General features: G+C 38.5%; 47 protein-coding genes and 1 pseudogene. 16 read left to right on the top strand and 32 right to left on the bottom strand.

Annotated features, from left to right (window positions below; translation table 11 throughout):
* Window positions 1–145 precede the first annotated feature (145 nt).
* Window positions 146–1,114, bottom strand: coding sequence for a nitrilase family protein (locus INT04_RS16470; protein ID WP_193017192.1), 969 nt, complete (start codon window positions 1,112–1,114; stop codon window positions 146–148).
* Between the two features lie 200 nt (window positions 1,115–1,314).
* On the opposite strand from INT04_RS16470, the gene umoA reads away from it, so the two are divergent.
* Complete coding sequence (umoA, locus tag INT04_RS16465) at window positions 1,315–1,851, top strand: UmoA family flagellar biogenesis regulator (RefSeq protein WP_193017191.1); 537 nt, start codon at window positions 1,315–1,317, stop codon at window positions 1,849–1,851.
* A 245-nt stretch (window positions 1,852–2,096) separates the two neighbouring features.
* On the top strand, window positions 2,097–2,960 hold the full coding sequence (locus INT04_RS16460) for an ATP-grasp fold amidoligase family protein (protein WP_193017190.1): 864 nt from the start codon (window positions 2,097–2,099) through the stop codon (window positions 2,958–2,960).
* Between the two features lie 65 nt (window positions 2,961–3,025).
* Here INT04_RS16460 and fdhD read toward each other — a convergent pair whose 3' ends face one another.
* Window positions 3,026–3,865 (bottom strand): formate dehydrogenase accessory sulfurtransferase FdhD, encoded by an 840-nt coding sequence (gene fdhD / locus INT04_RS16455; RefSeq protein WP_193017189.1) that lies wholly within the window; start codon window positions 3,863–3,865, stop codon window positions 3,026–3,028.
* Between the two features lie 177 nt (window positions 3,866–4,042).
* Here fdhD and fdnG point away from each other — a divergent pair, with 177 nt between their 5' ends.
* The 7 genes from fdnG to INT04_RS16420 all read left to right on the top strand — a co-directional run bounded on the left by fdnG (window position 4,043) and on the right by INT04_RS16420 (window position 14,840).
* Window positions 4,043–7,090 (top strand): formate dehydrogenase-N subunit alpha, encoded by a 3,048-nt coding sequence (gene fdnG, locus INT04_RS16450; protein ID WP_193017188.1) that lies wholly within the window; start codon window positions 4,043–4,045, stop codon window positions 7,088–7,090.
* Between the two features lie 11 nt (window positions 7,091–7,101).
* Entirely contained in the window at window positions 7,102–8,040 is a 939-nt protein-coding gene (gene fdxH, locus INT04_RS16445) for a formate dehydrogenase subunit beta (RefSeq protein ID WP_193017187.1), read from the top strand.
* Window positions 8,037–8,693 (top strand): formate dehydrogenase cytochrome b556 subunit, encoded by a 657-nt coding sequence (gene fdoI / locus INT04_RS16440; RefSeq protein WP_193017186.1) that lies wholly within the window; start codon window positions 8,037–8,039, stop codon window positions 8,691–8,693. Before fdxH ends, fdoI begins: the two co-directional genes overlap by 4 nt.
* A gap of 208 nt (window positions 8,694–8,901) precedes the next feature.
* Window positions 8,902–9,822, top strand: a complete 921-nt coding sequence (gene fdhE / locus INT04_RS16435; RefSeq protein ID WP_193017185.1) for a formate dehydrogenase accessory protein FdhE — start codon at window positions 8,902–8,904, stop codon at window positions 9,820–9,822.
* Window positions 9,823–9,837: 15 nt separating this feature from the next.
* Complete coding sequence (gene selA, locus INT04_RS16430) at window positions 9,838–11,223, top strand: L-seryl-tRNA(Sec) selenium transferase (RefSeq protein WP_193017184.1); 1,386 nt, start codon at window positions 9,838–9,840, stop codon at window positions 11,221–11,223.
* 2 nt (window positions 11,224–11,225) lie between these two features.
* Complete coding sequence (selB, locus tag INT04_RS16425) at window positions 11,226–13,082, top strand: selenocysteine-specific translation elongation factor (protein WP_193017183.1); 1,857 nt, start codon at window positions 11,226–11,228, stop codon at window positions 13,080–13,082.
* A gap of 108 nt (window positions 13,083–13,190) precedes the next feature.
* Window positions 13,191–14,840: an LTA synthase family protein gene (locus INT04_RS16420; protein ID WP_193017182.1), complete on the top strand. Its 1,650-nt coding sequence runs from the start codon at window positions 13,191–13,193 to the stop codon at window positions 14,838–14,840.
* A gap of 115 nt (window positions 14,841–14,955) precedes the next feature.
* On the opposite strand, the pseudogene INT04_RS16415 reads toward INT04_RS16420, so the two are convergent.
* From INT04_RS16415 to INT04_RS16375, 9 genes and pseudogenes are all read right to left on the bottom strand, one after another.
* A pseudogene (locus INT04_RS16415) lies at window positions 14,956–15,391 on the bottom strand (TOBE domain-containing protein).
* A 306-nt stretch (window positions 15,392–15,697) separates the two neighbouring features.
* Window positions 15,698–16,726 carry a glycosyl hydrolase family 8 gene (locus tag INT04_RS16410; protein ID WP_193017181.1) on the bottom strand — a complete coding sequence of 343 codons (1,029 nt, stop codon included), beginning with the start codon at window positions 16,724–16,726 and terminating at the stop codon, window positions 15,698–15,700.
* 72 nt (window positions 16,727–16,798) lie between these two features.
* The gene (galU, locus tag INT04_RS16405) at window positions 16,799–17,758 is read right to left on the bottom strand and encodes a UTP--glucose-1-phosphate uridylyltransferase GalU (protein WP_226894149.1); all 960 of its coding nucleotides are present in this window, start codon (window positions 17,756–17,758) and stop codon (window positions 16,799–16,801) included.
* Between the two features lie 169 nt (window positions 17,759–17,927).
* Window positions 17,928–18,839: a sensor domain-containing diguanylate cyclase gene (locus INT04_RS16400; protein ID WP_193017180.1), complete on the bottom strand. Its 912-nt coding sequence runs from the start codon at window positions 18,837–18,839 to the stop codon at window positions 17,928–17,930.
* Window positions 18,840–18,881: 42 nt separating this feature from the next.
* Window positions 18,882–19,352 carry a cellulose biosynthesis protein BcsD gene (gene bcsD, locus INT04_RS16395; protein WP_193017179.1) on the bottom strand — a complete coding sequence of 157 codons (471 nt, stop codon included), beginning with the start codon at window positions 19,350–19,352 and terminating at the stop codon, window positions 18,882–18,884.
* 15 nt (window positions 19,353–19,367) lie between these two features.
* On the bottom strand, window positions 19,368–23,066 hold the full coding sequence (locus INT04_RS16390; protein WP_193017178.1) for a cellulose biosynthesis protein BcsC: 3,699 nt from the start codon (window positions 23,064–23,066) through the stop codon (window positions 19,368–19,370).
* A gap of 11 nt (window positions 23,067–23,077) precedes the next feature.
* Window positions 23,078–25,429 carry a cellulose biosynthesis cyclic di-GMP-binding regulatory protein BcsB gene (gene bcsB / locus INT04_RS16385; RefSeq protein ID WP_193017177.1) on the bottom strand — a complete coding sequence of 784 codons (2,352 nt, stop codon included), beginning with the start codon at window positions 25,427–25,429 and terminating at the stop codon, window positions 23,078–23,080.
* A gap of 2 nt (window positions 25,430–25,431) precedes the next feature.
* Window positions 25,432–27,552, bottom strand: a complete 2,121-nt coding sequence (gene bcsA / locus INT04_RS16380; RefSeq protein ID WP_193017176.1) for a UDP-forming cellulose synthase catalytic subunit — start codon at window positions 27,550–27,552, stop codon at window positions 25,432–25,434.
* 170 nt (window positions 27,553–27,722) lie between these two features.
* Window positions 27,723–28,121, bottom strand: coding sequence for a hypothetical protein (locus INT04_RS16375; protein WP_193017175.1), 399 nt, complete (start codon window positions 28,119–28,121; stop codon window positions 27,723–27,725).
* Between the two features lie 1,368 nt (window positions 28,122–29,489).
* On the opposite strand from INT04_RS16375, the gene INT04_RS16370 reads away from it, so the two are divergent.
* From INT04_RS16370 to INT04_RS16360, 3 genes are all read left to right on the top strand, one after another.
* Window positions 29,490–30,041, top strand: a complete 552-nt coding sequence (locus tag INT04_RS16370) for an NADAR family protein (RefSeq protein ID WP_193017174.1) — start codon at window positions 29,490–29,492, stop codon at window positions 30,039–30,041.
* Window positions 30,042–30,199: 158 nt separating this feature from the next.
* Window positions 30,200–31,111: an N-acetylglucosamine kinase gene (nagK, locus tag INT04_RS16365; protein ID WP_193017173.1), complete on the top strand. Its 912-nt coding sequence runs from the start codon at window positions 30,200–30,202 to the stop codon at window positions 31,109–31,111.
* Window positions 31,112–31,198: 87 nt separating this feature from the next.
* Complete coding sequence (locus tag INT04_RS16360; RefSeq protein WP_193017172.1) at window positions 31,199–31,783, top strand: rhomboid family intramembrane serine protease; 585 nt, start codon at window positions 31,199–31,201, stop codon at window positions 31,781–31,783.
* Between the two features lie 23 nt (window positions 31,784–31,806).
* On the opposite strand, the gene satP is transcribed toward INT04_RS16360, so the two are convergent.
* Window positions 31,807–32,379 carry an acetate uptake transporter gene (gene satP, locus INT04_RS16355; RefSeq protein WP_193017171.1) on the bottom strand — a complete coding sequence of 191 codons (573 nt, stop codon included), beginning with the start codon at window positions 32,377–32,379 and terminating at the stop codon, window positions 31,807–31,809.
* 346 nt (window positions 32,380–32,725) lie between these two features.
* Here satP and INT04_RS16350 point away from each other — a divergent pair, with 346 nt between their 5' ends.
* Window positions 32,726–33,133: a YgiW/YdeI family stress tolerance OB fold protein gene (locus tag INT04_RS16350; protein ID WP_413465751.1), complete on the top strand. Its 408-nt coding sequence runs from the start codon at window positions 32,726–32,728 to the stop codon at window positions 33,131–33,133.
* 508 nt (window positions 33,134–33,641) lie between these two features.
* Window positions 33,642–34,091 (top strand): DUF411 domain-containing protein, encoded by a 450-nt coding sequence (locus INT04_RS16345; RefSeq protein WP_193017169.1) that lies wholly within the window; start codon window positions 33,642–33,644, stop codon window positions 34,089–34,091.
* Between the two features lie 113 nt (window positions 34,092–34,204).
* On the opposite strand, the gene INT04_RS16340 is transcribed toward INT04_RS16345, so the two are convergent.
* From INT04_RS16340 to asnC, 16 genes are all read right to left on the bottom strand, one after another.
* Window positions 34,205–34,768, bottom strand: a complete 564-nt coding sequence (locus tag INT04_RS16340) for a DUF7000 family protein (protein ID WP_226894148.1) — start codon at window positions 34,766–34,768, stop codon at window positions 34,205–34,207.
* 166 nt (window positions 34,769–34,934) lie between these two features.
* Window positions 34,935–36,761 carry a glutamine--fructose-6-phosphate transaminase (isomerizing) gene (gene glmS / locus INT04_RS16335; protein ID WP_193017168.1) on the bottom strand — a complete coding sequence of 609 codons (1,827 nt, stop codon included), beginning with the start codon at window positions 36,759–36,761 and terminating at the stop codon, window positions 34,935–34,937.
* 160 nt (window positions 36,762–36,921) lie between these two features.
* Window positions 36,922–38,295 carry a bifunctional UDP-N-acetylglucosamine diphosphorylase/glucosamine-1-phosphate N-acetyltransferase GlmU gene (glmU, locus tag INT04_RS16330; RefSeq protein WP_193017167.1) on the bottom strand — a complete coding sequence of 458 codons (1,374 nt, stop codon included), beginning with the start codon at window positions 38,293–38,295 and terminating at the stop codon, window positions 36,922–36,924.
* 152 nt (window positions 38,296–38,447) lie between these two features.
* Entirely contained in the window at window positions 38,448–38,864 is a 417-nt protein-coding gene (locus INT04_RS16325; RefSeq protein ID WP_006534340.1) for a F0F1 ATP synthase subunit epsilon, read from the bottom strand.
* Between the two features lie 21 nt (window positions 38,865–38,885).
* On the bottom strand, window positions 38,886–40,268 hold the full coding sequence (gene atpD / locus INT04_RS16320; protein WP_193017166.1) for a F0F1 ATP synthase subunit beta: 1,383 nt from the start codon (window positions 40,266–40,268) through the stop codon (window positions 38,886–38,888).
* A 34-nt stretch (window positions 40,269–40,302) separates the two neighbouring features.
* Window positions 40,303–41,166 (bottom strand): F0F1 ATP synthase subunit gamma, encoded by an 864-nt coding sequence (atpG, locus tag INT04_RS16315; protein WP_193017165.1) that lies wholly within the window; start codon window positions 41,164–41,166, stop codon window positions 40,303–40,305.
* A gap of 56 nt (window positions 41,167–41,222) precedes the next feature.
* Window positions 41,223–42,764 (bottom strand): F0F1 ATP synthase subunit alpha, encoded by a 1,542-nt coding sequence (atpA, locus tag INT04_RS16310; protein ID WP_193017164.1) that lies wholly within the window; start codon window positions 42,762–42,764, stop codon window positions 41,223–41,225.
* Between the two features lie 14 nt (window positions 42,765–42,778).
* On the bottom strand, window positions 42,779–43,312 hold the full coding sequence (atpH, locus tag INT04_RS16305; protein ID WP_193017163.1) for a F0F1 ATP synthase subunit delta: 534 nt from the start codon (window positions 43,310–43,312) through the stop codon (window positions 42,779–42,781).
* Between the two features lie 12 nt (window positions 43,313–43,324).
* A complete protein-coding gene (gene atpF / locus INT04_RS16300) occupies window positions 43,325–43,795 on the bottom strand; it encodes a F0F1 ATP synthase subunit B (RefSeq protein WP_193017162.1) in 471 nt (156 codons plus the stop codon).
* A gap of 61 nt (window positions 43,796–43,856) precedes the next feature.
* A complete protein-coding gene (gene atpE, locus INT04_RS16295) occupies window positions 43,857–44,096 on the bottom strand; it encodes a F0F1 ATP synthase subunit C (RefSeq protein WP_004246596.1) in 240 nt (79 codons plus the stop codon).
* A 45-nt stretch (window positions 44,097–44,141) separates the two neighbouring features.
* Complete coding sequence (atpB, locus tag INT04_RS16290) at window positions 44,142–44,966, bottom strand: F0F1 ATP synthase subunit A (RefSeq protein ID WP_193017161.1); 825 nt, start codon at window positions 44,964–44,966, stop codon at window positions 44,142–44,144.
* Window positions 44,967–44,997: 31 nt separating this feature from the next.
* Window positions 44,998–45,375, bottom strand: coding sequence for a F0F1 ATP synthase subunit I (atpI, locus tag INT04_RS16285; protein ID WP_193017160.1), 378 nt, complete (start codon window positions 45,373–45,375; stop codon window positions 44,998–45,000).
* 613 nt (window positions 45,376–45,988) lie between these two features.
* Window positions 45,989–46,615 (bottom strand): 16S rRNA (guanine(527)-N(7))-methyltransferase RsmG, encoded by a 627-nt coding sequence (rsmG, locus tag INT04_RS16280; protein WP_193017159.1) that lies wholly within the window; start codon window positions 46,613–46,615, stop codon window positions 45,989–45,991.
* Window positions 46,612–48,510: a tRNA uridine-5-carboxymethylaminomethyl(34) synthesis enzyme MnmG gene (gene mnmG / locus INT04_RS16275; protein WP_193017158.1), complete on the bottom strand. Its 1,899-nt coding sequence runs from the start codon at window positions 48,508–48,510 to the stop codon at window positions 46,612–46,614. Before mnmG ends, rsmG begins: the two co-directional genes overlap by 4 nt.
* A gap of 377 nt (window positions 48,511–48,887) precedes the next feature.
* A complete protein-coding gene (gene mioC, locus INT04_RS16270; RefSeq protein ID WP_193017157.1) occupies window positions 48,888–49,328 on the bottom strand; it encodes an FMN-binding protein MioC in 441 nt (146 codons plus the stop codon).
* A 100-nt stretch (window positions 49,329–49,428) separates the two neighbouring features.
* A complete protein-coding gene (gene asnC / locus INT04_RS16265) occupies window positions 49,429–49,890 on the bottom strand; it encodes a transcriptional regulator AsnC (RefSeq protein ID WP_193017156.1) in 462 nt (153 codons plus the stop codon).
* Between the two features lie 159 nt (window positions 49,891–50,049).
* Between asnC and asnA the strand changes: the two genes are divergently transcribed.
* A complete protein-coding gene (gene asnA, locus INT04_RS16260; RefSeq protein WP_193017155.1) occupies window positions 50,050–51,042 on the top strand; it encodes an aspartate--ammonia ligase in 993 nt (330 codons plus the stop codon).
* On the opposite strand, the gene viaA is transcribed toward asnA, so the two are convergent.
* A complete protein-coding gene (gene viaA / locus INT04_RS16255) occupies window positions 51,043–52,500 on the bottom strand; it encodes an ATPase RavA stimulator ViaA (protein WP_193017154.1) in 1,458 nt (485 codons plus the stop codon).
* A 7-nt stretch (window positions 52,501–52,507) separates the two neighbouring features.
* Window positions 52,508–54,007 (bottom strand): ATPase RavA, encoded by a 1,500-nt coding sequence (ravA, locus tag INT04_RS16250; protein ID WP_193017153.1) that lies wholly within the window; start codon window positions 54,005–54,007, stop codon window positions 52,508–52,510.
* A 281-nt stretch (window positions 54,008–54,288) separates the two neighbouring features.
* On the opposite strand from ravA, the gene rbsK reads away from it, so the two are divergent.
* Window positions 54,289–55,218 (top strand): ribokinase, encoded by a 930-nt coding sequence (rbsK, locus tag INT04_RS16245; protein ID WP_193017152.1) that lies wholly within the window; start codon window positions 54,289–54,291, stop codon window positions 55,216–55,218.
* A gap of 87 nt (window positions 55,219–55,305) precedes the next feature.
* On the opposite strand, the gene mdtD is transcribed toward rbsK, so the two are convergent.
* Both mdtD and INT04_RS16235 read right to left on the bottom strand, forming a co-directional pair.
* The gene (gene mdtD, locus INT04_RS16240) at window positions 55,306–56,700 is read right to left on the bottom strand and encodes a multidrug transporter subunit MdtD (protein WP_193017151.1); all 1,395 of its coding nucleotides are present in this window, start codon (window positions 56,698–56,700) and stop codon (window positions 55,306–55,308) included.
* An 82-nt stretch (window positions 56,701–56,782) separates the two neighbouring features.
* A complete protein-coding gene (locus INT04_RS16235) occupies window positions 56,783–57,469 on the bottom strand; it encodes a FadR/GntR family transcriptional regulator (protein WP_193017150.1) in 687 nt (228 codons plus the stop codon).
* Between the last annotated feature and the right edge of the window lie 202 nt (window positions 57,470–57,671).

Genomic DNA, 57,671 nt, shown 5'->3' with positions numbered 1-57,671 from the left:
CTTTTATTATTCTAACATAGAATAAATAAATAAAATTAATAACCAATACCAACAGACTGATAAATAAAACGTTCACCTCTTATTTGAGACTATTCTTTGAATAAAACAAAAACAGCTAACAAAGAGAAGCTGTTTTTTTATTGCATTATTCTTTACCAAATCGAACTGAAATAGGATCTTGCTCATTACCTAATTTCGTTGTCAAAATCGAATAAAGCTCAGGCCTTCGCCCTGTTAGCCAGCGTCTTCCTGTCGAATTTTCTAATAAGGTAAGGTCTATATCAGCAATCACCATATCATCATCAATCGCTTTGCTTTCTTTTACTACTCGCCCGTAAGGGTCAATTATCATGGCATTACCTGTACGAACTTCTTCTTCATCTCGCCCGACACCATTACTAAAAAGCACAAACAGTCCATTATCATGTGCTCTTGCGGGTAACCAACGCATTAACCAGCCTCGTCCATGTTCACCTTGAAAAGCATCTTGTAATGCTTGCGGATCTTGATGCCTATTTTTCCAAAGCCCCATAGGAATAGGTTTCATACTGTATGGACTACGTGAATGAGTGCCTCCCGTTTGATGAGGTGCCAATAAAATATCAGCCCCTAATAATGCATTAGCTCGTGCATTTTCAACGAGGTTATTATCCCAACAAATTAATACCCCCATTTTAACGCCCCAAGGCGTATCAAATACGGTGTATTGTTCACCGCTTTTGATGATCGGGTGTTCAAAGGCATGTAATTTACGGTGTTTATGCAATAAGCCATCAGGCATACAAACAACCCACGTATTATAAAGCGTGTTATCTTCAGCGCGTTCAATCAGCCCAACCCCTATCACCATATGGTGTGTTATCGCTTTTTGTCTTATCAACGCTAAAGAGTCACTGTCAGAAATGGATTCACTTAATGCATACACCGCTTGCTCAGGTAATTGAGGTACATGCCAATATCCTGTAATACACATTTCAGGAAAGACCAATACGTTTACACCTTCACTAACAGCGTTATCAATAAATTGATGAATTTTTGCTAAATTATAGGTTTTGTCGCTCGCTTTATGCTGAAACTGCACAGTAGCAACGCGCAATGTCTTGTCTGTATTCATATGCTCTCTATCGGTTAAACCTTGTTTTCTCTTAAGATAAAAACGTATTTTTTAATTAAAATACAATCACTTATTTTCTATTTTCAATAACATTTTGGAATACATTGAGATAACAGCAAGAAATAACAGGGTTCTTCACCTCTGTTTCACGGAATAGAAACCTTATTTTCTGGCATCATAATGGCAATAAAGGAGTGTTTATGTCTGCTAAGTCCCTATTTATTCTTCTTCCCTTATTCGGATTATCTTTTCCCTGTTTTGCAGGAAATGGCCTAGTGGACAGAACATGGACAGCGTCAGGAGTAGATACACAAAACTATCGGCAAGCATTAAGACAACCCACCGCAAGCTCTCGATATACTCTTTTTAATATCACGCCAGATATGCCCGTTCCGGGAGGCGCAAGTCATACTGATCCTCAAGGTATTCGCTTTATCGCAATGAAATACGGCCCTTATGGTCAGTCAGAACACTATAAAACTTACCAAATCATGTTTTCTCACTATTCAAATAACAGTACCAAGAAGATTCGTTATTTAGGTGAGTTATATACTGTTGTTGGTGATATTTATTTAATTGATCCATTTGCAACGACCAATGAATGGCAACGTGGTCGTAGCCAAATTGTTGAAGAGTATTATGAAATATTAGATGCGCATGGTAATAGAACGGGTAAAGGATTACGCTACCATAACTGGGATAGGCCTATTCATATCACTAAATGGACATCTAATTAATATATTCTTAACCAATATTCAATTTCATTAAGACTCTCTTAATGTCGATATTTATTTCTTCTTTTAAAATGATTTCTATAAGTATTAATTTACGTTAATACATTTTCAGTTTTTATAAATAATACATTAATAATGTATATTAATTCTTTAACTTCTATTCAAATTAATCATTCTTAATAAAGAGCTTTAATTCAAATAAAGGTTAATTGTTATTTCACGCATCTATTTAAAACAACTATTAACTTATGAAAATCATAGAATATTACTTCAAACAATTTCGAACTATCGCATTACCTGACAGCCTTTATTTAAAAAATAAATTTATTCGTAAACTAGGTTACAAACCTAACTTTAAAATACCGTCATCACTGAATGAAAAAATTAATGCACGAATGCTATTTGATAGAAATCCTATTTATACGCGCTTAGCGGATAAGATTAAAGTCAGAGACTATGTAATAGAAAAAATTGGATCTCAATATCTTGTTCCTATCATTAAAACCTATTCTCATCCTGATGAAATAGATATCGCACAACTTCCTGCACGCTTTGTCCTTAAATGTAATCATGACAGTGGAAGCACGATAATCTGCCTTGATAAATCCACATTTGATTTAGAAAAAGCCAAGAAAAAGCTCAGTTTTCATTTAAAACGTAATCTCTATCCTGTCACACGTGAATGGCATTACAAAAATATTAAAGCGCAAATTCTTTGTGAAGAATATATTGATTTATTTGATACACAAAGCCCAATGATACCAACAACCTGTCGACTTCATTGCTTCAATGGACAACCTCGTTATGCAGAAATTGATATCTCAGATACAAAAGGCCATGAATACATTAATGTGTATGATGCAAACTGGCAGTTACAACCCTTTACATTAGAAGATCCAAATACTCCCGAACCTGTTGAGAAACCAACGCAATTTAAAAACATGTTACAACTCGCCACAAAAATGGCAGGTAACTTTAATTATTGTCGTGTTGATTTTTTACTGTCTGAAAATAAGCTTATATTTAGCGAAATGACGTTTACTCCCAATGCAGGGCGCATTCCCATCAAGCCACAAGAATGGGATTACAAATTAGGTAAATTGTGGTCATGAATCATACAAAAAAATCAAATAGGGTAATGTGATGATATCAAGCATTACGCCTATTTTACGATTTTTCATGTTAATGAGTCTGTTAGTCGTTGTGGATGAGTAAACACCGTTGCTCTTCCTCGACGACAAAAACCCACCAGCGTGACATTATATTTATTAGCCACTTCAACGGCCAAAGAGGTTGCAGCAGAAACCGCAAATAAAATTTCAGCACCACACATTGCGGCTTTTTGTACCATTTCATAACTTGCACGACTAGAAACTAATACTGCACCTTCACTCCACTTTTCTTGAGCTTTCAGCCCTAAAAGCTTATCAAGTGCCACATGACGACCCACATCTTCGCATCCTCCTTGCATTTCACCTTCTGGCGAGAGCCAAACAGCTGCATGCGTACAACCTGTTAACTCACCAATTTCCTGTACCGTTGTCATCTGCTCTAAGGCACTATCAAGGTTAGAAAGTGAAAATGTTTGTGTAAAAGGTAATGGCGTAATAGGACGAAAAATTTCCTCAAGTTGCTCTGTTCCACAAATCCCACAACCTGTACGCCCCGTCATATTACGGCGTCGCTCTTTTAATCCCATAAAACGTCGGCTTGATAATTCAACCTGAACTTCAATACCGCCGTTACAACTTTCAATAATTTCGATACTGCGAATTTCATTGGAAGATTCTATAATGCCTTCGGATAAAGAAAATCCGACAGCGAACAACTCTAAATTTTTAGGGCTTGCCATCATAACAACGTGAGAAATTCCGTTGTACACTAATGCAACAGGAACTTCGAGTGCAATATAATCGTCTTCTTGTCTGTTAAGCGATCCTTTGTGTTGCACAATTGTTTGATCCACGCCAATGATTACACGTTTAGTTAACAATTTTGTCGATTTTGTTTCATCCATAAGATGAATTCCTAAATTTATTAATACATAATAACAATACGGGTAAAACGATTTTACACTACCTATCAGGCAATGAACCTGATCCTATTAAGGATAATAGGAATAAAAAAACAATCAGCTCATTTTCGTGAAGAAAATCAGAGTCAGTAAAAGCAATGTATGATGAGGAGAGACCCCATGCAGGTCAGCAGAAGACAGTTCTTTAAGATCTGTGCTGGCGGTATGGCAGGTACTACGGCGGCGGCATTAGGTTTTGCACCAGCCGTTGCGTTAGCCGGTTCACGTCAGTATAAATTACTGAGAGCCCGCGAAACCCGCAATACCTGTACGTACTGTTCTGTCGGTTGTGGACTATTAATGTATAGTCTGGGCGATGGCGCAAAAAACGCAAAAGAAACGATATTCCATATTGAAGGTGATTCAGACCATCCAGTAAACCGCGGTGCTTTATGCCCTAAAGGTGCTGGCCTTGTGGATTTCATCCACAGTGAAGGTCGTTTAAAACACCCTGAATACCGTGCACCCGGCTCGGATAAATGGGTAAAACTTTCATGGGAAGAAACGTTTGAAAGAATTGCGCGCTTAATCAAAAAAGACCGCGATGCCAACTTCCAGAAACTTAATAAAGAAGGTGTAGAAGTCAACCGTTGGTTAACAACGGGTATGCTTTGCGCCTCAGCAGCAAGTAACGAAACTGGGTTTTTAACTCAGAAGTTCACCCGAGCTCTTGGGATGCTTGCTGTCGATAACCAAGCGCGTGTCTGACACGGACCAACGGTAGCAAGTCTTGCTCCAACATTTGGTCGCGGTGCGATGACCAACCACTGGGTTGATATGAAAAATGCCAATCTTATCGTCGTTATGGGCGGTAATGCGGCAGAAGCACATCCTGTGGGATTCCGCTGGGCGATGGAAGCTAAAATCCATAATAACGCCAAGCTCATTGTTATTGATCCTCGCTTCACCCGTACTGCGGCTGTTGCGGATTTCTATACGCCTATTCGTTCTGGTACTGATATTACATTTTTATCAGGTGTTATCTTATATCTGCTTGAAAACAAACAATATCAAAAAGAATACGTTGAGGCTTATACCAATGCTAGCTTGATTGTCCGTGAAGACTATCATTTTGATGATGGTTTATTCAGTGGATACGATGCTGAAAAACGTCAATACGATAAAACCACTTGGAACTACGAGATGGATGAAAATGGTTTCGCAAAACGCGATACCACATTACAACATCCTCGTTGTGTCTGGAATCTGTTAAAACAACACGTTAGTCGTTATACGCCTGATGTTGTCGCTCAGATTTGTGGTACACCAAAAGATGATTTCTTAAAAGTTTGTGAATATATAGCTGAAACCGCAGCGAAAGATAAAACAGCCTCTTTCCTGTATGCATTAGGCTGGACTCAGCACACCGTTGGTGCTCAAAACATTCGTACCATGGCAATGATCCAATTACTGTTAGGTAATATGGGCATGGCAGGTGGCGGTGTTAACGCACTACGTGGTCACTCTAATATTCAAGGCTTAACTGATCTCGGTCTGTTATCGCAAAGCTTACCAGGCTATATGACGCTGCCTTCTGAAAAACAGACGTCATTAGAAACCTACTTAGCGGCAAATACGCCAAAAGCGACGGTACCGGGACAAGTAAACTACTGGGGTAATTATCCTAAATTCTTTGTCAGTATGATGAAGACTTTTTATGGGGATAATGCCCAACGTGATAATGATTGGGGCTTCTCACTGTTACCTAAGTGGGACAAACCTTACGATGTTCTGCAATATTTCGAGATGATGGATAAAGGCGAAGTTAATGGCTATATCTGCCAAGGCTTTAACCCTGTTGCCTCGTTCCCGAACAAGAACAAAGTGATCCGCTCATTATCAAAACTGAAATTCCTTATCACCATGGATCCGCTAAACACAGAAACTGCATGTTTCTGGCAGAATCATGGTGAAGAGAACGACGTTAAGACAGAAGATATTCAAACTGAAGTCTTCCGTCTGCCAACAACCTGTTTCGCAGAAGAAGACGGCTCTATCGTTAACTCTGGTCGCTGGCTACAGTGGCACTGGAAAGGGGGTGATGCCCCAGGTGTTGCTATTCCTGATGCTGAAATTCTATCAGGTATTTTCCATCGTTTACGCCAACTCTATAAAGAGGAAGGCGGTGCAATGCCTGAACAACTGTTGAGTATGACTTGGGATTACTTCGATCCTGATAATCCAACCTCATCAGAAGTGGCACAAGAAAGTAATGGTAAAGCCTTAGTCGATTTAAAAGACGCTGATGGCAATATCATTCTGAAAAAAGGTCAACTGCTTAGCTCGTTTGCTCAATTACGTGACGACGGTACAACAGCAAGTGGCTGTTGGATCTTTGCAGGTAGCTGGACAGAGAAAGGCAACCAAATGGCTAACCGTGATAACTCGGATCCATCAGGATTGGGTAACACATTAGGTTGGGCATGGGCATGGCCTCTTAACCGTCGCATTATTTATAACCGCGCATCGGCAGACCCTCAGGGTAAACCGTGGGATCCTAAACGTACATTAATCGAATGGGATGGCAGCAAATGGACAGGCATTGATGTACCTGACTATAGCAATGCGGCACCCGGTTCAGATGTCGGTCCATTTATTATGCAGCCGGAAGGTATGGGACGTTTATTTGCTATCGATAAAATGGCAGAAGGTCCATTCCCTGAACACTATGAACCGATTGAAACACCATTAGGGACTAATCCATTACACCCGAATGTCGTTTCAAACCCAGCGGCACGTATCTTTAAAGATGACTGGAAAGAGATGGGTAAGGCAGAAGACTTCCCCTATGTCGGTACAACTTATCGTCTGACAGAACACTTCCACTTCTGGACGAAACATGCGCGCTTAAATGCGATTATTCAGCCACAACAATTTATTGAAATTGGTGAGCGTTTAGCCGCAGAAAAAGGCATTGTTCAAGGTGATACCGTTAAAGTCAGCTCGAAACGCGGTTATATCAAAGCCAAAGCCGTGGTGACTAAACGTATTAGAACACTACACGTTGACGGTCGTAATGTGGATACCATTGGTATTCCTATTCACTGGGGCTTTGAAGGTGTTGCTGTTAAAGGCTTTATTGCCAATACGTTAACGCCATTCGTCGGTGATGCAAATACACAAACGCCTGAGTTTAAAGCGTTCCTTGTTAATGTGGAAAAGGTGTAAGGAGATAAATTATGTCACTGCAATCTCAAGACATTATTCGTCGCTCTGCTACCAATTCCCTTACTCCCGCACCTCGTGTGCGGGATTACAAGGAAGAAGTAGCAAAACTTATCGACGTGACAACCTGTATCGGCTGTAAAGCCTGTCAGGTTGCGTGTTCTGAATGGAACGATATTCGCGATAAAATTGGGACTAACGTCGGTGTTTACGATAACCCAATGGATTTAACGGCGAAATCATGGACAGTGATGCGTTTCTCTGAAGTTGAAGAGAACGGCAAACTGGAATGGTTAATTCGTAAAGATGGTTGTATGCACTGCGCTGATCCGGGCTGTTTAAAAGCCTGCCCGGCTGAAGGTGCCATCATTCAATACGCTAATGGTATTGTTGATTTCCAATCAGAACATTGTATTGGTTGTGGTTATTGTATTGCGGGTTGTCCTTTTGACGTACCTCGCATTAATGAAGAAGATAACCGTGCTTACAAATGTACGTTATGTGTTGATCGTGTTGAAGTGGGTCAAGAGCCTGCATGTGTGAAAACCTGTCCTACAGGCGCGATTCATTTTGGTTCGAAAGAAGCCATGATCAATCTTGCGGATGAGCGTGTTTCAGAACTGCAAACTCGTGGTTATGACAACGCAGGTCTTTACGACCCACAAGGTGTGGGCGGAACACACGTAATGTATGTTCTTCATCATGCGGATAAACCTAATCTGTACCACGGTTTACCTGAAAACCCAGAAATTAGCCCAACCGTTAAATTCTGGAAAGGTATCTGGAAACCATTGGCTGCGGTTGGTTTTGCTGCCACTTTTGCTGGTGCGATGTTCCACTATTTAGGCGTCGGTCCAAACCGTACGACTGAAGAAGATGAAGAAGAAGCACTTAAAGAGATGGAAGCATCTTCTAAAACGGAAACATCCGTGAATAAGGAGGAGCAGAAATGATGAAGAAGAAAGGTAATAAAATCCTTCGTCACACCGCGTCAGAGCGTATTAACCATTGGTTAGTCGCGATAGTGTTCTTATTCACAACAATCAGTGGGTTGGGGTTCTTTTTCCCATCACTAAACTGGTTTATGAACATCCTCGGTACGCCTGAGTTATCGCGTCTGTTACACCCATTCGTGGGAAGTGCGATGGTTATTCTCTTTATCTTTATGTTCTTTAGATATTTGAAATATAACTTTATCGATAAAGACGATTTAGTTTGGGCTAAGAATATTCATAAAGTCCTGCAAAATGAAGAAGCGGGTGATATCGGCCACTATAACTTAGGTCAGAAAGGCATTTACTGGATGTTAAGTATCAGCCTTGTTTTACTGACAATAAGTGGCGTTATTATTTGGCGTCCTTATTTTGCAGAGTATTTCTCGATCCCAGTGATTCGAATTGCCTTATTAGTTCACTCATTATCAGCCATCTTACTGATAATCACCGTATTTGTTCATGCTTATGCGGCGTTCTGGGTGAAAGGGTCTATTCGTAGCATGATTGAAGGCTGGGTCACTCGAGGTTGGGCTAAAAAGCATCACCCTCGTTGGTATCGTGAAATTCTCGAAGAAGAGAAAAAAGAAGCCGAAAAGAAGTCACAGAAATAAAAGCATAACGCCTATTTCTGAACAAACGGAGGCTTGATTAGCCTCCGTTTTTTATTCAATTTACGCCCGTTTTTAAGACGTAAAAAAACAATAAAATCACGCTATTATTACCCACTGTCATGGCTTCACATTAGCTTTTGATTTATTCTGAAGCCAAACCCTGTGGGTATTCACTATAAAATTAATGATAATAGGAAGATAGAACGTTATGAGTATTCGCATCGTTCCTAAAGAGCAATTAGGTAAAGAGCAGTCAGAGAAAGGCATTAGCTTTATTCCACCCGTATTATTTCCTAATCTGAAAAATCTCTACCAACGTCGCGCTGAACGCTTTGAAACACTAGCAAAAGATAATCCTTTTGCTGATTACCTTGAATTTGCGGCCGAAATAGCCAAAGCACAAGAAAAAGCACTCCATGACAATCCATTAGTCATTGATCTTGCTCCTTTACTGACACAGCAAGCGGGTATTGCACCTTTAGATAGAAAAACATTCAAACGCAGTCAACATTGGCATGCCTTATTAGCATCGATTATTGCTGAATTACGCCCAGTCGTGCCTGAAAGTGCCACTATCACTTTAGAAAACCTCGCTAAAGCGTCTGAAACTGAATTAGAAGAGATGGCAACGGCATTACTTAATGATGAATATTCAAAAGTCTCAGCTGATAAATCGGTCTTTATTTGGGCTGCTTTATCTCTTTACTGGGCACAATTAGCTGCCAATATTCCCGGTAAAGCAAAAACAGAATATGGTGAAAATCGTCAATTTTGCCCAGTTTGTAACAGTATGCCTGTGACAAGCATGGTACAAATCGGCACAACACAAGGCTTACGCTACTTACACTGTAATTTATGTGAAACCGAGTGGCATGTTGTGCGCATTAAGTGCACCAACTGTGAACTAACAGGTAAATTAAATTACTGGTCATTAGACAGTGAGAATACCCCGGTTAAAGCAGAAAGCTGTGGTGACTGTGGAAGTTATCTGAAAATTTTATATCAAGAAAAAGATGCCAATGTGGATGCTGTTGCAGATGATTTAGCCTCTATTGTTCTTGATGCAAAAATGGAAGAAGAAGGCTTTGCTCGTAGTAGCATTAACCCATTCCTGTTCCCAAATGAATAATAATTAGGTACTAGCATGACAAATGATACGCGCTCACTTTACAGTCAACTGCCGTCTATTGATAAATTACTGCATCAAGCAGACATTCAAGCACTGGTTGCTTCTTATGGTCAGACATTTATTGCTGAGCATTTACGAACGTTACAAGAAGAAGCGCGTGTCATTATTCGCCAAGACAATAACTTGCCACACTGGCACAGTAATTGGGTTAATGAATTAAAAAATCGTATTACCTTACAACAAAAATCCTCTATTAAACCGGTTTTCAATTTAACGGGTACTGTTTTACACACTAATCTAGGGCGTGCATTAATGGCAGAATCCGCCATTGAAGCAGTGAGTCAAGTGATGCGCTCTCCAGCGACCTTAGAATACTCTCTCGATGGTGCTTCAAGAGGACACCGTGATCGCGCTATCGCCGATCTGTTATGTGAATTAACCGGTGCTGAAGATGCCTGTATTGTTAATAACAATGCCGCCGCAGTTTTATTAATGCTCGCTACTGTTGCTCCCCATAAAGAAGTCGTTGTTTCTCGGGGTGAATTAGTCGAAATTGGCGGTGCTTTTCGTATCCCCGATGTGATGACACAAGCAGGTTGTACACTCAAAGAAGTGGGAACAACCAACCGTACTCACCTTAAAGACTATCGTAACGCCATTAATGAAAATACAGGTTTACTGATGAAAGTGCATACCAGTAACTATTGTATTCAAGGCTTTACAGCTGAAGTTGAAGGTGACGAGCTAGCAGCTTTAGGTAAAGAGATGAACTTGCCTACCGCTATCGATTTAGGTAGCGGTTCAATGACAAATTTAGCTGCATTAGGCTTACCATCTGAACCGATGCCCCATGATTATCTGCAACAAGGTATCGACCTTGTCACCTTTTCGGGTGACAAGCTATTAGGTGGCCCCCAAGCAGGAATTATTTTAGGAAAAAAAGAGTGGATTGAGGCTATTCAGCGCCATCCGCTCAAGCGTGCTTTGCGTGTTGATAAAATGACATTAGCCGCGTTAGGTGCCACGTTACGCCTATATCAGCAACCTGAAAAAATGGCTGTTGAAATTCCGACATTACGTTTGTTAACTCGGACACAAACAGAAATTAATGATATGGCGCAACGGTTATTACCTCATTTTCAGGCATATTATGGGGAAAATTACCATATCACGATTTCCTCATGTGCTTCTCAAATAGGCAGTGGTTCGTTACCTATTGAAAGTTTACCAAGTGCAGCACTCACCTTTGAGCCCAAAGATGGAAAAGGTAGCCAATTAGATGCGTTAGCAACCCATTGGCGTCAATTAGAAAAGCCCATCATAGGTCGAATTACTGAAGGTCGCCTGTGGCTTGATCTGCGCTGTCTTGAGGATGAAAATGCATTAATACAGGCACTTTAACTATGATTTTTGCAACAGCAGGTCACGTAGACCACGGAAAAACCACACTTATACAGGCCATCACAGGGGTAGATACCACTCATTTACCTGAAGAGAAAAAACGAGGCATGACCATTGATTTAGGTTATGCCTATTGGCGTCAAGAGGACGGAACTTCAATTGGCTTTGTCGATGTCCCTGGCCATGAGAAATTTCTTTCAAATATGCTCGCAGGTGTCGGTGGGATCTCTCATGCGCTATTAATTGTAGCGTGTGACGATGGTGTTATGGCACAAACCATTGAACATATTTCTATTTTACGTCTTGCTGGCTGTCCTCAAGTTACCGTTATTCTCACCAAAGCTGACCGAGTCACACCAGAACGTATTGAAGAAGTTCGTTCACAAACAACCGATGTATTAGCCAATTTAGGCTGGCAAAAATCTGATTTTTTTGTCACTTCAGCCCCTTCTGGGGAAGGCATTCCAGCGCTTCGTCACTATCTGGTTGATCTGCATCAGCAACAACACCCTCAATGGCATAAACGTTTTCGCTTAGCAATAGACCGTGTTTTTAGTATTAAAGGTGCGGGTTTAGTTGTCACGGGGACGGCTCTTGCGGGGCAAATTTCTGTTGGTGATACCTTTTGGCTAACAGGGGCTGATAAACCCGTAAGAATAAGAGCACTGCATGCACAGAATCAGCCTGTAGAGAGCGCGGGAGCAGGTCATCGTATCGCCATTAATATCACAGGGGATGTCAGTAAAGAAAACGTCTCTCGTGGCGATTGGTTGCTTTCTCAAACACCTCACTATCAATCTCATAAAGTCTTAGTCAGATTAATCGCAGATGAGCCTTTAAAGCATTGGCAACCCGTCCATATTCACCACGGTACTCGCCATATTACAGGCCGTGTTGCGCTATTAAATGAAGCCCATGCAATCCCTCAATTAGCAGAGCTTATTCTTGATGAACCTCTTTGGCTGGTGGATAACGACAGACTTATTTTACGTGATATTGGTGCTCAACGCACATTAGCCGCTGCAAAAGTCTTACATTTACATTCTCCCCGCCGAGGTAAACGACAAAGTGAGTTTTTAGCTTGGTTGAATGAGCTTGATAAAGCAGACAGTGTCAGTGACAATTTAGCGCTTTGTTTACCCAAAGGTGAATTATCATTAGCGCAATTTTCTTGGGCTCAACAATTAACCCAACCTGCACTTAATCAGCTATTAGATACATGTAAATTGATTTCTATTGCAGGAGTCGTGCTCTCAAAAGAAAATGCAGATAACGCCAAACAAAAGCTACTAAATACACTTGATGAATATCATCAACAGCATAATGATCAAATGGGTGTGGGTCGCTCTCGTTTAAAACGAATGGCACTGCCGACATATCAAGATGAATTGGTATATCACTTAATTGATCAATTACGCAAAGAAGGTGCTATTAGTCAGAGCCGTGGTTGGCTTCATCTTCCTACTCATGGTCTGGATTTTTCGCCTGAACAAGCGGCGTTATGGCAAAATGCTAAAACCTACTTTGAGCAATCTGAACCTTGGTGGGTACGTGATCTTGCCAATGAAATGAAAAATGATGAAAAAGAAATTCGCTCATTATTACGCAAAGCCGCACAGTTAGGTTTAATTATCCCAATTATTGCTGATCGCTACTATACCCATACATCTATAGAAAAATTTGCCTCCATTATTGTGAAATATAATGAGAGTAATGGCAGTGTTACCGCAGCGGATTTTCGGGATGAATTATCTGTAGGGCGTAAATTAGCAGTCCAAATTCTCGAGTATTTTGACCGTACTGGATTTACACGCCGCAAAAAAGATCTTCATATTTTACGAGATAAAGGACTATTCTAAATAAAGAATTTCACTTAGGCTGATTACCTTATTCAGCCTATTTAAGGTTATCATTACAATATTTGTAAAAATAAGCCCTCATTCTTTATGGCTATACTCGGAATAGATATGAAAAAACTCTCAGGAAGTGTTTATCTTGCACTTATTCTTATCGGCTCTCTCTTTATTATTTTTGAAAAAGCCAATCTTATTTATACGGCACTTCTCTCTGTTAGTGCGTACTTTATTCTTTTTTCACTTTTCTTTCTTTTATCAGCTCGTGTTTTATTTTCTGTTATTACCACGGGTACACTCTTCATAATAACAAAGTTTATTAACCAACTAAAAGTTCATTACTATAAAGAACCAATGATGTTTTCTGACTTTGACTTAGTCTTTGACAGTTCAAATTTAGGCACATTAGGACATTATTGGGGAGCTGCAGTGGCATTGGTTGCAATGCTGATATGGCTGGTGGTTAATCAGTTCATTGCTTGGCGTTTCTCCAAAAAATCACGCCCTGTATTACGAGTGAGCAGCTTACTTTTAATGCTTGTTGGATTCACAACGATTCACTTTACAGTAGAAAAATGGCAAACAGAATGGGAAGGAACACTCCCCGGAGGCCGAAATACGGTCACTAATTTAATAATGTCTGGTTATCAAACAACCTATCGTCCACCTTATTTCAAAGAAAATGCAGACTATTTCCTTGAAAAAGCGAACAAAACGGTATTGCCAGAAACACAAACTGAAATAAAACCCGATATTATCGTGTTATTACAAGAATCAACGGTTAATCCCAATATTTATCAGTTCGATAAAGATATCGCATTACCCGATTTATTTATGTTTCAAAAAAATGAAGGCGTCAGTGCGCAAAGTCCTTTACGCGTACAAACCTTTGGTGGTGGTACTTGGCTTTCTGAATTTTCGGTACTAACCGGATTAAATACCGACGATTTTGGTGCGCGTAAAAATTCAGTATTCTATTTCGTCGTCGATAACCTTAATGAGAGTTTATTCCGCCAGCTCAAAGCTGAAGGTTATTACACCGTCTTACTCACCCCTTTCAATCGTAGCGCTTATCATGCAGGCTACGCTTATGAACAGATGGGTGTTGATGAAATTATTCAGCCACAAGAGCTAGGTTATCCTGGAAAGTTAGAAGAAAATCTGTGGAAAATATCAACACAAGATATGCTCGGTTATATCGAAAAAGTACTTAAAAAGCGAACAGATAAACCCTTGTTTATATTTTCATTAACGATGTATGAGCATGGCCCTTATGATGAATCACACACAGATGATTACCAGATTACAAGCCAGATAAATAACAGTAATGCTGCAGGTAAATTTAGCCATTATATGGAAAAAATAATAACCAGCGATCCAGCAATTAAAGATTTTTCTAATTTTGTCGCCACAAGAGAAAAACCGACAATGTTTCTCTATTTTGGTGATCATCAACCTAATATTGAGTTAAAAAATTATCAGTCACCGTTTACTAACCCTGCACATATTACTCAATTCACGTTGAGAGATAACCTAACACAAGGTGCGCCCCTTTCAACAGGTGAGTTAACTGACATTAGCTTTTTAGGCGGAATGATACTAGAACGCGCTCGTTTGCCATTATCGCCTTTCTATAAAGCCAATATTCAAATGCGTCACTTATGTGAAGGTAAGCTGAATGATTGTGAAGATGAAAAACTTATTAACAGCTATAAGAACTACATCTATGACAAACTAAAAGTCGCAGGTGTTGCAGATAATTAATTTTTATTATCCTTCAAAAAGATAATCGGGATGATCAATCTGTAAAGCACAATCAATATCAATAAAAAGAGAGACTAATCGCTAGTCTCTCTTTTTATCAAACAGAATGGGATAACTATTTACGTGTAGCAACAATCACACTTGATGCTTTTACTAGTGCTAAAACATCACTGCCTTTTGCCAACTTCATCTCTTGCAAGCTCTCATTTGTGATCACCGCAGTCAACTCTAAGCCTTTCGCTGTTTCTAAATGAACCGTGGCATTCACCGCACCTTGTACGATTTGAATGACTTTACCTGCGAACTGATTACGTGCGGAGAAATTTAAACCACAATCAGGTAGCGCTAAAACAACCCACGGCGCTTTAATAATCGCGATTGCTTCGCCATCTTTTTTAATTTTTAAGCTTTAAGCTTTCACAACTCTCTTTAGTAATAATAGTGGCCAGTTTTTCACCATGCGCTAAAGATAAAATGACTTCGCTATTGACGGCACCTTCAATAATATCAACAACTTTACCCACTAACTGATTGCGTGCTGAAACTTTCATTTATCCACCCCGATTATTGATGAGAAATTATATTAATAATACGATTAAGTTGTTGAGATAACTTTATCATAAATACTATTAGATAATTTATTCTTGGGTCATAGTTTAAAGTTTATTTATTATTCAAAAAAGTTAGTATTGTAAACAAATAGCGTTAGTAAAATTAAATGATACGTTAAACAATAGACATAAACTCATGGGGTTATATTTTTTATTCTTATAATTATTGATACAAAAAAAGAGATAACCTAACTCACCTTTTAATTCAAGATAATTTAAGCTATCTACCTTTTAAATTAAAAACACTTATTGCCCATTCTGAGCAAATGCCGCTAATAAATGTAACGCTGAAGAGTAATAATCCGTATCTTTACTTAAATCAACATCTTCAATCGGTGTTTTCATCGTTAAATCTCTCACCGCCATCATGCCGGGAGTAAGGTTATATTCCGCGCGCTCTTGGCCATCAACGCTGATCCACGCAGGCGTTTTATAGCGATCGAACTGTTGCCAATATTGCACAAAAGGTTGTAATGCTAATTCATCATGTGCCCACGCCAAATAAAGTGGAATTCGTATAGCATCAAAACTAAACCGTGCTGGCCATTTTTCGCTGGGTTCTATCTTTCCATCAATACGCAAACTTACCCAATCTGTGGGCAATTGATACTCGCCAAAATGCATATTTCTCAATAGTGATTGGCTATCACTGATTAATGTTTTCCACCGAATATCTTTACTAAAACGGTAAAAGTCTTTCCACGCAGGAAAGATAAAATAAGAGGGATTAATAATAATTTCTTCTGGCGTTTTAAAGCCATTAATACCAGGCAATAATACAGTATAGTTTTTTGTTTTAACTAAAGTATGTTCCAAAATAGCGTGTTGAATAGAGTCAGAGGCTGAAAGATAACTTTCATCATTCCATTTTTCACCGGCTTTTAATAATGCCCAAGCAATTAAAATATCACCATCAGTTGCATTATTAGGATCAGGGGTATGCTCGCTATTTTCTGGTTCATAGCGCCATTTAAACAGGCCTAAATCACCTCGATAAAGTGAGGTTGCTGCCCAACGCCATAGCTTATTAAATGTTTCATGATCATCACTCATCACAGCCATTAACATGCCATAGCCTTGACCTTCAGAGTGTGAGATATTTTGGTTAGCGCTGTCAATCACACGCCCATCTTCTGAGATATAGCGCTCTTTAAATTGCTGCCAGCCTGCTTGAGTCTCTGCTGCTTGTATCGTTGGTGAGATCATAAGCAACAAACCTAAAATAAAAAAAGTGGAAAATAGGTAATTACAACGAGATAAGTGCTTAAAAGACATTGCCTTTCTCTCCTGCTATTGCCGACCGCTATCTTATTTCGGTCGGCATATTGCATGTTATTTCAAGGTAACTCAAAAGATAGCAACTATCTTCTGTTCTTCATTGATTTCGTCTTCTTCTACAACCTCTGTTTTGGGTAACAGTGTTTTTTCACAAAAATCTTGCATCCAAGAAGCGAATTCTTCTTTTAAAGCCGAATTATGTAAACCATATTCAACAAAGGCTTTCATATATCCTAACTTATTACCACAGTCATGAGATTTACCCACTAAGGTATAAGCTTCGGCGACTTCTTTTTTCAGTAATAAATCTATCGCGTCGGTTAACTGGATTTCCCCACCCACACCCGCAGGTAGTCCGTCCAATAATTCCCAAATCGTTTCAGAGAAAACATAACGACCCACAACAGAAAGATTTGAAGGCGCATCTTCTGGGTTGGGCTTTTCTACGATACGACGAATAGGCGCCCAATTACCTTGAGGACAAAAAACACCTTCACAATCAACAACACCATATTGTTGTACTTGGCTCATTGGCACAGGCTCAACCATAATTTGGCTACGTTCTGTTTTTTCAAAACGTTTTATCATTGCTGATAAATTATCATGTTTAGGATCACAATAATGTGCATTCAATAAAACATCTGGAAGTAAAACAATAAAGGGATTATTGCCAATAACAGGACGAGCGCAGCAAATTGCATGGCCTAAACCTAATGCGTGACCTTGACGAATTTGTACAATTTTGACATTTTCAGGACAAATTGAGCGCACTTCTTCTAATAATTTATTTTTAATACGCTGTTCAAGCATATTTTCTAATTCAAAGCTGGTATCAAAGTGATCTGCTATTGAATTTTTAGAAGAGTGAGTGACTAAAATAATTTCCTCAACACCTGCCTGAGCACACTCTTCAACAATATATTGAATTAATGGGCGATCAACAATTGGCAGCATTTCTTTAGGAATTGATTTCGTTGCAGGTAACATACGAGTACCTAATCCAGCAACAGGGATAACCGCTTTCATCATAATAAAATCCTCTAATAGATATTTATCTAAAACTAATAGTTAGTATTATTTTAAATTTACACTTATATTTCATCAGGAATGCTAGATATATTTAAAAACAGTGATCTCCCTCTTCGTTAAAAAGAGATAACTTTATTTTTATATATCTTTATTAAAAATAAATTTTTATTTAAAATCCAGAATAAAACCCATATTTATTACCACCCATCTCTTTAATAGAATAAAGTGTTTCATCTGCAGATTTCAATAATTCAGATAATGTCTTTCCGTCTTTAGGATATTCTGCAATACCTAAGCTAATAGAAGGCGTTAGCATATAATCTGAATTAATATTGATTGGCTTTTCCATTGATTTCCAAAGTGATTCTATTATCTCTAACAGAATAACTGAGCAAGAACGCAATCCTTTAGGGAAAAGTATAGCAAACTCATCACCACCGAGCCGGCCACAGAACACTTCATTGTTTTCTAATTTTGATAACCGTTTTGATATTTCACACAATACTTTATCACCTGCATGATGCCCGAATTGATCATTAATCGCTTTAAATTTATCGCAATCAACAATGCCCAGACAAAATGACGGCGGATGTGAAATATTTAATCGCTCATTTTCTATTTTTTCAACAATACTTAATCGATTTGATATTCCGGTTAAAGAATCAATATAGCTTTTACTAAATAACTCATTTCTTAATTCTACTTTATCAGTAATATCCAAGCTAATAAACACATAATGAGAAATTAAATTATCTTTATCAAAAACAGGGATAATACTAATATCTTCCCATACATCCTGTTGAGATTCATTATTTCTTTTAGCTTCTAACCGATAAACACCTTTATTATCATTATTACCGTTTACACAATAATTAATTTGATTCTCATCAATTAAATTAAATAAGTCGTATTGTTTATCTTTTATATTTTCAAAATGAACATTATTAGATTCACAATATTTTTCATTAGCATAAACAATAACACCATTAGTATCTGTTACTAACATCATAAAAACATTATTAGTAAATTGCTTTATTAATAAGCATTTAGAATTATCATCATTAAATATCATTTCATTCATTTTTGACCTCCTATGCTCATCAATAAAGCATATATATTATTATTATTCAGCTGACGAGTTATGCGCATAGCGAAAAATAAAGACATCTTTAGCATCAGTGGGTTGGCGATGCACTTGCATTTTTGCATTGCCTCCTTGATGAGTTAACCAACCTTCATATAACCCTTCTAATACTCCAGCACTTGCAACGCGCCACTGAGCATCATCTTGGCTTTGCGTAAAATGAGGCCATGCACAATGCACTAATAAAAGCTCACTCATTGCGAGTGATATAGTGACAAAACCCCATTTAAAGAGTGTTAACACACGATTTATATGCGATTCAAGTAATTGAATATTCTCACTTTCAGGTAACGGATAACGTGAGGCTATCTCTTTACCAATATTTCTTAATTTATTTCCAGCCGTAGAAATATCATTATCATTTAATACTTGAAAAAATAATAATTGAGTTAGATCTTGCCAGCCACTTTCAAACGGTAATTGTAAGATATCACTGTCATGCTTATTCATTATTTGTCTCCTTGATTATTTAGACAGGAAGTCTGGTGTATATTTTAGGTGTAACCACATATTATCTTCTGCGTAATCACCCGATGTATCATGCGATAGGCTGACACCTAACTCGGTTTCTTTATTTAAATAATATTTAGCATCTAACCCTAATCTATAAGTAATATTCGTTTCGTCTTTTTCTTCATAACGAGATTTAATGCGTGGATCGCTCGCATTATGTTTATTTAAAGCATTTTGCATATAACCATGTGTTGGGAAGTAATCACTGCCTTTTTGTTTATAACTTTGTATACCAATTGCACCATTTAATGACACCTCACCTTTTTCAAAGCGGCGAGTATAAGCAACAGGCAGTGAAACGGAGACATAATCTTGCGGGCTAAAATAACCACCATGCCCTAACGAGAAGTAATTTTGGTTATTTCTAAAGTTCATATAATCAACATGTACACCCGCTTTAACTTCTTGTTGTTCATCTTTATAAACCTTAGCGTAAGAACCCACCCACGCTTTCACTTCATCATTACTCGCAACACCCTTACCTTCGTAGTTATAAAAACCACCTCCCGCATAGGCTCCAATTTTACCATCATCCCAAGCATATTGAGCTTTAGCGCCGTTGCGTGTTACACGCCCCCAACTTTCACCCGTGAGTGAATCAGTACGTCCCATATAAGAAAGTAGACTATCTTTTATCGCTCTGCGCTCTGCAGTCAGGGTTAATTGCCCATTTTGGCCAATTTTAGGTGAATATGTGATACCGCCGACAACCGTTGCTGTATCTTTACCTAATGGCGTTGAACCCACATCAAAGCTGACATTTTTGTCTGATAAACGTAATCCTAATTCAACACCAGAAGCACGTTGACTACCGGCTTCATCAGCATTAATTTTATTTTTCTCATCATGGTTATCACTATTTTTAGCGAAGCGTTCAGCATGTTGAAGCTGACCTGAACCAAAACGATTCGCTCTTTCGCCAGAAACTGAGCCACTTGTCATCGAAACTGGATTAACACTAAATTCCCAACGAAACTCTTCACCAGGTACACTAGAAATGCTGATTGGTGCAGAAATTTCAGTAACATTAGATAATCCTTGGTCACCATTACGGTGACGTACAGCAACGCCACCTTGTACCCAAGGCGAGACTTTTTCTTCTAATTCACGAATAGAACGCTGAACTGATGCCATCTCTTTACGTTCATAGATAGAACCTGCAATGGCCGTGTTATCACTCCCTAATGCGTGTAGTTGACCCGCAGAGGTATTCAATGTGTTATCACTGTTTTGCCATTGCGCACTACGTAACAAAGTGAGGGCTTTACGGTTTTCACCGTTTAACTGCGCAATTTGCGCTGCTTGCAATAAATAAGCAGGTTGTGAAGAAGAGGGGATTTGTTGCAACAACTGCTGCGCCTTTCTACCATCTTGTTGTGCTAATGCCACTTCAATTTGAGCCTGAATTAATTTGCTGTCTTTTCCTTGCTCTTTTTCTAAATAAGAGAGAATTTTATTTGACTGTTCTGGCATAGATTGCGCTAAATAAACGCGGCTTAATGCCATTAATAAATCAGGATCATTAGGAGAGGCTTTTAAGGCAACAACCAGTGTGTCATAAGCGGCTTTAATTTCACCTTTTTCACGTAAGCTATCGGCTTGTGCAACTTTGGTCGCTACCTCTAAACGTTTTTTCTCAACAATCGGCGTTTCTTGTTGCAATGCAGGATCGTTAATCAAGCTAGATGCTTGCGTATAATGACCTAACTCATTGAGTACATTGATATGACCTGCATAGTTACCTACAGAGCCTTTCGTGCCTTTGGCTATATCACTTTCAACTAATTGCAAGGCTTCATCATTAAGTCCACTACTTACTAATTTTTCCGCTAACTCACCCACATCATTTGGATAATCAGCAACTTGGTTAATTAAAGGACGCAATGTATTACGTACAGCCGCAAGATTGCCTGCTTGACGATAATGTTCAGCTTGTGCCAATTGACGGTGAAAACGAGCGCGCTGTAATAATTCTTTTTCAGCTTCAGTTTGTTGATTATGGCTACTTAGCAAGTTAAAGACTTTATCCCACTCTTTTTGCTCAACATAAAAGAGAGAAGCAACATAATCTGTGTCTCTTGTTCTACGATTTTGCAATTGTGAAATAATATTTTTTGCCCCAACACTATCGCCATCAGCCGCCATTAAACGAGCTAAATCAAGGTAAACCCAATTATTTTGTGGGTTTTTACGTTGTGCTTGTGTCAGCAATTGTCTTGCTTGAACACGATTACCATTTTCTAACGCTTTTTGTGCTTCACGACGTAATGTTTCTGAAGGATCGGTGTTTGCGGTTAATTTCTGACGTAAAGATGCAGATTGTTGCGCAAGCAGTTGTTCAGCTTTGCTGTTTTGTCCTTCTTGAACCAATAAATAGTAGTAAGCAGAAATGACTTTTTCGTTACGGCTATTTTGTTGATAAAGTCCAGCTAGCAATTGGTGTGCAGCCGGTAAATTACCTTGTTTACGTAATAAATCAGCTTGTAACAAGTTGGCGGATAATCCTTTCTCACCAGAAGCGCCCGTTAAAGGAGCTAATTGATCGAGAGCTTGTTGAATATTCCCTTGTTTAGCACGTTGTTGTGCGCTGCGTAATTGCGCATAAAAACCTGCATCTTCCGCTTGTTGCTTCCATTTACTGCCTTGTTCGCCACCTGATTGTGCCGCTTGATTTAATAAGCGCTGACCTGTTGTTAAATCACCCGAACGTAATGCGGTATAACCTAAACCGGCTAATGCTTGAGCGTCATTATTATCTGCAGCTAATGCTTGTTTGAAATAACTTTCAGCTTCTTTCAACTTTCCTTTATTTAATGCGGTATAACCCGCTTGACGCGCATTACCTTGTATAGCGCCCTGGAAATGCTCAGCAATTGCTTTATCATTTGGGTTTGCTTGCAGATAGGTTTTATATAACACCTCATCGTCAGGGCGAACATTCAACCATAGCAATGCTTGACGAAGGCCTTTTTTTGCAGACTCATCACCCGAGATATTCCCTAAAATCGTGATACCTTCACGGCGAGTTTCTTCGTTATAAGTTAGCGTTAACCCTAATGCTTTTTGAGTTTCTTTATTATCAGGCATTAATGCAGCACGTTGTTTTAGCCCTGAAATAGCTTGTGGCAACATGGCAGGGACACCCGCCATTGTTTGATAGTATTCTAATGCCAGCGTTTCTGGTGGCTCACTGCTAACAAATAAACGTTGATATGCTTTTATGGCTTCTTCTTGTTGCCCTTTTTTCGCTAATTCTCTGGCATAGCCTAATTGTTGCTCACTAAATTGTGATGATCGGATGTTTTTCAGTCCTTCGATGCGCGGATCTTGTGGTGCAACTTGTGCCAGTTTTTCACGCCAATAAGTCGCTTGTTTTTCATTTCCTTGTTGTGCTGTAAAAAATGCCATTAAATACAGCGCATCTTGGTTATTACTTTCCATAATCAACACTTTTTGCAGTGCTTCTACTGCACGCGCATCATGCGCTCTACCATGCCAATAATTAGCTTGTTCAATAAGAGAACTCACAATATTGGGATCAGTAGCGGTTGTATTTACATCATTCGCCGTGGCTTGTACTTGGCTTGATGCGCCTAAAATACAACCTGCATAAATAACTTTAACGATGATGTTAAGTGCGTGGTTTTTCATTCTATATCCCCCTATTTACCTGAACGATGCTGTGATATTTGGTCTAAACGACGAATTGAACGGCGTTGTAACCAGTAAAAAGTCACGAAGCCCGTCAATGCGCAAAAACCAACAGCTAAAAGACCAAGCAAATAGACATGTCTAGAGCTATACCAAAGAAATTGTTGTAAGAAAGGTAAGTCACCTTGAGAAAAGTGTTCGCCTAAATGGAAACTTTTTACCGTGTCTTTACCACTAATCAGTGTGATATCACCTTTAACAGCCGCGTTTATTTGAGCTAAATTTAAATCATTGATAATGGTTTTTATCGAATCATTACCTTTAGCTGTGACTAATACGACAACCCTATCGCTTGCCCAAGGTGAGATAAAACTCACCATGCCGCGCCAGTCATTAACAGAAGCAAGATAATTTGCTGCATCACCACTTTGAGATAAGTAGTCACCTGCAGCCCAACCTTTTACCTTATCAATAAATGACTGAGGTTTAATTTCGACCGTTTTATTTAAAAATGAGAATGTTTGTTGTGAAAAACGTGCTGGTAAAAAGCCCTCACTATTCAATGATCCAATTGCTAATACATCGTGTTGAGCGAGGTTATTTTTCTCAAGCTCTTTAGCACCTAAGAACACTGAAGCATGAGAAACGGGAGTTCCTGTGGCATAACCCGATCTCGCCATTAAGTTCACTAAGGTATAAAGCTCTTCGGTTGTTGGGTTTTCAGGCAGTAGTAGTGTGGTTTGTGAAAAATCAGCACGGCGACTAAATGGGAATGAAGCCCCCGAAAAATAAGCCAAATTCGGCATTCTTGAATAGTGCCAAGTATTTTTAAATTGCAGCGTTGATTGCGGATCAATTTGACTAATCAAGCTACTGCCATCCGTTAAAATACAAGGTGAATCTTCAGGCTCACGTAAATCAAAATAAAGCTGCAATTGATTTTGACTGTAGATTTGACGAGGATTTAAATAGAGTGTGCTATTTTGCTGTTCACTCTCCATTCCTAGCCATTGTCTTAGCATTCCTAAAGGTTCTGAACGTGCGGGATATAACGCACCTAAGAATTGATTATTCAAAGAAGCAATCAAAGAAGAACGACGACTATTGAGCTTATCTGAATGAGGAAAAACATATTTCAATTCTAACGGTAATGCATCACCATCCCACCAAAATAGATCCGGTGAAACACGAAATGAAAACTGATTGGGTGCATGGTTAATACCTTGGCGAGTGAAATCATCACTGCCATTCGCAATTTGACCTAATGTGACGGGTTTATTGGTATTTAACCAACGCGGTGCATCATAATCTTTTCGTACTGTCAGCGTTTGAGACGGTACGATTAAGTGATCATTTTGTGGCAATTTACCGTTATTTAACGCCCAGACGGCTTGACGTAACGATTTCTCATTATCACCACTGATCAATAATAATTTGAACACCGGATCAACAGGATTATCAACAATAGTTAATTGTCCATTATTTCCTGAAGGGAGGGTAATACCTGCTATAGTTTGTCCTGAATAGCCCACTAAAATACCGTCACTTTCAGGCAATTGATTCATTAAAACGGGTAAATCCACTTGCTTAATATCATGACTGAAACTCCCAAACCATGATGCTGCAATCGCGGCTGTTGTTACCTCTGCATGATCAGGTTTATCTGACAATATGATAGGTAACGAGGTCGCCGTCATTCTGTCGGGATCAAAGAACGGTAGGGGCAATCGTTCCAGACTGTACCCGCCATTAATCCAGCGACCTCGATAATCTAATGATGAATCAGGAGAAATAACCAGACTAAGCCCTTCCGTTAATGGCGGTGTACATTGACTTTCATCTAATGCATCACGACTTGCTAAACGGAAACTCAAGTTATTCACATTCGTCAACATCATTTCAGGGATTTCTAAAACATATTCATGTTCTTGCCCACCTTCTTCTAAAGGTAGAAATCCCATAGGTTGACCATTTAACATTAAGTGGAGCGTTTGATCAGATTGAACCAATCCTTGGGATGCTTTCACTTTCATGGTTAATGTGGCGCTATCAATAAATAAATCATTCGCCATATTAAATGTCACCCCAGAAAGTAATCGTCTTCCTGATAACACAATAGGTGAGGGATTACCCATCTGTGCCATTGTTAATTGTTCTTCGATATTACGTGCTTCAGATAATGCGGCATCTTCAAGCTGGATCGGGTTATTGATGTTTTGTCGCACTGGAGAATGAGTATAAGAAGTCGGATCAGGTAAAACCTCACCACCGAGTTCCAACATACCCGTTGCAGCTTGAGATAAATGAATACTCGCAATCGCCATAGCCGTTAAGCTCAGCATTAATGTCAGTTTCTTTTTCATGCTTAGTCATCCCCATTAATAGATTGCACAGAGAGTGACGCTTTTGCTTTTGTTCTTGTTGCTGCAACTTTTACTTTTTGACGACGACCAAAGAACAATTCAAAAATACAGCGTGTAATGCCTGCTAACTCTTTAAACGGTTTATCTTTGTAATCTGCTTGATGTATCCATGCGTCTGCACGACCAAAGACAATACGCACTAATTTACGACGAACATTTAAATTAATAGGTAAGAATTCAAGACGTAATTGATTATTTTCTAAGCTGACCATATCAACCGGAACGGAAACCTCATCACGTTGAACATTAAGCGTGATTGAATTGATGTTACGTTGACGCACTTCGGCCATTTTATTAACAGCAATTCGAACCCCGCCCATTGAAATATCTTCAGTGGTTGTCGTTAATTCAGCACCATCATCAAAATGTAGTGTAATAGGAAGAGAAGCTTTAATTCGCGTGTGTTTACGAATTTGGCGAGTTTCTTTACCAACCGCAATAGAGGCTAGAATAATAAATAAACTATATGTTGCCCAAGTAAGGTTTAAGATAATAACCAGTGGATCAATACCTTGGAAATCGTTTAATAAATAACGGATAACTACCCATGAAATCCCTGTAATTAGAAGAAGTGCCGTAATAATTAGAGGGCGTACAGTGAGGTAATCCATATAGCTTTTATCAAGTAAATCACCTTTATCTGTTACGTTAAATTTACCCAGTTTTGGTGATACTAAGCTTAATAGCGTTGGTAACACTAAACTAAATGCCATCACCGTTTCATAGATTTCCCCCCAAAAAGAGTAGCGATATTTACCGATATTCTTCGAGTTTACATACACCGACATGATTAAGTGAGGTAATGCATAGGCAAATATCATGCTGGCTGATGAAGCGATAATATTGAGGTTAAATAACATAAACAGTAACGGTGCAGTCAGAAAGATAACTCGTGGTAAACCATACTGAAAATGAAGCATTGCATTGAGGTAACATAAGCGCTGAGGAAAAGTTAACCCACGGCCTAACATTGGATTATCAACACGAAATATCTGTGTCATCCCCCTCGCCCAACGAATACGTTGGTTAATGTGTAATGCTAAACGCTCTGTTGCAAGACCCGCGGCTAAAGGAATATCAATAAATGCAGAGTTCCAGCCTAAGCGTTGTAATTTTAATGCGGTATGCGCATCTTCTGTTACTGTTTCAACGGCAATACCACCGATTTCATCAAGTGCACTGCGTCTCATAACAGCACATGAACCACAGAAGAACGTTGCATTCCAGTTATCATTACCACGTTGAACAGGGCCGTAAAAAAGAGCACCTTCATGCGGAGCATCTTTTGCCGCACTTAAATTACGTTCAAATGGGTCTGCTGAATAGAAGTAGTGAGGTGTTTGAATAAGAGCCAATTTAGGATCTTCAAGGAAACTTCCTACTGTTGCTTGCAAGAAAATGCGCGTTGAAATATGGTCACAGTCAAAAACACAAATGAGTTCGCCATCCGTTAACCCCATCGCGTGATTTAAGTTACCTGCTTTGGCATGATCATGAACTTCACGTTCAATATAAGTAACGCCAACATCGCCAGCAAACTGTTTAAACTCTTCACGGCTACCATCATCCAATATATACACTTTCATTTTATCTTGTGGATAATCGATAGCTTGTGCAGCCAAAACCGTATCACGTACAACATCCAAACTTTCGTTATACGTTGGAATATAAATATCTACGGTTGGCCATTGAGCAACATCTTTAGGCAACGGTGCTATTTTTCTATTTAATGGCCATGATGTTTGGAAATACCCTAAGACTAAAATAATCCAAGAATAAATTTCAGCCATAAATAATCCGCTACCTAAAACAGCTTCGATAGTTGTATTAAAATTAAGGGTATTCGTTGCACGCCAGTAAAGATAACGCGTTGACATCAACAATGAGATAAAAACCATTGTTAATAATCGTTTTTTTGATTTTTTAAAGCCGATAACAAATAACAGAAATATATTGATAATACCGAATATATATTGTTGCTCGGCACTCATTGGCATAACAATGAGTGAAAACATTGTTATCAATAGAAAAGCCGTAATTAATGTTTTAAATATTTTATTCATAAACCCATACCTTTGTCATCGCCATAGATCTTTTCTTAAGACAAAGGTTTCCCGTCGATATAAAAAATATCGAAAAGAAATAAACCTATCTTAAAAAATAAAATAACAATGGCTAAAGATTGACACCAGTCAATATTATTTATTTACACAAAGAGTTTTTCTTATTTAGATTAAACAGAAGCAATAAATGAAAAAATATCTTTTAATGATATATTTTCATGTGCATGTTTCCTATCTGTATCCTTGTTATCAAATATTTTATTATCTGCTAACAAATTTTTCTTACTCTTAATTAAATTGTCTTTATTTGCTTTAACAGCTAAAGCATCCTGGCGATAAGAAGGGATAGTCGAAACGGTAATAGGCTGTTTTTGTTTGTTTTTCACAGGAAGTGAAGTTTCAGAAAACGTATTATTACTTAAATTACTAATTTTATTATTATCTTCATTACTTATAATTATTGGTTCTATTTTATTATCAACATCTTGAGTCGCAGTAGAAGAAAACTCTTGAAAAGCAAAGCCATCTTCTTGAAACTTATCTTTTAGGTTACTTATATCATCATACATAGTGTGGCCCCTTTAATAACAGCACTCTAAATCTTGTTCAATAACTTGATGCTCATCCGAAATAAGGAAGAGAGAACTTTTAGAGATAACTTTCACAATAATTTAAAAATATATCTTTATAAATTCATATTTAAGCTCTCATTAAACTATCAATTAATGAACATCAACTATGTAGGGTAAATTAATCTTATAAATACTGATTTATTTAATTATAAATAAGCATCATCTGATTAGGAGTAATGATTATTTAAATTAAATTGTATAATTATTTTAATGGGAAATACAACATCAAAAAAAATATGAAACTTTAGGCTGTACTCATTTTCACTTTATAAAATTGGGTATTTTTACTTAATTTCACATTTACTATTACCATCAAAATTAGCGTCTTTTTTCTCCCAAAACCTCTCCCTTAAAACCATATAATAACTAACATTAATTAGTAACAATTTGTATAAATTTTATAAAAATAAAATTCTAAAATAATTAAGGTTTAATATTATTTCTTCTAAAAATTAAAGAACCCGTCAAGATCAAATAAAAAAAATCTTCTTATTTTCACTAAAAATACAACTGTAAAAAAAACATTAAAAAACTTAATTTATTATTTCGTCATATTGATAATTATCAAAATAGACTTATTTTTTACACTCAAAAGGTGAGTTTCTTGTTTTTTGTCATAATTAAACCCTCTTATTTTACTAGAAAAAAATAAAATACATCAGAGTTGGTTAAGTTTTAGGAAAAAAGGCTTTTAATGATGACAAAAAGAGATTATCGAACGATGAGTAGATATATTTTTCACATATAGTAAATACCGCTAAGAATAACCTGTGTTTTAGGATAATTATCTTAAGTAATATTTTAGTCTTAAAATAATATTGTTAATTTAGCTTAACAAACGAACAAGCGTGATCTAGTTCAAACTATAAATGTAACAGTGAAAATAATTAGCACAATATAACTAACTCATTGAATAAATTAATAAACAATCCAAAATATAGTTATATATACCAATAATTAGTATTAATACTAGTCATTCCAATTTTTTATATTAAAAATACTTAATTAGCTACACCTTTATACTAATAAGATGACTTCATTTTAAGACTATCTTTTTCTGTAACTATATAAAAACAAATACGTTTTAAGTAGATTTTTTTAAGAATAATCTTACGAATCTTAATGCTATTTTTCTTATCATTTAACAAAAACCAGTCAAATAAAGACACCTTCATTATACAAATAATACGAGTAGCGGAATCGCTTCACCTATTCACAGAATCATAAAAAGGCACTCTATCCTTCTTTACTTCTATGCTATCTTTATTAAATGAATAAGGAACATGAATAACGACTGGAAAAAAGATGGATTTAGAACAATTAAAAAAAGATTTCTGTGCCGGAAAGAAAATAAAATTTATCTATTTTTGGGGGCACAAAACGAAAAAGAATGACATAACAAAAAGCTGCTTTAGCCAATGGTATCCTGCACCTTTTATATTAGATAATGTTCGTTATGTTTCAGCAGAACACTATATGATGGCTGAAAAAGCGAGAATATTTAATGATAGAGTCATCTATGAACGTATCATTACGACCTCTAACCCTGGCACAGCAAAAGCCCTAGGACGAGAAGTAAAAGGATTTAACCAAGAAATTTGGGATCAACAACGTATGGAAATCGTTATTAGGGCCAATATTGCTAAGTTTTCCCAAAATAAAGAACTGGGTAAATTTCTTATTTCAACAGGCAATCGTGTGCTTGTTGAAGCAAGCCCTGTTGATAAAATATGGGGAGTAGGCTTAAGTGAACAAGATAAAGAGGTTAGCAATCCCCTTCTTTGGAATGGATTAAATTTATTAGGCTTTGCTCTAATGAAAGTACGTAGTACGTTGATTGAAAATAGTTATCAATAGATAAAGAAAACTCAACTGTCACCAATCACTGTTCTTCTTTAACCGAGTGTATATAAGCAGTAGAGATAACTTAAATATTGACTGAAATAGATATGTCACCGTAACAACAATCGTGTTGTTGCTATAAATAATATTTACAGAATAATTAAGAGACTGATATGTATTATGGTTTTGATATGGGCGGCACAAAAATTGAGCTTGCCGTTTTTGATAAAGATCTTACCCAAGTATGGCAAAAGCGCGTTCCTACACCTAAAAATGACTATCAAGCATTATTGAATGTTTTTAAGGAACTGACATTAGAAGCTGACAATGACTTAGGGTGTAAAGGTAAAATTGGTGTCGGTGTGCCGGGTATTGTTAATGCAAAAGAAGGGACTGTATTTACCACGAATGTTCCAGCGGCTAAATACAAACCTATGGTTCATGACCTCGCTCATATACTCAATAGACCGGTTAAGGTCGAAAATGATGCTAACTGCTTTGCTTTATCTGAGGCTTGGGACCCTGAATTTCGCCATCACCCCTCTGTATTAGGTCTTATATTAGGTACAGGTGTTGGGGGGGGCTTTGTTATTGATGGTAAAGTCCTTTCTGGCAAAAATGGTATTGCGGGTGAAATCGGCCATATGAATCTGAACATAGATGCAGATAATGTGATCGGTGAAACAATGCCAAAAATTATTTGTGGTTGTGGTAAAAAAGCCTGTTTTGAAACTTATCTATCAGGACGTGGCTTTGAACGTATGTATAAAGCCTTCAATCATGCACCACAAAGAGCTGTTGATATTGTTGAACAATATTATACAGGGGATGAAAAAACACAAGAGCATGTCGATCGCTATATGAAAGTACTTGCGATTTACTTGAGTAATATCCTTACTGTACTTGATCCTCATTTAATTGTTATCGGTGGTGGGCTATCACAGTTTAATGCGCTGTATGAGCTATTACCTGAATATATTTCACACTGTCTATATGGTAATGCTCAAATCCCTGCAATAGAAAAAGCACGTCATGGTGATGCAGGTGGTGCTCGTGGAGCAGCCTGTCTTAATTTATTAGACTGATAAACAAACAAGGGCCTTTCTTCTTTTATTAAAGGCTCTTCTATCAAAACAGTTTTATCTACGTCACTCTGTATTAAGGCTATCGTTATGGATAAGATTTGGTTTAAAAAAAGATTAACCTTTCTTGGTGGGTTAACTATCACATTAATCCTGCTTCAATTAATTGGCTCTCTATTGCCTATTTCACTTCTTCAATGGGGAATTATTCCAAGAACAGGAGAAGGATTAATTGGTATCTTTATCGCCCCTTTTGTACATGGCTCTTGGTCTCATCTTTTTAGTAATTTATTACCTCTTCTTATTCTTAGCTTTTTATCCATGACTCAATCATTACGAGAATATATCTTTTCAAGCCTATTTATTATTATCGTAAGTGGTTTATTGGTTTGGATTTTTGGACGAAGTGCCATTCATATTGGCGCAAGTGGCTGGATTTTTGGATTATGGTCTTTACTTATCGCTCATGCTTTTACACGTCGTAAAATTATCGATATCGTCATCGCACTTTTTGTTTTATTTTATTATAGTTCAATGGCTTATGGTTTGATTCCTGGTCAATTAGGCGTATCTACAGAGTCACATATTGCGGGCGTTATTGCAGGATTACTTTATGCATGGTGTGCAAGGAAATTAGTACGTCGTAAAAGTCGAGTAGTAGAAGTGGCAAAATAAAAAGCCACTTCCCTATCAAATAGCTAACTCAATGACTTATGACCAATTGGCAATATGGTTCTGCCATACATCTCATTTAATACTTCAGCCATTGCAAGATAAAAAGCACTGGCACCACAAATAATACCTTCAAAACCTGCAATTTTTAAAATCAATGCATTACTGGTGATATTTCCTATCGCCAATAATGCAAACAAAATTGTCAGGCTTAAAAAGACAAATTGGAGTGCTCTATTGGCTTTTAATGTGCCAATAAACATGAAAAAGGTAAAAATTCCCCATAGCGCTAAAAACACCCCTAAAAAGACAGGTGTTGTGGGTTCACTTAACCCCATTACAGGCAATAACCAAATTCCTACTAAGGTGATCCAAAAAAAACCATAAGAGGTAAATGCGGTGGCACCAAACGTATTGCCTTTCTTGAACTCAAACAGTCCAGCAATAACTTGAGCGATCCCGCCGTAAAAAATTCCCATACTCATAATGACAGAGACGACAGGAAAAAAACCGGCATTATGTATGTTCAACAAAATCGTTGTCATACCAAAACCCATTAAACCTAATGGACCCGGATTGGCAATGCGTTCGTTAGTCATAAAACCTAAAACCTCTAAAAATAATAGGGGGAAATTAAAAAAAATTTGAAGGCGCTGGATAATAAGAGGTAATACATCTAAAAACAATGATCCCGAAGGGTATATTTTTGAATAACCGCTCACACTGAGACTAAGGGGAAATAACCAGTTGATTTACCTTAGAGAAAAGAAGTATTTAGTGATAGATGCTTATATCAATAAAAAACACAAAGAAAAATAAAGGTCTATAATTTGAGAAGTAATATCAATCAGTTGATATATTAATACCGAAATTTACCTTAATATGCGGTTTTATACATGAAAATGAAATAAAATCTCACACAATAATTAGTTGTATTATTAACCAATAAGTGAGCTTGTTATGAAAAAAATTCTAGTATTATTAATTGGTAGTACATTAGCGTTTGCATCTCAAGCAAATACAACACAGCAAGGTGGCTTTCAAGGTTCAATTCAAACACCAACAGAACAAGGTGGATTTAAAGGCCCTTCGATTAGTGAAACCACGGTAGCTAAAGCAAAAGATCTTTCTGATGACACATGGGTTATCTTAACGGGCAAAATTACCAAAAAAATTGGTGATGAGTTGTATGTTTTTGAAGATAGCACTGGCGGTATCAATGTAGATATTGATAATAAAAGATGGCGCGGACAAACAGTGACCCCAGATAATACCGTCAGAATTGAAGGTAAAGTAGATAAAGAGTGGACAAATACTGAGATCGATGTAAAACAAATTACTATTATCAAATAATTTGTTTTTAAATTAAAATCATCCTGATTATTATAAAAGCTAATATATTGAAATATATTAGCTTTTTATTTTCTATTTTTTAATATTTTAATATTTTAATATTTTAATATTTTAATATTTTAATTTAATCAATAAAATTGGATCCTTTATACAAATTTCTCCACTTTAACCTCAGGTTAGGTTTAGGTTTATAGTGATTACCAGTTAAAGCACAATCACTCTTCGCAAGAGGTGATTTAACTGATGAGATACCCTCAAATCATTTATATCCTAACTCTACGTTTACCCTGTTTTCTCCATTTTAAGCCTGCTATGCAGGCTTTTTTTCTGACTAATTTCTATAAATCGTATTAAAATCTAATAAAAACCATGAAAATATTATTTATACCTTTGTTTTCTATAAATATTTTTTTACAAAAATCTACGTGTTTATACCTTTATTAAATTGACCTTCCTGTAGGGGGAAACATTATTGTTTCATTTATCAATCTTATGAAAGGAATAGACAATGAAAAAATTATTACTCCCCTCTATTATGGCAATATCCGCTTTTGCAAGTACCGCTTATGCATCTCATCATAATATCGTTGAAGTTTATAAAACAGACAGTTGCGGGTGCTGTACTTTATGGGCTGATGGCGTAAAAGAAGCAGGATTTAACGTTAAAGTGAATATTGTGTCAGAAACGCAATTAATGGAAAAATACCAACAAGCAGGTGTACCCAATAATTTATTAAGTTGCCACTTGGCGACTTACCAAGGTAAGGACTTAGTTGGGCATATCCCAGTAGATAGCCTAAAAAATATCAATTTAGTCGATAAATCAAAATCAGGTATTGCGGTTGCAGGTATGCCAGCAGGAAGTTTAGGTATGTATGCAGGCGATTATAAAGAACCGTATCAAGTGATTGCTTTTGATAAATCAGGCAACCAATCCCTATTTAAGTCTTACAACTAGGTTTTTCTTAGTTAGTTTTGTTCTTACTGTAGTGTTGTTTTAATAGCGATATATCTCTCCGATAGTGCTATTTTCCTCTGCCTGTTATCGATTTGCAGGCAGAGTTTTATGGCTTATAAAGACGCTTCTCGTTGCTTTATTTCATCTATTATTTTGGTTGTTGTTTTTAAGGCTTCTTGAAAGATCTTAGCTGTCATTTTATCTATTTGATTAAAGCTAATATCCGTGATCAATATATCTTCTAATATGCTGTACTTTGGCATCTCTGTCCGTTTTCTATTCCATTGACTTGTTTTCAGTAATTCCCAGTAATCTTGTTGAACAAGTGCATTTTGCCCCATTAACCATAATTCAAATTGAAGGGATTGGTGATTTAATACAATACCCAAACGTAATTTTCGCTCACGTAAAAAACCATCAAAAAAAGGAAAATAAGTAAAATCTAAATACCCAAGGGAAATATTACCCATCGAGAATGTATCAGGTAGATGGCGAGAAAAATAAGCCTTTAAATGCATCATATAACGCATAATATAATGATAGGCTTTTTGTATATCACCTTGTTCTATCTGTGTTTTATATAGAGCAAGTGTATGATTAGCTTCTTCTTGTTGAGCGATATTTAAATTTGAAAGAGACATGCTCAATATCGATGTATTCTCTTCTTCATTCGCCATGGTGCTACTCCATTATCACAACAGTATAAATATAATCCTAGGCAATCAATACTATTGCTTCAATCATGATATAGAGGGTAAATGTGCTTTATTTTTCAATAAAAAAACCAGTCTGCTTTTTACAGCATGACTGGCTTTTATAGAATAGAGCTAACGTCAGCTTTATTTATTCAACTGTCACAGATTTAGCTAAGTTACGTGGTTGGTCTACGTCAGTACCTTTAATTAAGGCCACATGATAAGACAACAACTGTAATGGTACAGTATAGAAAATCGGCGCAATAAGCTCTTCAACATGAGGAAGCGAAATGAGTTTCATCGTTTCGTTTTCTTCAAAACCAGCATCTTGATCAGCAAACACATACAGTAAACCACCACGCGCACGCACTTCTTCGATATTAGATTTTAATTTTTCTAACAATTCATTGTTTGGCGCAATAATGATAACCGGCATATCCGCATCAATTAATGCTAATGGACCGTGTTTTAATTCACCAGCAGCATAAGCTTCAGCATGAATATAAGAGATCTCTTTTAGCTTTAATGCCCCTTCTACCGCAATCGGGTATTGGTCACCACGACCTAAGAATAATGCATGGCTTTTTTCTGAGAAGTCTTCCGCTAACGCTTCAATTACTTTATCTTTCGATAACATGCTTTCAATACGACTTGGTAATGCATGTAATGCGGTTGAAACATCTTGTTCTAATGTTGCAACGCCTTTAATGCGTCCCATATATGCCACCAGCATTAATAGAACGGTTAACTGTGTTGTGAATGCTTTTGTCGATGCAACACCGATTTCAGCACCCGCTTTAGTCATTAAAACAAATTCAGATTCACGCACTAAAGAAGAGCCAGCAACATTACAAATCGCTAATGATGATAAATAACCAAGCTCTTTTGATAAACGCAGTGCCGCTAATGTATCTGCCGTTTCACCTGATTGAGATAAAGTAATCAATAAGCTATTACGGCGAGTTGCTGGTTTACGATAGCGATATTCTGATGCAATTTCGACATCGCAAGGGATACCCGCTAAAGACTCAAACCAGTAACGAGAAACCATGCCGGCATTATAAGAAGTCCCACAGGCCACAATTTGAATGTGTTCAACTTTAGATAAGATCTCTTCAGCACGAGGGCCTAATTCACTTAAATCAATACTGTCTGATTTTAAGCGGTTTTCTAGCGTATTTTTAATCGCTAAAGGCTGCTCGTAGATCTCTTTTTGCATGTAGTGACGATAAGTACCTTTATCACCTGCATCATATTGAACATTAGATTCAATGGTATCGCGATCCACTTCTTCGCCATTTACATCAAAAATATGAACATGACGACGTGTAATTTCAACAATATCCCCTTCTTCAAGGTAGATAAAGCGACGAGTCACAGGCAATAATGCCAATTGGTCAGAAGCAAGGAAGTTTTCTCCCACACCAAGGCCAACCACCAGCGGGCTACCAGAACGAGCAGCCACTAATAGCTCAGGCGTATGGCTATCCATAATCACCGTACCATAGGCACCGCGTAATTGAGGAATAACACGCTGTACAACTTCACGTAATGTTCCCCCTTGGCGCTGTTCCCAGTTTACCAAGTGAGCTATCACTTCGGTATCTGTTTGAGACCCAAACTGATACCCTTTTTTGATTAATTCCGCTTTCAGTTCTTGGTAGTTTTCGATAATACCATTATGTACCACCGCAATAGAGCCGGAGACATGTGGATGCGCATTATCTTCACAAGGTTCACCATGTGTTGCCCAACGCGTATGAGCAATACCTGTACCACCAATCACTTGTGTTTTCTCTGCTTCTTCCGCCAGCATATGTACTTTGCCAGCCTCACGCAGACGTGTCATTTTGCAGTCGTTATCAACAACGGCTAAACCTGCAGAGTCATATCCACGGTATTCTAGACGACGTAAGCCTTCAATTAAGATTTCAGCGATATCGCGTTGTGCAACTGCACCTACTATTCCACACATTGTGTTATTCCTAAAACTGTGCGTTTATTCGCACTTGGATGTCTTATACCTGATTGGTTTGTTCCCCAAGCCATTGTAGAAAGCGGGGATATTTTTTTGTTTTTAGAATAAAAGCGTACAAGAAAAGGGCGCTAATTAAATATACGCCCTTCTCTTAAAATTATTGTTTTTTCTTCACTGGACGTTTCCATCCACTGATATGAGTTTGCTTAACTCGACTGATCACTAATTCGTTTTCATTCACGTTTTTAGTGAGAGTTGTTCCTGCACCAATGGTTGCACCATTAGCAACAGTCACTGGCGCCACTAATTGAGTATCGGAGCCGATAAAGACATCATCACCAATAATGGTTTTGAATTTATTCGCACCATCATAGTTACAAGTGATAGTACCTGCACCGATATTAACGTTAGCGCCCACATCTGTATCGCCTAAGTAAGTCAGATGACCTGCTTTAGATCCAACACCTAAGCTGGCTTTTTTCATCTCAACAAAGTTACCAACGTGTGCTTTATCTGCTAATTCACTGCCTGGGCGAAGTCGTGCAAATGGCCCAACAGTACACTCTTGTGCTAAATTTGCATCCTCGATCACCGTATAGGGGCTGATAATAGAATTATCGCCAATCACACAGTTTTTCAGGACACAACCAGTACCGATTTCAACATTATTTCCTAACGTGACGTCACCTTCAATAATGACGTTAGTATCAATCACGACATCTTTTCCGTGAGTTAACGTGCCACGTAAATCAAAGCGAGCAGGATCGAGCAACATAACACCTTCAAGTAATAAGCGCTCTGCTTGTTCGGTCTGGTAAATACGTTCTAATGCAGCCAATTGTAAACGGTTATTCACGCCTTCCATTTCGCTATGGTGACGAGGATGAGCCGTTTCAATTTTACGGCCTTCTTGATGCGCTAACGCGATAATGTCAGTAATGTAATACTCTTTTTGTGCATTATTATTATCGAGCTTACTTAACCAACGTTTTAAATCAGCGCCATTAGCAACTAAAATACCTGTATTAATTTCATTAATTTTGAGTTGTTCTTCAGAAGCGTCTTTTTGTTCGATAATGCCAGTCACTTCGCCATTTTCACGAACAATACGACCATATCCCATCGGGTTATCTAAAATAACCGTTAATAAACCAATACCGCCTTCTGGTTTGACTTCAATTAAACGTTCTAACGTTTCTTTGGTGATAAGCGGAACATCACCATAAAGCATCAGGATATCTTCATCATCAGCAAAGAAAGGCGCGGCTTGTTGCATTGCGTGACCCGTTCCTAGTTGCTCTGCTTGTAGTACCCAATTAACAGGTTGTGAACCTAATTTTTCTTTCATTAGTTCACCACCATGCCCATAGACAAGGTGTGTTTGTTGAGCACCTAATGACTTGGCAGTATCAATCACATGTTGAACCATGGATTTACCTGCAAGTTTATGAAGAACTTTAGGTAACTGTGAATACATGCGGGTGCCTTTTCCCGCAGCAAGAATAACAACGCTTTTAGCTGAATTAGACATAATTAACCCGATAACTCCCGTAAAGAATGGCAAGTAAACCTGTTTATGCCAAATAATACTACATATTTCGTCACACAAAATATTTCATGACGCAAAAAAGCCAGTTAGCTAAGAACCAACTGGCTTTTTTATTCATAGACTGCCTATTTACATCAACGTCGGGTCAATTCGATTACACGTAGTTTTGCAATCGCTTTGGCTAATTCTGCTGATGCTTGAGCATAATCAACGTCACCATGAGAGGATTGAATGTGTTCTTCAGCTTTACGCTTAGATTCCAACGCTTTCGCTTCATCCAAATCGCGACCACGGATAGCTGTATCTGCCAGTACAATGACGCCCGTCGGCTGAACTTCGAGAATACCACCTGAAAGGTAGATAACCTCTTCTTCGCCCGATGTTTTTACGACACGTACCATGCCCGGTTTTATGGCAGTTAATAACGGGGTATGCTGCGGATAAATACCGAGCTCACCTTCGCTACCAGTTACCTGAATTCGTTTGACTTCGCCGTCATATAACTGCTTTTCAGCGCTGACAACTTTCAGGTGGAACGATGTATCGGCCATATCAACCTCCCGTCAGCCGTATTAAAGCTTCTTAGCTTTTTCTACTGCTTCTTCGATAGTACCAACCATGTAGAACGCCTGCTCTGGCAGGTGGTCATAATCACCGTTCAGAATGCCTTTAAAGCCACGGATAGTGTCTTTCAGGGAAACGAACTTACCTGGTGATCCGGTAAATACTTCAGCAACGAAGAATGGCTGAGACAGGAAGCGCTGGATCTTACGCGCACGCGCAACAACCAGTTTATCTTCTTCTGACAGTTCATCCATACCTAAGATAGCGATGATGTCTTTCAGTTCCTGATAACGTTGCAGGATAGACTGAACACCACGAGCGACATCATAGTGCTCTTGGCCAACTACCAGTGGGTCTAACTGACGACTGGTAGAATCCAGTGGGTCAACCGCAGGGTAGATACCTAATGAAGCAATTTGACGGCTCAGTACAACTGTTGCATCTAAGTGAGCAAACGTTGTTGCTGGTGATGGGTCAGTTAAGTCATCCGCAGGTACGTATACAGCCTGTACAGAGGTGATTGAACCTGTTTTGGTTGAAGTGATACGTTCTTGCAGAACACCCATCTCTTCAGCCAATGTTGGCTGGTAACCTACCGCTGATGGCATACGACCTAACAGTGCTGATACTTCTGTACCGGCTAAGGTGTAACGATAGATGTTATCGACGAATAACAGTACGTCACGGCCTTCATCACGGAATTTCTCAGCCATAGTCAGACCCGTCAGTGCTACACGTAGACGGTTTCCTGGTGGCTCATTCATCTGACCATAAACTAACGATACTTTGTCAAGAACGTTAGAATCTGTCATTTCATGATAGAAGTCATTACCCTCACGAGTACGTTCACCAACACCCGCAAATACAGAGTAACCTGAGTGCTCGATCGCGATGTTACGGATCAATTCCATCATGTTAACTGTTTTACCCACACCCGCACCACCGAACAGACCTACTTTACCACCTTTAGCAAACGGACAGATTAAGTCCATTACTTTAATACCGGTTTCTAGCAGTTCTTGGGAGCTTGATAACTCTTCATAGGTTGGTGCTTCGCGGTGAATTGACCAGCGCTCATCAGTACCGATGTCGCCTTTCATATCGATCGGGTCACCAAGAACGTTCATGATACGTCCCAGTGTAGCTTTACCTACTGGTACTTCAATTGGGTGGCCCAAGTTTTCAACTTTTAAGCCACGGCTTAAACCGTCTGATGTACCCATTGCGATACAACGAACGATACCACCGCCTAACTGTTGCTGAACTTCCAGCACCAGTTTTTCTTTACCATTCATAACCTCAAGAGCGTCGTATACTTTAGGGACGCTATCCTGAGGGAATTCGGCGTCCACTACGGCGCCGATTACCTGGACAATCTTTCCAGTAGCCATCTTGAATCCTCTACGTAATTCGTAAACCTAGCTGTTATACCGCGGCTGCACCAGACACAATTTCTGTAAGTTCCTGAGTAATACTTGCTTGGCGTGCTTTGTTGTACACCAATTGCAGTTCTTTAATCAGGTCACCACCGTTATCTGTAGCGGCTTTCATCGCAACCATTCGGGCGGCCTGCTCACTCGCTAAGTTCTCTACGACGCTCTGGTAAACCTGCGACTCAATATAACGACGCAGTAAAGTATCCAGTAACGCCTTAGGATCAGGTTCGTACAGATAATCCCAAGATTTTTCCTTCAATTCTTCATCATCACCTGCGGGTAATGGTAAAACCTGAAGAATCTTAGGCTCTTGAGCCATGGTATTGATGAACTTATTTGCCACCACATACAATTTATCTAAACGACCTTCGTCATAAGCCTGCAACATGATATTGACTGGCCCGATAAGGTCTGACAGTTTAGGTTCATCCCCCATACCGGTTACTTGGCCTACAACATTCCCTCCAACAGAGCCAAAGAATGATGTCGCTTTAGAACCAACAAGGGCTAAATCTACCTGCACACCTTTTTCAGACCATACTTTCATGTCTGCTAGCAGTTTTTTGAACAAGTTAATGTTCAAACCACCACACAAACCACGGTCGGTCGAAACAACCAGGTACCCGACACGTTTAACTTCACGCTCTTCGAGGTATGGATGTTTGTATTCCAGATTCCCTAACGCAAGGTGACCAATCACACTGCGCATGGTTTCTGCATAAGGACGGCTGGCTGCCATGCGTTCCTGCGTTTTACGCATTTTCGACGCGGCGACCATCTCCATCGCTTTAGTGATCTTCTGTGTGTTTTGCACACTGCCGATCTTCGAACGTATCTCTTTTGCGCCGGCCATTTCTGCTTCTCCTCATGAACCAGACGGCCCGATATGACTATCAGGCCGAATAGTTATTACCAGGACTGAGTCGCTTTGAAGTTTTCTAGCACGCCTTTCAGCTTCGCTTCGATTTCTTCGTTATAAGTACCAGTCTGGTTGATCTCGTTCAATAAGTCAGCATGTTCACGATTAGCATAAGCTAATAATGAAGCTTCAAATGGCACAACTTTTGAAATTTCAACATCTTCCAGATAACCACGCTCTGCTGCAAACAGTGCTAAAGACTGTTGTGCGACAGACATTGGTTCGTACTGTTTTTGTTTCAGCAATTCAGTCACTTTCTGACCGTGGTTCAATTGTTTACGAGTAGCATCATCCAGATCTGAAGCGAACTGGGAGAATGCTGCTAGTTCACGATACTGCGCAAGTGCAGTACGAATACCACCAGAAAGTTTCTTCATGATCTTAGTCTGAGCAGCACCACCCACACGAGATACAGAGATCCCTGGGTTAACTGCTGGACGGATACCTGCGTTAAACAGGTTAGATTCTAAGAAGATCTGACCATCGGTAATAGAGATTACGTTCGTAGGAACGAATGCAGAAACGTCCCCTGCTTGCGTTTCGATAATCGGTAACGCAGTCAGAGAGCCGGTTTTACCTTTAACTTCACCCTTAGTAAACGCTTCTACGTACTCAGCATTTACGCGAGCAGCACGCTCAAGTAAACGGGAGTGCAGATAGAAAACATCACCAGGATATGCTTCACGTCCAGGTGGACGACGAAGTAACAGTGAAATTTGACGGTATGCGACAGCCTGTTTAGACAAGTCATCGTAAATAATCAGGGCATCTTCACCACGGTCACGGAAGTATTCACCCATTGCGCAACCTGAATAAGGAGCAAGGTATTGCAGTGCAGCTGATTCAGATGCAGATGCAACAACAACAATGGTGTTTTCTAACGCGCCATGTTCTTCCAATTTACGAACAACGTTCGAAATTGTAGAAGCCTTCTGACCAATAGCGACATAAATACATTTAATGCCAGAGTCACGCTGGTTAATGATTGCATCGACAGCCAGCGCAGTTTTACCTGTTTGACGGTCACCGATGATCAATTCACGTTGACCACGCCCAATTGGGATCATGGCATCAACAGATTTATAGCCTGTTTGGACAGGCTGATCTACTGATTGACGCTCGATAACGCCAGGAGCAATCATCTCAATAGGTGAGAACCCATCATGCTCAACTGCGCCTTTACCATCAATCGGCTCACCCAGTGTGTTTACCACACGGCCAAGCAGACCACGTCCAACAGGAACTTCCAGAATACGACCTGTACATTTAACTTTCATGCCTTCTGCTAAGTCAGCATAAGGACCCATCACAACCGCACCAACAGAGTCGCGCTCTAAGTTTAGTGCGATAGCGAAACGGTTACCCGGCAGTGCGATCATCTCACCCTGCATAACTTCGGCTAAACCGTGGATACGAATGATACCGTCACTAACGGAAACAATCGTACCTTCATTGTGAGCTTCACTCACTACATTGAACTGAGCAATGCGCTGCTTGATCAGTTCGCTGATTTCAGTGGAATTCAGTTGCATATGCTCCAGTCCCCTTAAGACTGCAAGACGTCAGTTAATCGCTCTAAACGGCCACGAATACTGCCATCGATGACGAGGTCACCGGCGCGTATAATCATGCCTGCGATAACAGACTTATCAATTTTGCAATTCAGCTTCACTTTGCGTGATAGACGATTTTCCATCGCTGCAGAAATGTTAGCTAGCTGCTGTTTAGTTAGCTCAATGGCAGAAGTTACTTCAACGTCAACCGTTGACTCTAGCACTGCGCGCAATTGAATAAATTGGCTCAATACTTCAGGCAACGTTGATAAACGGCCATTCTCAGCCATAACACGAATTAAATTCTGAGCATGTTCATCTAATTGATCGCCACAAAGGTCGATGAAGATGTTAGCCAGTTTTTCTGATGCTAAAGAACCAGAAAGTAATTCGGTTACCTGCTCATTGCGTGCTACTTCAGCGGTGAACGCCAGCATAACCTGCCATTTATCGACAGTCTGGTTTTCCACAGCAAAGTCAAAAGCTGCTTTGGCGTAGGGGCGAGCTACCGTTGCTATTTCAGACATGCCCCTCCCTCCTTACAGTTCAGCGACCAGTTTATCAACGATGTCGCTATTAGCAGCTTCATCCACGGAACGTTCAATAATTTTCTCGGCACCTGCGATAGCCAGCATTGCGACTTGTTTACGAAGTTCTTCACGAGCACGTTTACGCTCTGCATCCAGTTCGGATTGAGCTTGTGCAACGATCTTACTACGTTCTTGCTCTGCTTCTGCTTTAGCTTCTTCAATCATTTGAGTGCGTTGTTTATTCGCAGATTCAATGATTGCTTGTGCTTCTGCTTTTGCTTTCGCTAGCTGATCGCCTGCATCGGCTTTCGCTAAATCTAAGTCCTTTTTAGCTCGTTCTGCAGATGATAAACCGTCAGCAATTTCTTTTTGACGTTTTTCAATGGCCGCCATAATTGGTGGCCATACGAATTTCATGCAGAACAAAACAAACAGGACAAATGCGATGGCCTGGCCGAGGATTGTTGCATTTAAATTCACAGCACAATACCTCTTTCTTGGTTATTAACTAACATGACGCTTTTACTGCTTATTGCCATCATTAGGCAACAGCAAACATCACGTAAAGGCCCAGACCCACAGCAATCATTGGGATGGCATCAACCAGACCCATAACGATAAAGAACTGTGTACGCAGAAGAGGGATCAAATCAGGCTGACGAGCAGCACCTTCTAAAAATTTGCCTCCGAGGATTCCGATACCGATTGCAGCACCGATTGCAGCTAAACCCATCATAATAGCGGCAGCCATGTACAGCAGATCCATACTCAGGTTTTCCATGACAGTCTCCAGTTTGTTTCAGTTATTTCTTCAAAGAGTTAATAATTAATGTTCTTCAGATGCCATCGACAGATAAACAATCGTTAGAACCATGAAAATAAAGGCTTGTAACGTAATAATCAGTATGTGGAATATCGCCCAAGGAAGGCTTAATAACCACTGTGACCACCACGGTAACAGACCAGCAATAAGAATAAAGATCAGTTCACCTGCATACATGTTACCAAACAGTCGAAGACCGAGTGAAACAGGTTTTGATAGCAGGCTTACCCCTTCCAAGATTAAGTTAACAGGAATAAAAATTGGGTGGTTAAAAGGCTGTAAAGTCAGCTCTTTTGTAAACCCTTTTATACCTTTCATCTTAATGCTATAGAAAAGGATCAGGATAAATACACCAATTGCCATCGAAAGAGTAATACTCACGTCCGCAGTCGGAACGATGCGTAACGCTGGTAACCCTAAGATGTGTTCACCGATATAAGGGATGAAGTCGATTGGTAATAAATCCAGGGCATTCATTAACAGCACCCAAACGAACACAGTCAATGCCAAAGGTGCAATGACCTTGCTCTTTCCGTGATACATATCACGAACGCTGCTATCAACGAAACCGATGATCATTTCTACTGCAGTCTGGAATTTTCCCGGTACGCCACTGGTTGCTCTTACTGCTACTTTTCTAAACACCCATAGGAATAATGCACCCATTAAGACTGAAAAGAAAAGTGAGTCAATATTTAACACCCAGAATGATGGCGCATTTTCAGCATGGGGATTGACCAACTCGAAAGTACGCAGGTCCAACTGAAGGTTATTCAGGTGGTGACCTATGTATTCTCTAGTGGTTAATGCTTCTCCTGATGCAGACATGATGCCAATTACCCTTTTGTTGTTAAAAACGCTAACCGTTAATGACGGCTGGTGCAACGACCTGCATAACAAGCACCGCTAAGTAGGTCATGACCAGTGGTGCAAATGCTGCTTTAAACACGCCTAAAGCAACTATCAGTAAGGCTATTGATAATATAACCTTCAACCCTTCACTGAAAGCAAAAAGCCAGTTTATGCGAACTGGAGCTTCTTCTTCATTGACCTTTTGTAAGCGCATTAATAATAAAAAAGCCATATTGGGTAACCAACATGCCATTCCGCCTAAAAAAGCCGAAAAACTCCAATCTGTACTCTTTAAGTAGAAACCCGCACTGAGAATAACAAAAGTCATAAACTGCAAGAATAACAGTTTCAGTGCAACTTTCCCGTTGTAGAGGGAGACAGACATGACGTTTGTATTCTCCAGACTAGCTATCGTAAAAGGTATTACTGAATGATGTATCAAACTGTCTTTGCTATAAAGTGTCAAGTGACAAAAACGAGCAAATTATACGGGGCGTGGCAATGAATTCAATCAATAAGTAGCGAAAAAGTGAAGATTAATTTAAATTTCTTACCAAGGTTCCATTTATGAAAAATGATTAAGAACAAAAAGAGTAAAAATAATAGAGCCGAATAAAATAAATAGCGTGACATGCATCACAAATATAAAAGTATAAATAAATCTTATTTCATAAAATATATAACGGAGTTAACAATTAACATCCCTTTTATGAACAATTTAGTGCTAATTGGAAAAGAATTGACCCATTTTCAATTAAATAAATTCAATATTTTTATAATGCACAGAATTAATAATTTATTTTGAAAATAAAATGATGAAAACTCAGGTTATCAAATGAATTAATGTAAAAGATAACGAAATGTTAATTTATTGTTTTATTTAAGTGAGTTTTAATGCGTTACATAATTCCCCATAAAACAAATGGCGATAACATTGTAAATATTATCGCCACAGCACAAATAATGAAAAAAAGATCAATAACACACACTTTTTTTGATTAAATAATCACCAAATGTCTTTGTTCATTCAATTCAGGTATTGATAAATTGATCACTTTTTCAGGTATTTTTAATCCATTATCAGCAAGTTCATCAAGCTCTTCTTGATGAATTTGTCCTTTCAATGCATAAAAGTGACCCTTTTCTTCAGCCACTAAATGTGAGCACCAAGAAAGCATATCTTTCATCGAAGCAAACGCACGACTGATAACACCATCAAAAGGCATCTCTGGTTGATATTCTCCAACACGGTATTGAACAGGTTCAATGTTATGAAGCTCAAGCTCATGCTGAACTTGCTTCATAAAGCGAACTCGTTTACCTAAGCTATCCAATAATACAAAGTGGTGATCGGGACGCATTATCGCTAAAGGAATACCTGGTAATCCTGGTCCTGTACCTACGTCGATAAATCGCTCACCTTCAAGGTGCTGACTAACAACAATACTATCTAAAATATGGCGGATAAGCATTTGCTGAGGATCTCTCACAGACGTGAGATTGTAGGCTTTATTCCACTTATCAAGCATAGCAACATAACCGATTAGCTTTTCAGCTTGAATATCTGTTAGCTCAATATTGGCTTGCTTAGCCAGCTTTTTTAGCCGATTAAGTAAGTCACTCATGATGCACTCCTGCGTAATAGACCTTGTTTTTTTAGCCAAACTAATAAAATGGAAATTGCTGCAGGTGTTACGCCTGAGATCCTCGATGCTTGACCAATAGATGTAGGCTTGTGATCGTTAAGTTTTGCAATGACTTCGTTAGATAAGCCACTGACTTGCTTATAGTCTAGATCAATCGGTAACGCTGCATTTTCATTACGCAGTTTCTTTTCGATCTCTTCTTGCTGGCGGTTAATATAACCTTCGTATTTAACTTGGATCTCTACTTGTTCTGCTGCTTGAGGTTTTGAATCATCAATACCAGGAGCAAAACGAGTGATTTTTTTCAGTATATCGTACGTCATTTCTGGGCGACGTAATAAATCTTCACCATTGGCTTCTTTTGATAATGGGCTATTTAGCAATTCATTGATTTCAGAAAGATTATCAGCCTGAGGATGAACCCAAATATTTCTTAAACGTTGGCGCTCTTTTTCAACAAGCTCAACTTTCTCACTAAATTGTGCCCAACGGTTGTCATCAACCATACCGAGCTCACGTGCAATTTCAGTCAAACGTAAATCGGCATTATCTTCACGTAACATCAAGCGATATTCTGCGCGTGATGTAAACATACGGTAGGGTTCTTTAGTTCCTAATGTACACAGATCGTCAACTAAAACACCGATGTAAGCTTGATCACGACGTGGGAACCAACCGTCTTGATCGAAGGCATAACGAGCAGCATTAAGACCCGCTAACATTCCTTGAGCTGCGGCCTCTTCGTAACCTGTTGTGCCGTTGATTTGACCTGCAAAAAACAGTCCATTGATAAATTTGCTTTCTAAGGTTTGTTTTAGATCGCGAGGATCGAAGAAATCATATTCTATAGCGTAACCTGGTCTGATGATCTTTGCATTTTCCATTCCCTTCATCGAGTTCACAATTTGCATTTGAACATCAAAAGGTAGGCTTGTTGAAATACCATTAGGGTAAATTTCGTTACTGGTTAAACCTTCGGGCTCTAAAAAGATTTGATGTGAATTACGATCAGCAAATCTCATCACTTTATCTTCAATAGATGGGCAATAACGAGGCCCTATTCCTTCGATGACACCAGCATACATTGGGCTACGATCGAGGTTATTACGAATTACATCATGTGTTTTTTCGTTAGTGTAAGTGATATGGCAAGGCATTTGCTCTGGGTGCTGATCCACATTACCTAAAAACGAGAAAACAGGCATAGGTGTATCACCTAACTGAACCGCTAATTGGTTAAAATCAATGGTTCGGGCATCGATACGTGGAGGTGTTCCTGTTTTTAAACGGCCAACACGTAAAGGTAATTCTCGTAATCTATGTGATAGTGAAACTGAAGGTGGATCACCAGCTCGACCACCGCTGTAGTTTTCTAAGCCAATATGGATTTTTCCATCAAGGAAAGTGCCTACAGTTAAAACGACAGACTTAGCATGAAATTTTAATCCCATGCGGGTTACTGCACCTGTAACTTGGTCGTTTTCGACAATCAGATCTTCTACTGGCTGTTGGAAGATCATTAAATTAGGTTGATTTTCAAGCGTTGTACGAATGGCTTGGCGGTAAAGAACACGGTCTGCTTGTGCTCTTGTTGCTCTTACAGCCGGTCCCTTACTTGCATTCAGGGTTCTAAACTGGATACCAGCATGGTCAATGGCTGTTGCCATTAATCCACCCATGGCATCGATCTCTTTTACCAGATGCCCTTTACCAATCCCACCAATAGCTGGGTTACAAGACATTTGGCCCAAAGTATCAATATTGTGGGTCAGTAATAGGGTTTGACGCCCCATACGAGCTGCAGCCATAGCGGCTTCTGTACCGGCGTGACCACCACCGATAACAATGACGTCAAAGTGTTCTGGATAAAACATGTGTAAACCTTAAATGTTACGAATGCTGAATGTGTTGCATTGGGAAAACGAATTCTACTCAACTTTTTGAGAGATACAAGCGAGCTGATCCGCAGGTAATTATTTAAAGATCTTTTTATTTAAAGATCTCTTTATTAGATCTTTTATTAAGGAAGCGATCCTCTGTGGATAAGTGGATTTTCTATTTAAAGATCATAAAAGTGTAAAGGATCATATACTGTGAATGATCCGTGATCTATCTGCTGATAAGCTGGGATCAAAATGACGACTTATGCACAGGTCATTTATTGATAGAAGCTTATACAATGGATAACTACGGGTTAACCCCCGCTTTTGAGCAGAGTTATCCACATCTGTTTGCTGTTTTTTTAAACAATTTAAAGTAAATTTTTCCAAGATGCTATCCATTCTTCTGCTGGATCTTCCGGAATGTCATACTTTTGAATGTCTATTTCGAGACGATCACCAAGGCGAGTTGCCCCTTTTTCTATTAACTTTTGATCCAATGTTCTGATCGCACCACAGAAAGTGTCGTATTCACTACTTCCTATACCGATAGCACCAAAAGTAACATTGCTAAGATCAATAGAGTCAGCTGAAATTTCGTCAGCGAAAGGTTGGAGGTTATCAGGAATATCACCTGCCCCATGTGTGGAGGTTACCACCAGCCAGATCCCTTCATTTGGGAGATCATTAAGAGAAGGTCCATGGTGCAAATCTGTCTCAAATCCTTCTTCAGATAAGATCTCTGCAAGATGTTCTGCGACATATTCAGCATTACCCATAGTGCTGCCACTAATTAGAGTGACTTTTTTCATTAATGATCTCCTTATATTCAAGACGCGCTATTGTACGCTGTGAATCACTTGGGATCTACCTGTGGATAATGTGGTTATAAAAAAAAATAAGAATTTATCCTTATGGCTTGATCGTCCTTATTATCGGGTTTTGCAGCGAGATCAGTGTCTCGGTTGATTGGATTTCATCGATTGTCTGTATTTTGTTGATAAGTACGTCTTGTAAGGATTCAATACTTTTACACATTACCTTTGTAAAAATACTGTATTGCCCTGTTGTGTAATAAACCTCTACCACTTCATCTAACTTATCCAGCTTATCTAATGCTGTATGGTAATCTTTTGCACTCTTTAGAATGATGCCAATAAAGCAGCAGACATCAAAACCTAATTTTTTTTCACTAATATCAACACGTGTTCCAGTGATAATCCCTGCCTGTTTCATTTTCTCTACACGGACATGAATAGTACCCGGGCTAACGTCGAATTTTTTTGCCAATTCAGCGTAAGGTGTTCTTGCATTCGCCATTAATGCGTGAAGTATGTCACGATCGAGATTATCGATCTGATAAATATTGTCCATAAACTCCCTCTGTTTTTAACGATAATACATTTTTATAGCGTTATTTTTAACGATTTAAAACAAGCAAGGCTATTTTTAATGAAGTATATTGAATTTAGTACCCATTTTGTTGCTTAATCTATATCAGCGAAACACGACATCACCACTAGGAATACAAAAATGGAAAAATCATTCATTCAGACTCAACAGCAAATTAGCTTTGTTAAATCATATTTCTCACGCCTGTTGGAAAAAGAGTTAGGGCTGATTGAAGTTCAAGGACCGATCTTAAGTCGCCTTGGTGATGGAACTCAAGATAACTTATCTGGCCATGAGAAGGCGGTACAAGTTAAAGTCAAATCTTTACCCGATTCTACCTTTGAGGTTGTCCATTCATTAGCTAAATGGAAACGCAAAACATTAGGCCGTTTTGGATTTAGTTCTGGTCAAGGTCTTTATACTCATATGAAAGCCTTGAGACCAGACGAAGATCGCTTAACCCAGATCCACTCTGTTTATGTCGATCAGTGGGACTGGGAAAAAGTGATGGAAGCTAAGGATCGTACTGTTCCTTATCTTAAACAGACAGTGGGTAAAATCTATCAGGCAATAAAAGAAACTGAAAAAGCCGTTAGTGAAGAATTTGGTCTGGCACCGTTCCTGCCAGATCATATTCAATTTATTCACACTGAAGAGTTATTGCGTCGTTATCCTGATCTTGATGCTAAAGGTCGCGAAAAAGCGATAGCAAAAGAATATGGTGCTGTTTTCTTAATAGGAATTGGTGGCAAACTTTCAAGTGGTGAATCTCACGATGTTAGAGCACCTGACTATGATGATTGGACAACGCAAAACGAAGACGGTTTTGAAGGTTTAAACGGTGATATTTTAGTTTGGAACCCTGTATTGCAAGATGCCTTTGAGTTGTCATCAATGGGTATCCGTGTTGACCCAGAAACATTAATGCGTCAATTAACATTAACCGACGATACTAAACGTCTTGAGCTTGATTGGCACAAAGCATTAATGCATGGCGATATGCCACAAACGATTGGCGGGGGTATTGGTCAATCACGTTTAGTCATGCTACTTCTACAAAAAGAGCATATTGGACAAGTACAATGTGGTGTATGGGAAAAAGATACACGTTTAGCTTTCGAGGATATGCTGTAATTATTGGCGCCAGCGTCGAAGTAAACGACTTTTTAATCCAGTATCAAAACGCCATATATGGTCAAAGATTTTCATGATACTGGGTTTGCCGTAATTGGATAGGGTAACTGCATGGAAGCGATTGTGCTGTTGCTGTTGGCTTTTTTTGATTTTGTTGATTAGGTTTTCGGGTAACCTTTGGGCAACAAAGTCAGAAATAACAACAGCATCAGCATCTTTCCATGTAGGATCATTAAGTTTTTCTGAGACATTATCTAAACATGCACTTAAATCTGTACCGCCTCTAAATGACTGATTTAAAAATTTGATAAGATCTTGAAGCCCATTAGATGATGATAACTGGTAATGAACTGTTTCCGTTGAAAATAACATCACATGACATGAACGATTATCTGCAAGTGCTATTTTCATTAATGCTAATCCAAAAGCTTTCGCACACTGTTCATTAAATCCTCCCATTGAACCAGACGTATCAATACAGACAATAAAAGGTCCTCTCGGTCTTTCTTCATCATGATGATGAGTTACAGGGCGTAATACTGTACGCTCTTGCCAATTATCACCTTGTAATCGATAAGTATTGAGTTGTTTTTCCACCAGCTTTCTATAAAACTCATACTCTATTTCATTAATACCTAATAGGGCGAGCTCGGCGGGGAGCAAACGTAAGATATCATCACTAAGTCCTATACCATTAACTTGCTCTGGTGTCGTGTCAGGGGCTTTTTCAACGATAGTTGTCGGTTCAAAGATAACACTTTCTTCAGGGAGTGATTTAGCGGTTTTACTACGACCTAATAAACTTGCGAGCTTATGTAATTCAGGTTGCTGATCAAGAAAATCACTATAACGTTGAATAATTTTTTCATCAAAAGGTGTTTTGGTTAAAATACCTTTGCTCATATCCCACAAACGTCCAGCGGCTCGTTCATTTTCTGAAAATGTATTACTTAAATTTCCACTTAATGCTAAACGCTCTTGTAGTTCTGCCAGTAATTGCTCTTGTTCTTGGTCAAATAACGCTTTGTGTAGTGCGGTGACTTGGAAAATTAAACTAATGCGCCAGTGTTGAATAAACAAGGCTTGTTGAGCAGGAGAAAATGGCTTGTTTTTTTTGATAAGCTGCGAGGCTTCTTCAATAAAAGAAGAATCTAATTTATTTAGTTCAGCAAGAATAAGTTCGACTTGCTGATTAAATATCGCATTACCTAATGACTGTGTTTGCTGATAAAGAGCAAACTCATCTGCAACCATCGTGGGAACTAATGTTTCTTTAACTCTTTGTTGTAAGCTTTTTTTCCATTGCTGAATATCTTTAAGCAACGCTTTTTTTAGTCTTGGGTGTTTTTCAAAAAATACGGCTAATTGAGGCGACGCTAAGATAGCAATAATAACCTCCTCAATAAGTTGACCTTCATTTATGGCTAAAAGCATATCTAATGTTGAAAGTGTCAGCATAATATCATCACTTTATTTGGCTTTTTAATTGAGATAGTTTTTCATTAAGCTGAACAAAACTTTGTTCTATAGAAATAAGCCAATCATTATCAATAAATAAATTTGGTTGATGATGATTAAATTTTTCTTGTTCACCATAAATTTCTTGAGTCAGATCTTTTAATTTATCTTGCCACTCTTTGTTATTTTCAGTAGGTGCTGTCGGTACTGTTTCTTTTTGTTGATAAAGAGATGTTGTACGCCGACTCACATCCAAAATTTCTAATACACCATCTTGGCGAATTTGGGCGTTAATTGGTTGAGGAAAGCCTATACCATTTAAACGTGCAGATAATTCATCCCCCTTAGATAAAAAACTTTCCAAGGATTTATGCTCAAAGGTAATAAAGTTAACTTGAATGCTATGAATATGCAGAGGGATATGTAAAAACAGCGTATATTTATCAGCCTGCATTTTTTCTGATAGGTTAAAATGTGCATTTCGACCAAACATTCCGCTTTGTTTTTCAAAACGAAAAGCTTGTTGATCTTGTTTATTTCTTGTTGATTGCATCCACTCAGCCCACAGATTTTCTGTTTTTCTAATTAACTCTAGCTGGTGGTAAGCTTGTTCTGTTAAAAGGTTTTGTAATAGCTTATCTAATAGCGAAAATGAAGCTTGATCATGCCAAAGGCAATCTTTTAATAAAATAAGATCTAATGGGGAAATAGTACTACGTCCATTAAAAAATGCACTGGCTTGTAAAAGACGTACTGCTTTTTTCCAACGTCTATCTGAAACATAAGGAGCGGCGTCACTTTTATCTAAAGATTCTCTTAGCTGATAAATCAAATCAAACAAATGATCGTCTAAACTGATTTTTTCTAACTCTGATTGCCAACGTGAAAATTCTTCTGCTGTGATTTGAATATGAGCTGGAATATGAAAAGAGCTCACTTCTTTATTGATGAGTAATGCTCGAAAGTTTTTCTTATCTTGTACTTTTTTCAGCCAAATGCGGATGAGCATTCGGTCATATAGTGCCTCAAGACTACTATCTGAATCAGGAAGTTCATTTGACGCTGATACTAATAAGCGCATCGGAATATTAACTTCAGCTTCGCCGTTTCTAAATTTACGTTCATTAATTGCAGTTAATAGCGTATTAAGAATAGCGGGTCCGGCTTTCCATATTTCATCAAGGAAGACAACTTCAGCATCTGGCAAATAGCCATCAATCAAGCGCTGATATTTACCTTCATCTTTTAATGCTTGAATAGATAATGGGCCAAAAATTTCTTCAGGAGTGGAAAACCGTGTCATTAGATATTCAAACGCTTTGGCCTCTTTAAATGCTTCTTTCATTCTTCTGGCGATTAAGCTTTTAGCAATTCCAGGAGGGCCAAGTAAGAAAACACTTTCGCCACTGAGTGCTGCAAGTAAACAAAGACGGATAGCTGACTGTCGCTCATAAAGTCCAGTCTCAAGATATTGGCTAAGTTGTGAAATCCGCTCTGCAAGTTGCATAAATACTCCTAATCATGGGCACTTATTTTCGTCATTACCCAGAAAATATCAGAAAAAGATTGATGACATATAGTCAAACATTCTATTAGCACACAATTTGTTTATAACAAAAATCGATTCAGCTTCCTACTGCTTATTTTTGGTTCTTTTTTGTTTTACTAGCGAAACGTTTCGATAGTGATCACGGTTTTTCCTTAATGTTGCTGAGATGATCGGTTTAGAATTTTGAGTATCATTTATGCAATACATTTAGAATTTATTATTGAGAGTAAGGATAAATCATGGAAGCGAAGAAACTTGTGATTTTAGGTAGTGTTAATGCTGATCATATTCTTAATGTTGCCCATTTTCCGCTTCCTGGTGAGACCATTTCAGGTAATCAATTTCAAATGGTATTCGGCGGTAAAGGGGCTAATCAAGCAGTTGCTGCAGGGCGTTGTGGTGCTAATATTTCATTTCTTGCTTGCTTAGGAAATGACGATATTGGTGAAAAAGCGAAGGCTCAATTGATCACTGACAATATCGATACCAATAGTATTGAGTTAATTGATAATGAAGCAACGGGTGTTGCACTTATTTTTGTTAATCAGCAAGGTGAAAACGTTATTGGTATCCATGCAGGTGCCAATGGTCGGTTAGATACAAACTATGTTCAACGCCATAGCGATATAATAAAAGAAGCCGATGCCCTGTTAATGCAATTAGAATCACCACTTGATTCTGTATTGAAAGCCGCTGAAATTGCGAAACAAGAAAATGTGCAAGTAATATTAAACCCTGCACCCGCTCAGGCATTACCTGATGAATTACTGTCATTGGTTGATATTATTACACCAAATGAAACTGAAATTGAATATCTGACAGGTATTAAAGTCATTGATAATGAAAGTGCGCAGCAAGCAGCAGATATTCTACATAATAAAGGGATTAAAACGGTTCTTATTACATTAGGGAGTCGTGGTGTTTGGGTTAGTGAGCAAAATAGTAAAGGTGGTATTGTTCCTGCTTTTAAAGTGAAAGCTGTTGATACCATCGCTGCGGGTGATACTTTTAATGGGGCATTGATGACTGCATTATTAGAAGGGCAGTCTATGATGTCAGCGATTCAGTTTGCTCACGCAGCTGCTGCAATCGCTGTTACTCGTTCAGGAGCTCAGCCATCTGTGCCTTGGCGTCATGAAGTGGATACTTTTTTATCTACGTTTTTATAATGCTCTTCTTTATATAAAGAAGAAGTAAAGAAAGAGAAGAGAGCGTATGCTCTCTTCTCTATTTCTATCTCTATCTGAATTCAATAATCAGGCTTTTTTCTTTTTGTTTGTCAGATTATCCCCATCATGTTTATCAAGAAGTAAAAACACAAAAGAAGACAGTAATGTAATGATACCGACAGTAATAAATGTGTAGTGGAAGTTATCAACAGTTGTCCCCACGTTCTCGGTATCAAAATATCCTAAAATAGACGCACTTACCGCAATACCAAAACTAATAGCCAGTTGTTGTGTTACTGCTAAGACACTATTTCCTGAACTGGCATTATTATCAGTTAAGTCTGCCAATGAAATAGTATTCATCGACGTAAACTGTATTGACATGACCACACCAAGTAAAAAGAGTGGAATAACGAGGTAGTAAATAGACATTCCCGGAGACTGAAGTGAAAACTGCGTTATCATCAAACCAATAATAATGGTAATAGCAAAGAGTGTTCGACGATAACTAAATTTAACTAAGATTTTTGTGACAAAAGATTTTGCTAAAATAGAGCCTAATGCCATTGGTGCCATCATCATACCCGAAATAATAGCCGGGTAGCCAAAACCGACTTGCAACATAAGTGGCATTAAGAAAGGAATACAACCAGTTCCTAATCGTGTTGCGATATTGCCTGCAATACCGACAGAGAATGTACGAGTTTTAAATATGTTTAATGGAATAAGAGGTTGCTGGTGGCGTTTTGCATGATTGATATACAAACCAAGCAAAGAGAAACCTCCTGAAATAATGGCAATAGGAATATAGCGAGAAATATTTTTATCACCAAAAAGATCAAGGCTGACAGAAAGCATTACTAAGCCAAAACCAAAAAAAATAAAACCCAGTAAATCAAACTTGCGCTTTGGCATTGTAAAATTAGGCATATGCTTTATGGCATAGAAAATACCTAATAAGCCAATAGGAATATTAATAATAAATATCCAATGCCAAGAGGCGTAAGTGACGAGTATCCCACCTAATAGCGGTCCAGCTATCGGACCAACTAGCCCTGGCATTGTGACAAAATTTAAAATAGGCAGTAATTCACTACGAGGATAGGCTCTTAATAGAGCAAGGCGTGCAACGGGCATCATCATTGCACCACCAATACCTTGTATAATGCGTGAGACAACAAGGAACATAAGGTTAGGAGAAAGTGCACATAATAAAGAGCCAGCAGAAAATAAAGAAACCGCAATAATAAAAATTTTACGAGTTCCAAATCTATCGGCTAACCACCCACTGACAGGAATTAGTAATGCTACAGTTAAAGTATAACTAATAACTGCTGATTGCATCGCGAGAGGAGAGTGATTAAGGCTCTTAGCTATATCAGGTAATGCTGTATTAAGAATAGTTGCATCAAGAGCCTGCATAAAAAAAGCCATTGCCGCTATCCAAGGCAACCCAGACATATTTTTGGCGGATTTAAACATGAAGCATATACCGTCTTTGTTCTATATTTTGATTATCGCTTCATTATAAACGGAAAATCCAAAAAAATTGTATTAAAACTATTCAATCACTCGTTAATAAGATTAAACAGAGATCACGAGCCTTATTTCCATTACCATCAATAATGGCCTGAACAATTTGGTTATGTGTTTCAGGTTGAACGGTTTCATCACCCACAATAAGATCGAAATACTTTTTATAAGCAGAAAGAAACAGTGACCCAAAAGAGGCAAAAAAAGGATTACCACTTGCTTGGTAAATAAGATAGTGAAATTGAGTATCGATATCTAACCAATGTTGCCTGTCAAAATTATCATTGAGTAACAGCATTTCTTTACCAAATAAAGAAAGAGACTGTTTTTGACTTTCGTTTGCATTAAAGGCGGCTAAATAACAGGCTTGAGGTTCTATTGCTAAACGAACATGATGGAAATAATGGCTAACTTTATTAAATTCACCGCTGTCTATCCACCAATTAAGAAGATCATTATCTAATAAGTTCCAATTCTGCATTGGTGTAACGCGAGTACCTATGCGTGGGCGAGGTAAAAGCATCCCTTTTGCAGCAAGCATTTTTATTGCTTCTCGGATAACGGTTCTGCTGACAGAGAGTAATTCTGCTAATTCTATTTCGCCTGGCAACAAAGATTCGGGCTCATAGCGACCAGAAAGAATTTGTTTACCTAAATTTTCAGCAACAATATAAGAAAGATTCTTTTGAGAAGCTGAACGTTGTTCGCTAAATTGCATAATAAAGGTTACCTATACCATAATTTATCATCTATCTTACGTGAGTCGGGAGTAGAAAGCTGTCTGGATTTCACGCTATCAGCATAAAAATAGAGCGTTTTTCTTTATTTTGCTGAAAAAAAAAGCGAACAGAAAAAAAAGTGAAATAAACACTTGCGCTAATCCGAGATCTCCCTATAATGCGCATCCACTGACCGACGAT

This window comes from Proteus sp. FME41, from assembly GCF_014897315.1.
In the GTDB taxonomy this organism is placed as follows: domain Bacteria; phylum Pseudomonadota; class Gammaproteobacteria; order Enterobacterales; family Enterobacteriaceae; genus Proteus.
The sequence above is the reverse complement of the archived record's forward strand: the minus strand, read 5'-3'. Positions and strand labels throughout refer to the sequence as shown.

Excerpts from the sequence above, each read along its gene's own strand:
- INT04_RS16470 (WP_193017192.1), bottom strand. The coding sequence starts at position 1,114 with ATGAATACAGACAAGACATTGCGCGTTGCTACTGTGCAGTTTCAGCAT.
- umoA (WP_193017191.1), top strand. The coding sequence starts at position 1,315 with ATGTCTGCTAAGTCCCTATTTATTCTTCTTCCCTTATTCGGATTATCT.
- INT04_RS16460 (WP_193017190.1), top strand. The coding sequence starts at position 2,097 with ATGAAAATCATAGAATATTACTTCAAACAATTTCGAACTATCGCATTA.
- fdhD (WP_193017189.1), bottom strand. The coding sequence starts at position 3,865 with ATGGATGAAACAAAATCGACAAAATTGTTAACTAAACGTGTAATCATT.
- fdxH (WP_193017187.1), top strand. The coding sequence starts at position 7,102 with ATGTCACTGCAATCTCAAGACATTATTCGTCGCTCTGCTACCAATTCC.
- fdoI (WP_193017186.1), top strand. The coding sequence starts at position 8,037 with ATGATGAAGAAGAAAGGTAATAAAATCCTTCGTCACACCGCGTCAGAG.
- fdhE (WP_193017185.1), top strand. The coding sequence starts at position 8,902 with ATGAGTATTCGCATCGTTCCTAAAGAGCAATTAGGTAAAGAGCAGTCA.
- selA (WP_193017184.1), top strand. The coding sequence starts at position 9,838 with ATGACAAATGATACGCGCTCACTTTACAGTCAACTGCCGTCTATTGAT.
- selB (WP_193017183.1), top strand. The coding sequence starts at position 11,226 with ATGATTTTTGCAACAGCAGGTCACGTAGACCACGGAAAAACCACACTT.
- INT04_RS16420 (WP_193017182.1), top strand. The coding sequence starts at position 13,191 with ATGAAAAAACTCTCAGGAAGTGTTTATCTTGCACTTATTCTTATCGGC.
- INT04_RS16410 (WP_193017181.1), bottom strand. The coding sequence starts at position 16,726 with ATGTCTTTTAAGCACTTATCTCGTTGTAATTACCTATTTTCCACTTTT.
- galU (WP_226894149.1), bottom strand. The coding sequence starts at position 17,758 with ATGATGAAAGCGGTTATCCCTGTTGCTGGATTAGGTACTCGTATGTTA.
- INT04_RS16400 (WP_193017180.1), bottom strand. The coding sequence starts at position 18,839 with ATGAATGAAATGATATTTAATGATGATAATTCTAAATGCTTATTAATA.
- bcsD (WP_193017179.1), bottom strand. The coding sequence starts at position 19,352 with ATGAATAAGCATGACAGTGATATCTTACAATTACCGTTTGAAAGTGGC.
- INT04_RS16390 (WP_193017178.1), bottom strand. The coding sequence starts at position 23,066 with ATGAAAAACCACGCACTTAACATCATCGTTAAAGTTATTTATGCAGGT.
- bcsB (WP_193017177.1), bottom strand. The coding sequence starts at position 25,429 with ATGAAAAAGAAACTGACATTAATGCTGAGCTTAACGGCTATGGCGATT.
- bcsA (WP_193017176.1), bottom strand. The coding sequence starts at position 27,552 with ATGAATAAAATATTTAAAACATTAATTACGGCTTTTCTATTGATAACA.
- INT04_RS16375 (WP_193017175.1), bottom strand. The coding sequence starts at position 28,121 with ATGTATGATGATATAAGTAACCTAAAAGATAAGTTTCAAGAAGATGGC.
- INT04_RS16370 (WP_193017174.1), top strand. The coding sequence starts at position 29,490 with ATGGATTTAGAACAATTAAAAAAAGATTTCTGTGCCGGAAAGAAAATA.
- nagK (WP_193017173.1), top strand. The coding sequence starts at position 30,200 with ATGTATTATGGTTTTGATATGGGCGGCACAAAAATTGAGCTTGCCGTT.
- INT04_RS16360 (WP_193017172.1), top strand. The coding sequence starts at position 31,199 with ATGGATAAGATTTGGTTTAAAAAAAGATTAACCTTTCTTGGTGGGTTA.
- satP (WP_193017171.1), bottom strand. The coding sequence starts at position 32,379 with ATGACTAACGAACGCATTGCCAATCCGGGTCCATTAGGTTTAATGGGT.
- INT04_RS16345 (WP_193017169.1), top strand. The coding sequence starts at position 33,642 with ATGAAAAAATTATTACTCCCCTCTATTATGGCAATATCCGCTTTTGCA.
- INT04_RS16340 (WP_226894148.1), bottom strand. The coding sequence starts at position 34,768 with ATGGCGAATGAAGAAGAGAATACATCGATATTGAGCATGTCTCTTTCA.
- glmS (WP_193017168.1), bottom strand. The coding sequence starts at position 36,761 with ATGTGTGGAATAGTAGGTGCAGTTGCACAACGCGATATCGCTGAAATC.
- glmU (WP_193017167.1), bottom strand. The coding sequence starts at position 38,295 with ATGTCTAATTCAGCTAAAAGCGTTGTTATTCTTGCTGCGGGAAAAGGC.
- INT04_RS16325 (WP_006534340.1), bottom strand. The coding sequence starts at position 38,864 with ATGGCCGATACATCGTTCCACCTGAAAGTTGTCAGCGCTGAAAAGCAG.
- atpD (WP_193017166.1), bottom strand. The coding sequence starts at position 40,268 with ATGGCTACTGGAAAGATTGTCCAGGTAATCGGCGCCGTAGTGGACGCC.
- atpG (WP_193017165.1), bottom strand. The coding sequence starts at position 41,166 with ATGGCCGGCGCAAAAGAGATACGTTCGAAGATCGGCAGTGTGCAAAAC.
- atpA (WP_193017164.1), bottom strand. The coding sequence starts at position 42,764 with ATGCAACTGAATTCCACTGAAATCAGCGAACTGATCAAGCAGCGCATT.
- atpH (WP_193017163.1), bottom strand. The coding sequence starts at position 43,312 with ATGTCTGAAATAGCAACGGTAGCTCGCCCCTACGCCAAAGCAGCTTTT.
- atpE (WP_004246596.1), bottom strand. The coding sequence starts at position 44,096 with ATGGAAAACCTGAGTATGGATCTGCTGTACATGGCTGCCGCTATTATG.
- atpB (WP_193017161.1), bottom strand. The coding sequence starts at position 44,966 with ATGTCTGCATCAGGAGAAGCATTAACCACTAGAGAATACATAGGTCAC.
- atpI (WP_193017160.1), bottom strand. The coding sequence starts at position 45,375 with ATGTCTGTCTCCCTCTACAACGGGAAAGTTGCACTGAAACTGTTATTC.
- rsmG (WP_193017159.1), bottom strand. The coding sequence starts at position 46,615 with ATGAGTGACTTACTTAATCGGCTAAAAAAGCTGGCTAAGCAAGCCAAT.
- mnmG (WP_193017158.1), bottom strand. The coding sequence starts at position 48,510 with ATGTTTTATCCAGAACACTTTGACGTCATTGTTATCGGTGGTGGTCAC.
- mioC (WP_193017157.1), bottom strand. The coding sequence starts at position 49,328 with ATGAAAAAAGTCACTCTAATTAGTGGCAGCACTATGGGTAATGCTGAA.
- asnC (WP_193017156.1), bottom strand. The coding sequence starts at position 49,890 with ATGGACAATATTTATCAGATCGATAATCTCGATCGTGACATACTTCAC.
- asnA (WP_193017155.1), top strand. The coding sequence starts at position 50,050 with ATGGAAAAATCATTCATTCAGACTCAACAGCAAATTAGCTTTGTTAAA.
- viaA (WP_193017154.1), bottom strand. The coding sequence starts at position 52,500 with ATGCTGACACTTTCAACATTAGATATGCTTTTAGCCATAAATGAAGGT.
- ravA (WP_193017153.1), bottom strand. The coding sequence starts at position 54,007 with ATGCAACTTGCAGAGCGGATTTCACAACTTAGCCAATATCTTGAGACT.
- rbsK (WP_193017152.1), top strand. The coding sequence starts at position 54,289 with ATGGAAGCGAAGAAACTTGTGATTTTAGGTAGTGTTAATGCTGATCAT.
- mdtD (WP_193017151.1), bottom strand. The coding sequence starts at position 56,700 with ATGTTTAAATCCGCCAAAAATATGTCTGGGTTGCCTTGGATAGCGGCA.
- INT04_RS16235 (WP_193017150.1), bottom strand. The coding sequence starts at position 57,469 with ATGCAATTTAGCGAACAACGTTCAGCTTCTCAAAAGAATCTTTCTTAT.